This window comes from Dyadobacter sp. CY343, from assembly GCF_021390335.1.
In the GTDB taxonomy this organism is placed as follows: domain Bacteria; phylum Bacteroidota; class Bacteroidia; order Cytophagales; family Spirosomataceae; genus Dyadobacter.
This window is the reverse complement of sequence record NZ_JAJUXK010000003.1, coordinates 346,029-403,699: the sequence shown is the minus strand read 5'-3', so window position 1 is coordinate 403,699 and position 57,671 is coordinate 346,029. Positions and strand designations below refer to the sequence as shown.

Genomic DNA, 57,671 nt, shown 5'->3' with positions numbered 1-57,671 from the left:
CGTAACCCGGCGAAAGTCTCCTTTTTATTTTGCTCCCAGAAACATCAACGACTGAATAACAAACTGGTTCTGCGTCTTATTGGCGAAAGTGAACGACAGCTCTTTGTCCGTTTTATTATCGTAGTCAATATCGTTGTGCCCCATATTAATATACAGCATGCGGTATTTTTTGTTTGTCCACGCCACCGGATAATAGCCGCTGTGCCAGATTTCGTGTTGTTTCGGGCCCGTCCCCAGCGGGAAACTGGCATTATCTACGGAGAGCAATACCTCAATATCCGGATTCTTTTTCAGGTCTCTCTCCCAACAATACCATTCATTGGGCGCTGTTCGGAAGGTATCAGGCAGGTTTCGGGTAAATGCACTTGCCTTGTTCTCAACTTTTAATATGGCAGAAGTAGGTCGCCACGTATTGCTTTTGTATTGGCCGGAGCCCAGAAAATGATCATGGTACCAGTCCCAATTTTGCGGATACGCAGACGGTGTCAATGCGAATGCGGCGAAATGAAACCCGATCCAGCCGCCGCCTCTTTCCATATACCTTTGAAATGCTGCACGCTGCTCAGGCGTATCAGGTCGGGTATCGAGAAATATAACCGCTTGATATTGAGCCATAAACTGATCATTCATATTGTCCCAATTGCTCGTTGAGTCGTAGGTAAAGCCCATTTGCTTCCCCGTTTCAGGAAAAAACCGATGCGCCTCTTTTACGAAGCTGATATGCGCTTTGTCGTTTTTACCGGTGAAGAATGCGATCACTTTGAAAGCTTGTTTTTGTTGGGCAAAGGCTTCGAAATTATAAGACCAGAAAATGAGCAGCAGAACGAAATGGATAGCAAACCTGAATTTCATTGAAATAGGCGGGGTTAACTGGATTTTTGTTTTTAAAGCTACAAAAACCAGTTTTATTTGTCGTTACCAATGAATTTTTACCAGATGAATTATACACTGATTGCCCAGCAGACCAGTATTGCTGATAAACAAGTAAGAAGTACCATTCAATTATTCGAGGAAGGCGCGACGCTGCCTTTTATTGCCCGCTACCGTAAAGAAGCGACGGGAGGGTTGGACGAAGTGCAGATCGGCGCGATCCGGGATGCCTGGCAGAAACAGCAGGAAGTGGAAAAGCGGCGGGAGGCGATATTAAAAAGCATTGGTGAACAAGGTAAGCTGACTGCTGATTTGAAGAAACAAATCGAGCGTGTTTTTTCGCTTACTGAGCTGGAAGACATTTACTTACCTTATAAACAAAAGCGTAAAACTCGGGCAATAGCGGCAATTGAAAAAGGACTCGAACCTTTGGCACAGCTTATTTTTACGGGAAAAGAGAGTGATCCTGAAAGCAAAGCACTTGATTTTCTGAATGACGACGTATTAAAAGTCGAGGATGCATTGCAGGGAGCGAGAGATATTATGGCGGAGTGGATCAATGAAAATCAGGATGCGCGGGCGAAAGTTCGGCAGACTTTCCAGCGCGGAGCTGTAATCACTTCCAAGGTGAAGAAGAAAAAGGAAGAGGAAGGAGCCAAATACCGCGATTATTTCGATTTCAGTGAACCACTTTCCCGCATTCCGTCGCACCGGCTGCTCGCGATCCGGCGGGGAGAAGAGGAGGGAATACTGAATGTAGATATCTCCCCGGAAGAAAAACTGGCACTGGAATCGCTGGACAGGCTTTTTTTAAGGGGATCAAATGCTTGCAAAGATCAGATTGAGGCGGCTATTACAGACAGCTACAAAAGATTGCTTAAACCGTCAATTGAAACCGAATTCACAAACCTGTCAAAGGAAAAGGCGGACATCGCGGCTATTCAGGTATTTACGGAAAACCTGCGGCAATTATTGCTTGCTTCGCCGCTTGGGCAGAAGAACGTTCTTGCCATTGATCCGGGCTACCGTACCGGTTGCAAAGTCGTAGTACTCGATCAGCAGGGAAATCTGGTTTCCGACCAGGTGATATATCCATTCGATCGCCCGGGGGATGCACAGACCAAGCTGCTCGATCTGATCAAAAAATATAAGATCCAGGCTATCGCTGTCGGTAACGGAACCGCAGGCCGGGAGACGGAGGATTTCGTTAAAAAGCTACTCGATACTTCCGGCAGCAGCGAAATTGGTTTGTTCTCAGTGAGTGAACAGGGCGCGTCGATTTACTCGGCTTCCGAAGTAGCGCGCGAGGAATTTCCGGATAAAGATGTGACTGTGAGAGGCTCGGTTTCTATTGGACGCAGACTCATGGATCCGCTGGCAGAGCTTGTCAAAATCGATCCAAAATCAATAGGAGTTGGTCAGTACCAGCATGATGTAGACCAGAATTCATTGCGAAATGCCTTGGATACAGTCGTAGAAAGTTGCGTGAATTCCGTAGGCGTAAATCTCAACACGGCCAGCAAGCATTTATTGCGGTACATTTCCGGCCTCGGACCCGCTCTGGCGCAGAATATCGTCGATTTTCGCGCAAAAAACGGAAATTTTAAATCGAGGCAACAATTATTAAAAGTTCCCCGCCTCGGCTCGAAAGCATTTGAGCAGGCTGCCGGATTTTTGCGCATTGAAAATGCCGCTAATCCCTTGGATAGTAGTGCAGTACATCCAGAAAGATATGCATTGGTCGAACAAATGGCCAAAGATGCGGGTGCCACGATTCAGGACCTAATGGCGAAAACAGAAATTCGGAAACAGATCAAGCCGGAAAAGTATATTTCGGATTCGGTCGGGCTGCCTACATTGAAGGATATACTGGCAGAACTCGAAAAGCCTGCCCGCGATCCACGCGCGGAAATCAAGAAATTTGAATTTGACAGCTCAGTCAGAAAGCCGGAAGATCTGAAAGTTGGAATGATATTACCGGGTATTGTTACGAACATTACTGCATTTGGCGCGTTCGTGGATGTCGGTGTAAAACAGGATGGTCTGGTCCACGTTTCGCAAATGGCGGATCGTTTTATCAAAGATCCTAATGAAGTGGTGAAATTACAGCAGGTAGTTCAGGTGAAAGTCACCGAAGTAGATCTCGGTCGCAAGCGCATTGCATTAAGTATGAAAATGTGACCTTTCCAGGCTTTACCTGGAAAGGTCAGGATCTATTACAACACATGCTTGCGGTCTTCTTCGAGCAGGTGCTTGATTTGCTTGGAAACATTCATCCAGTTTTCCTCGGCTTTGACAACCGCTTCGTCGGAGTCGAGGTTATCCTGCGTAATAGTCAGCGTCGTTTCGTCATCATATTCAGACACGTGATACGTCACGTGCATGTAATTATCTTCAAAATCCTCTACGCCGGACAGCGGGCTCCAATAGGAATAGCTCAGCACGCGCTCCGGAATTATTTCTAAAATAGTGCCCTTGTCTACATACTGCTGGCCTTCCCATTCGCCGGTAAAAGTGATCGGACTGCCAACCTGCCAATCCGAATACACTTCTGCGCCGTACATATATTTCCTGACGATCTCAGGGTCGATCAGCGCCTTCCAGACTTTGGATGGACTGGCGTAAATGGACGTTGAAGTTGTTGCAATGAGTTTTCTGTTCATTTTGCTCAGATTTTGGTCATAGTTCGAAAGGGCTAAAATCATGCCACTGCCGGCCATTTTCGCATTGGTCTGACTATTGATGTAAGTCTTTAAACTAAAATCTTTTATGCAGGAGTTATATTTTACGCAAAAATTGCCCGTGTCACTGGACGAAGCCTGGAATTTCTTCTCAAACCCTGCAAACCTGAGAGATATTACCCCGGCTCACATGGGCTTTATCGTTACCTCAAAACACCACGGCGAGCAGATGTACGCGGGGCAGATCATTCGATATATTGTCAAGCCGGTGTTGGGTATCCCGCTAAAATGGTGCACCGAAATCACACATGTAGTTGATAAGCAATACTTTGTGGACGAGCAGCGGTTTGGTCCGTATGCATTCTGGCATCACCAACACCGGTTTACCGAAACGGCCGATGGTGTATTGATGGAAGATATTCTGAATTATAAAGTGCCGCTGGGATTTATCGGCGACATCGTGAATGCATTGTTCGTTCGGAATGAAGTCAGGAAAATCTTCACTTACCGGAACAGAATATTGACTGAAAGGTTTGGCAGCTAGAAATTGTATTGCACGCGGCAGGTGAATACATCGTCAGAAACATCGGTCTCAAAACCGGCTAGTGCCGATTTTTCATTTCGGACAATATCATAATAGAAAGTGAATTTGAGCGATTCATTGGCGATGTAAACGTACCCCATTCCAAACGTATCGTAGCGCAGATCCGCACTGCTGAATCCTTCCGAATTCCGTAGCTGCTGACCGGCTACGCGTGTATTGGGATCGTACCAATCGTATTTGAACAGGATCTGGTGCTCAATGCTGCCCAGGTTTTGAAGAAAATAAAAGTAGGCACCATCGAAGTTGCGGGTATAAAGCGGACTTTTTGCACCGTTAGTGACGGGATAAACGCCCGGCGTTTCACTGCTGGCGAAGGTTCCTGTCTGTCTTCCCCGCACGTACTCAGCGCGAAACTCAGTTTCTCCTTTTCTGTTCGGGAAACTGATCTGGAAATCAGCGCCGGAGTAATTTCTGGGTGATTTCTTACCCAAATTATTCGTTGAGGAATCGCGCAGCATGACAAACTCGTTGCCTTTATTTTGTGTACTGTAAAAAACGGGTGACTGGTGCGTGATACCGCCCAGATATTGAGAGACCGCGACAGATACCGTGGCTCCTCCGAGTGCCCGTATTTTGCTCGGCTTCATACTCAGCCGGCTTACCACATCTTTGTGGCTGTCGTAATCCACCGGTCCCGCCATTCCCTGGCCGTTGAAAACCCCGACGTCAAACTTCACCTTTTGCCACCAGAGATCGGACTGCCGGCTGGTAACTGTAAGCATTGCGCCAATGTCGCGCTCGGTTTTCATAAGCAATTGCGACATACGTCCGCGCTCCGGACTTTCGCGGTTGGCGGAAGAAAGATTCACTTCGTAACCAAATGGCCGGGCGAACATTCCGGTGGTCAATGCGAAAAGCCGGAATTTGTTTTCATAAAAGCGCCCCCAGAAATCGCGGATCGCGACACCTCTTTCCGTCCCGTCGAATTGAAACACAAAGTAGGAAGTCGGGTCATTGTGTTTATTCAAATGCGCGTAGTCCACACGCAAACGTCCGCGGCGCAGCATGAACCTGTTATTTGATGCCGGGCTGAAATTTCCGCCTGCAAAGGTCTCCGCACCTTTCTTAGAAATGACCTGAAATTGTGGCTGGATATACCCGCTGATCCGCACGCGATTGTACCGCTCATAAATGGAAAGCATTCCCTTTCCCATTTGGTTGGTAGTATCAACCAGATCCATTAGAAACCGTTGAGAGAAGCCTTGACTGGCTGTCAGACATAGTAATATAACGGTTAGACCGGTTATGCGGAGTTTCATTAAGCTTTTATAATTGGTGTTTGAGGCTGCAAAGAACCTTAATTTCCCTTATATATCTTGCCTAAATCAGCTAACTTTTCTAGCTCATCGTTTTTGACCTTTTCTGTAAAATGGCTTGTTATAGAAACAACCCTCATATAAGACTAAGTAACTAACTGACAACCAGTAGATAGATTTTTCACTATTTTTAAGTATAAAAAGTTAAATTAGTATTTAAAGTATCTAACTATTAAAAACATATTAAATGTATAATTTTAATAGAAAGTATGTGTCTATTAATACTTTGTAAATTATTTATTTGATTAAATTATAAATTACTTTTTGTACTAACTATAACCATAAAAAGTATTGAATGAATAGATCAATCAATACTTTTTATTGAAAATTTTAAGTATCACAAATACAGTTAGTATCCAACCGTAAAACGCTCCTTAATGTGGTTTGAATGTTCGATTTCGTCGACTATTGCAACCGCAAGATCTTCTACTGAAATCGTACTCCGGCCCGATTCGTTGAATACCGGTTTGTTCAAATCGGTGCGATAGTTTCCTGTTCGTCCACCCGGGGCGCCGGGGCCCATTTCGATTGCCGGGCTGAGGTAGGTCCAGTCGAGCTCCGTTTCCTGTCTGATAATATTAAGATATTCACGGGCAGCGCCGGCACCGGGCTTGAACTCCTCCGGGAATTTTGGCGTGTCGATCAGTTGCAGGCCCGGCTTGATTTCGAGACTTCCCGCACCGCCGATTACAAGAATCCTGCCCAAGCCGGAATCCTTGACGCCTTGCTGAATCGACCGGGCGCCGGCGAGGAATTCTTCGTAGATATTTGGATTGGACCAGCCCGGGTTGTACGCGCTGATCACTGCATCCACGCCGGCAACTGCCGCCGTCACTTCTGCCGGATTAAGAACGTTCGCCGCGACCGCAGTGACCAGGCTATCAGCCGGGATCTTGTCGACACTCCGCGCTATTGCGACCACCTCATGTCCTCTGTCAATTAATTCTTTCAATACGTGTGAGCCAACAAATCCCGTTGCTCCGATTAATGCTATTTTCATTTTGGTTAATTTTAGTGATGGGAATAGCGGAATGGAGGAAGGGAGAATGGAGGAAAGGAGGAGGGATTTTGCGTTATCCGATTTTTATCTTTCATTCATAGACCCTGCTTTTCAGCTTGTTATGATTTTTACTTTTAAAATGGCTAATATATAAATGTCTTTTTATTAGTATTGTACTTGCTATACATTAAATACTTTATTATCATATTTTGAATATCTAACATATCGTAAGCTCCATTAGTTATAAACATATTGAAAGACTCATTACGTTCCGGCCAGACTGTATTTTTGATATTTATCTACTGAACAGTTTTCGCTCGTATTGCCGTTTTCGGATCTACTTCAGGATTGTTAAGCCGCCTTTGTAGGAGCGTTTTGTGTATTGGATCAGGTAGTAATAATAGCCCCCGGAAATGTCGGTCGGGCACCAGTCGTTGGGGCGGACGTTGGAATAGAAAACTTGCTTTCCCCAGCGGTTGTAAATAGTCACATCTTTGAACTGGTCGTCGCATTTATCATCCGGCAGTTCCTGAAATACAAAGCAATCATTTTTCGAATCTGCGTTTGGTGTGATCACATTAGGGAACTCGGGAAAGGGTTGCTCTTCGTTATCTTTCAAAATAATCTTTACCGTCGTAGTGTCGCTTGCCGCCGCGCAACTTTTGTCCAGCGTGATGAAGTCAACCAGGAAAGTCTGCTCCGCTTCGCCCGCCAATAATGTACATTCCGGGCTCCACGAATAGGGCGAGGTGACTGACTTGACGCCCGTTTTTCCTTCGAAAATCATCCCCAATGCACTCAGGTCAAAGCCGCGGCCGGCTGCTACAAGACTGATCCTGTTCGTGTCCGGGTCGGTTCCGATCACATCGAACAAGATCGCTTCCGGCCCGCCGATCATATAAGTGATCTCCGGAATATCTAGCGAAGTTTTTACAGCAGGTGGATTGTTAGGCGATTCGTCGATGATAAAATAAACTGGCCTGGAAACAGGCATCGGGTTTCCCTCGCAACGCATATCTTCCAGCTTGAAATCGACAGTCAGTGTATCGCCTTTCTTTGCCTGGCAGGGTGGGGTCCAGGTAAAATTCTGCTGCACATTCTCAGTACCGGAAGTCGCAGCGAATGCCATTCCCAGATCTGTCATATTGAAATCCCGCCCGCGGCCGGAAAGTGCCAGCTTATCCTTGTCAGGATCTTTACCAAAAACCGTGAAGGTAACCGGCACGCCAGCGGTCACATGCACATAATCTGCGGCTAGCGACGTGGTTACCTTGGGCGCATTGTTACCGGCGCTTTCCCGTTTAATATAGATGCTGAGCGTATCGGTGAGGGGAAAGGGGCAGCTTTCGTCTTCCGCGATGAGATCGATCCGGATCGGGCGGTTGTCGTAGGTAACGAAGCAATCTTCCAGGCAGACTTCGAATTTCAGCGTATCGTTCGCGATTGTAGTCCGGAATTCGGCGGGGAGAATAGTGAAGTAATTCTTGCTATTGTTCACAACCAGCCCATTTACCCTGATCATTTGATTGATAGTAGGGTCTGTGACGATCACTTCGAAGCAGTTTGGATCATCTTTTTTAACCGTGATAATCTCATTTTCATTGTACCAGGCCGTTTTTCCTTTGGGTTTGTACAACAATTTCGGCGGATCCATTTTAGGGCAATCGACCACCTTCAACTGAAAATCGCGGGTAACGGTCCCGATCTTAGTTCCTTTCCGATATTCATCAACCTGCACTGCAAATACATACAAACCCACACTTCCGGGCGTGACGGTGAGCATTCCGGTCGCTCGGTTTACTTTGAGCGGGTCCGGGCCGGGAATGACATTGTCGACGGTAATACCATCAATCCAGTCCAGCCGCGGGTAGGCGGAAGATCCGCGCGCAGGAATACTGGGGTTAGTCTTATCGGAATATCCCTGCATCGGCGTGATCAGGCTGTAAACCAGGCTGTCCCCGTCGGCATCTTTTCCACCAAAATCAAAGAAAAAAGGCGAGTTCACGCAAGCATAATCACCATTGATCGTGGGAAAGAGGGGCGAGGAATTTTTGAAGTTCGCATTGTTCTTGAACAGAGGCGGAAATTCGAGGTAAAAAAGGCTTCCTGCGTCTCCGGGATTCTTGATGTTGGTGATCGTCCCGTTTCGGCAGCATCTGTCCCAAACCATGTAATAGCCCTGCGGATCAGCAAAATCGGTCGGATTGAGCCGCAAAGTGGAACTGTATGTGATCTGATAAGTTTGCAACGTAGATATTCCGCACAATGGATTTGCGTACGTGACCGATTTTCGTTCTATTTTTGGAGCTTCAAGCCAACCGACGGCCGCATTATCGCGCTTTCGAAAAACATAAATGACAACTGCGGGGTCTTCCGCGCCGGGGTTACCATTCAGCGCATCGAAATACATAGTAAGCCCGATGTTATAGTTGTAGTAACTGTCCTTGTTTTCAGTTATAAAAAGCTGTCCGCCTACAATGTGTGTCGCTTCGGCCTGGAAGAAGAAGAATAGTAAAATTATTGACCAGATAAACCGTTTTTTCATGGTTTGTTGAACTGTAAAATTGATCCTATAAGGCTTTGGATTTAGTAATTAAAAAAAGGAGTATGCTCAAAAACAACACTTATGAATACGTTGAAATTACCGATTTTGCGGCAGAAGGCAAATGTATATTTAAATCGGAGGACGGTGTAATTTTTGTAGAAGGAAATGTGGCTCCGGGTGACATCGTTGATTTGCAGATAGTCAAAACAAAGAAGAAATTAAAGGAAGCGATCGTTACAAAAACACACAAATTATCCCCGTTAAGAACTGACCCATATTGTATTCACCACGGCGTTTGCGGCGGTTGCAGGTGGCAGCATATCGACTATCAGCATCAGCTGAAATTCAAGAGACAGCAGGTTATCGACCATTTTGAAAGGATTGGAAAGATCAGAAATGTTGAGATTAACCAGATTGTGGCTGCTCCGAGGACTGAATATTACCGTAATAAGTTGGAATTCACTTTCTCAAACTGGCGCTGGCTTACGAAAGAACAAATGGATTCGGGGCAAACATTCTCTAAGAATGCCCTCGGCTTTCATGTTCCGAAGCGTTTTGACAAGATTTTTACGGTCGATCACTGCCATTTACAGCCCGACCCGTCGAACACGATCCGTAACTCTCTGCACCATTTCGCCAACTTGAAAAGCATTCCTTATTACGACGTGCGTTTCAACGTTGGGATTATGCGGAATTTAGTTGTGCGAACTGCCAATACCGGCGACGTGATGGTGATCGTACAGTTTGGGGCGAATAATGAAGAAATGATCGCCGAGGTGATGGAATATATGCACAAAACGCACCCTGAGATCACTTCGCTGAACTATATTATCAATTTGAAGGGAAACGATTCCTACCAGGATCAGGAAGTAATCCATTATTCGGGCGAGACTTTTATCCGCGAAACGATGGAAGACCTCACGTTTCTGGTCGGGCCGAAATCATTCTATCAAACTAACTCCGACCAGGCTTACCAGCTTTTCAGCGTAGCAAGAGAATATGCAGGTCTGACGGGAAATGAGTCGGTTTACGACTTGTATACAGGAACCGGAACCATTGCAAATTTCGTAGCGAGAAGAGCGAAAAAAGTGGTCGGAGTGGAATACGTGGAAGCCGCCGTTCAGGACGCGCGTCGGAACTCCGAACTGAACGGGATTACGAATACGTCGTTTTTCGCGGGAGATATGCGGAATATCATGAATGAAAGCTTCCTGCAAACCCACGGCAGGCCCGACGTGATTATTACCGACCCGCCACGCGCCGGAATGGACCAGCCGGTTGTAGAAACCATCCTGAAAGCCGCCCCCGATCGCATTGTATATGTGAGCTGCAATACAGCCACCCAGGCGCGCGATCTGGCATTGATGTCGGAAGACTATGAGGTTACAAAAGTGCAGCCCGTAGATATGTTCCCAAACACGCACCACGTGGAGAATGTGGCGCTGCTGGTGAGGCGCTGACCATTTACTCTACCCCTAAATCCCCTAAAGGGGACTTTTTGCGATCTGCAAAGTCCCCTTTTGGGGATTTAGGGGTATTAATGCAAAACGTCCGACTGGGAGTTCGGCTGCGCTCACTCTGACAAGGCTAGTGCCGGGTTGAACCTACGGGGTGTCAGGCTGCGCTCACTCTGACAGGCTAGTGCCGGGTTGAACCTACGGGGTGTCAGGCTGCGCTCACACTGACAGGCTAGTGCTGGGTTGAACTCACGGGGTGTCAGGCTGCGCTCACTCTGACAGGCTAGTGTCAGGCTGAGCGAACGGGGCCGCCCGGCGGCCGAAGTCTAAAACGGTGGTTCGCTATCCGGCCCTTTGTAATCAAAATTACTCAGGTCATTTGCGCGGCTTCTTAATGTGCCGCCGGCTGATGATGGATTTGCCTGGCTTTCGAATGAGCCGATTGGGTTGCTGGTCTGAATGGGGCGATCCACTGTGAATGGGGCTGGCGTATAGCCTGAATCCAGATCGGTAAACTTGGTATATTTTCCGATAAACCGGAGTTGAACTGTATCCAGCGATCCTGCCCGGTTTTTAGCGACAATGACTTCACCAATTCCCGCAACCGAATTTCCTGCTTCATCCTCGGTAATGCCGTAATATTCAGGACGGTACAAGAACAATACCATATCTGCATCCTGCTCGATCGAACCGGATTCCCTTAAATCCGAAAGCTGCGGCCTTTTTTCTCCTCCACGCGTTTCAACTGCCCGGCTGAGCTGTGACAATGCGATTACCGGCACATCCAATTCTTTCGCGAGGTTTTTAAGCGATCGCGAAATCATCGCAATTTCCTGTTCCCTGTTACCCGCACCCTTGCCACCGGTATCGCCGGTCATCAGCTGCAGGTAGTCAATCACGATCATTTGAATATCGTGCTGCGCTTTCAAACGGCGACATTTTGCCCGCAATTCCAAAATGGACAGGGCAGGGGTGTCGTCGATAAAAATAGGGGCATTGGTAAGGCGGTGAATGCGGTGGTGGAGCTGCTCCCACTCGTGCGGGGCAAGGCTACCTTTTCTGATTTTGTCACTGTCAATCTCCGCTTCGGCCGAGATAAGCCTGTTTACAAGCTGTACTGAGGACATTTCGAGGGAGAATATCGCTACCGGCATATTGAATTCCACCGCTGCATTCCGGAGTGAGGAAACGACGAATGCCGTTTTTCCCATACCCGGACGAGCCGCGAGGATCATTAATTCGGTTTTCTGCCAGCCGGAAGTAAGTCTGTCCAGTGCGCTGAAACCTGACGGAACGCCCGTTAAACCGTCTTTATTATTTTTCTTCTGATCAAGTTCAGCCAATGCCTGCCGCATCAGCGCGCCCATGTCAGCGTAGTTTTTCTTGATATTGGATTCCGAGATCTGAAACAGGTTCTGTTCCATTTTATCCAGAAGCATAAATACGTCCGTCGTCTCCTCAAATGCGTCGCGCTGGATCTCGGAGGCGATTTTAATCAGCTCCCTTTTAATATAAGCCTGGGAGATGATCCTTGCGTGGAATTCGATGTTGGCCGCCGAGTTAACCTTGCTCGTCAGCTGCATAATATAAGTCGCGCCGCCGATCATTTCGAGTTCCCCGGTACTGCGTAGTTTGGCAGTAACGGTCAGCATATCAATCGGTTCTGAATCAGCGAAAAGCGTGATGATCGCACTGTAAATGCGGATGTGTGACTCTTTGTAAAAACTGTCGGGCCGGAGAATGTCAGCTACTGCTGTCAACGCATCCTTTTCGATCATCAAAGCACCCAGAACAGCCTCCTCCATATCCACAGCTTGTGGAGGTAACTTGCTGATATTCTGATCCATAGACGGGGTTCTGGCGCCGTACGGTTTCTTTGCGAATGCACCGGATTTGGAGCCTTGTCTCGACTGATTATTGGGGCCTTTTTCGTTTTCCATAGGAAAACAAAGTTACGCAATGCGGGGCGCGTTCGAAAGAAAGAGCCGGGAAGTTCGCTCAATATTTTTTTCTCAAAAAGGTTATTTTTTCAGCTACTCTGATAATGAAAGAGTTGCCCGGGAAATGGTGTTTTTTGCAAAGTTTTTTCGATCTTGAAATTGGAAATTCTGTTTATGCGTTTTATAAATGTTGGTATTATTACTAAATTTTAGAACAAATAGGTAAACACTAAACTTTGATTCATTTGCTGGAAAAAATCATCACGCTCGAAGACGTTTCAATGGTGGACTTTTTGGGTATTCATAATGTGAATATCAAGGAAGTTGCCGCAGCTTTCCCGGAAAGCAAGATCATTTCACGAGGCAACGAAATCCGTATCCAGGGCACAGCGCCGGAGATCATCAGAATAACGGATGTAATGGATTCACTACTTGCGCACTATCAGAAGTACGGAAAAATCACGAATGATAATGTAAAAGGATATCTGAACGGGATTTCTAAAACGCCGGTAGCCGGTGGAGAGGATGACGATGATGTAATCGTTTACGGGAACAAAGGGCTGGTTATCAAAGCCAAAACCACAAATCAGCGGCTCCTCGTCGAGCAGGCTGCTAAATATGACCTCGTATATGCGGTAGGTCCGGCGGGAACGGGGAAAACCTATACCGCGGTTGCAATCGCTGTGCGGGCACTGAAAAATAAGGAAGTCAAGAAAATTATCATTACTCGTCCGGCCGTAGAGGCTGGCGAGAACCTGGGATTTTTACCCGGAGACCTGAAAGAAAAGATCGATCCTTACCTTCGGCCGATCTACGACGCGCTCGACGATATGATCCCACCTGAAAAGCTGAAACTCTATCTCGAAAGCCGCACGATCGAAATCGCGCCACTTGCTTACATGCGCGGGCGGACTTTAAATAATGCTTTTATATTGCTGGATGAAGCCCAGAACACGACGCCAATGCAGATGAAAATGTTTCTGACGCGTATGGGGCCAAGTTCCAAGGCGATTATCACCGGTGACAAATCGCAGATCGACCTTCCCAAGAATCTTAAATCAGGTCTGATCGATTCGCTGACCGTTTTGAAAGGGATCAAGGGGATCAGTTTTGTGGAATTGGATGGGTCCGATGTGGTAAGGCACCGCCTGGTTAAGGATATTTTGGCTGCTTATGAAAAATCAGAGCAATAGTTGGCTCATCATTTTACTGCTGGTATTAGGTACTGCCTCACTTTCAGTGGCGCAGTTACCTGATGCTGCTTTGATCCGCTGCGCGACTACAGAGCAGGATTCTGTGAGAATGTCCCGAAATCCCAGTCTTTTGAAGTTGAGACAGCAATCGGAAACAGTAATTCAGCAGCATATCAACCGCAGCAGGCTTAACAGGCGGACCAATGCGGATGAGATCATTACGATTCCCGTCGTTGTTCACGTTGTACACGCACAAGAAAATAATAGCCTCGGTGGGGCAGGCAATGCGAATATCACCGACCAGCAGGTGGAGAGCCAGATAGAAGTTTTGAATGAGGATTACGGCAATACCTCTGGTTACAAAGGATTTTATACGGATTCACTGGCCGTTGATACACGGATCCGGTTCAAACTGGTGACCGTTGTCCGTACTTATAATGCAAAGGCCCAGTTCAGCCCGATCGCTGATGCGGAGCAATTAGCCGAAATTTCGCCTGCGTGGTCTACTAACCGTTATCTGAATATTTGGGTTTGTAAATTGAATGACAGGTACTTAGGCACTTCCCAGTTTCCGGTAGTTACGGAGTTGAATGACCTGACGCGCGGTTTGGCGACCACGGAAGACGAAGTAACAGACGCTCTCACGGACGGTGTGATCATTGATTACAGGTATTTCGGTAGAAATGCACCAGCGATCACGAGCCGCATTTATAATCTGGGAAGAACAACAACCCACGAAGTTGGTCACTGGCTCGGACTGATCCATATCTGGGGCGACCGGGATTGCGGAACGGATCATATTGCAGACACGCCAACTGCTTTTACTAAAAATGAAACTACCGACGTGGAATGTACCCCGGTATTTTCCCAATGTCGCGGCGTGACAACCCGCAATATGATCGAGAATTACATGGATTACTCTCCCGACGCGTGCATGAGCGTTTTCACGAATGACCAGATGGAGCGGATGCACGCAATACTTGAACTAAGTCCGAGAAGGGCTCAGCTGGTTGCATTTTCCAAGATCACCACCGAAGACCTATTAGTGAATATTTATCCAAATCCGGTTCAGGAAACACTTTTTTCAAGCATTTTCACCCCTGGCTATGAGGTATTCACAGTCAGCGTCTTTAACCAGAGAGGCCAAAAGGTCATTCAGGACACAGTTAACAGAACATCACTCAACGTAAAAAATCTCCCCAGCGGGCTTTATTTCTATAAAGTCGAGACACCCTCAAAGACGCTGACCAAGAAATTTTACGTGAGGTAATATGTTTTCAAAAGCGCCGTTTGTCGGCTTTGTGCTGCTCTTTATCGCCGGTATTCTGCTGGGCGGTTTTTTCTTTTCGTTTAAAATTCTCTCGGAGATATCGTCGCTCGTACTGCTCACTATTGCTGTTATTTCGTCCATTCTCTGCTATCAGTTTCAGCTCAAAGCAGGAACGAGCGTTTCAATATGGTTGTCGCTGATCTGCCTGGGAGCCTTCTGCCGCGTTGCTGCTGAGGAAAGTCGCGATGCTATTATTGTCTCTTTGGAAAACTCACATTACACTGCTTATGAAGCGGTTATTGCGAGTCTGCCTGAGAAGCGCCAGAAAACGGTGCGTTTTGAAGTGGAGATCACAAGGATTCTTGAAAACGGATTATGGATTTCAATGCCGGCGAGAGGGCTTATCAATATCCCGGCCGACGCTGACCAAATTCCACGACCCGGCGACAAAATCGTTGTGAAGGGGAGACTCGAACGACCTTTTCTTGCTATGAATCCTGAACAGTTTGATTACCGAAAGTATCTGCGGAACAAGGGTATTTTGTGGACTGATCAGTTAAGGCAAGGATCGTTTGCCGTAATTCACGCATCTTCCAGTGCAGCATCGCTCCGGCTTTGGCTCACTGGTATATCGGACTGGGCAGATACGCGTTTCCGGGAAAATCTGCCCGACGATCGTTCTTACGGTTTGGTCAAAGCAATGCTATTAGGCCGGCGCGATGATTTGCAGGCTGAGCAGACTGATGATTACATTGCCTCGGGTTCGGTCCATATTTTGTCGGTATCCGGCATGCACGTCGCTATTATCTTTTTGATGATCACGACGGTGCTCGGCTGGCTGAAAAAGTGGCGCTACGGGAAGCTGTTGTACGTTAGCATTATTACGCTGCTATTGGTTTTCTACGCGCTTGCTACCGGTTTTTCTCCTTCCGTTCAGCGGGCGACGATCATGTGTATTGTGTTTGTGCTGGCCGAGGTTTCGGGCAGAAAGCATTATTCGATGAATACGCTGGGCATTTCTGCGCTGCTGATCCTGCTGTTTGATCCGTCTGCACTATTTGATGTGGGCTTTCAGCTGTCTTACCTGGCGATGACGGGGATATTTCTGTTCTACGAGCCAATCTATTCGATTTTTAACCCTGCGAACCGATGTACTAAGTTCATCTGGCAAATTTCTGCACTCGCATTTGCGGCTCAGTTGGCCACTTTTCCGCTCAGTATCTTCTATTTCCACCAGTTTCCAACCTATTTCTGGCTGGTCAATCCTTTCGTGATCGCATTTACCAATATCCTGCTGCCAGCCGCATTGGTTTTGCTTTTGGTCAGCTTTACAAATCTGGATTGGTTGCAATGGGTTGTAAATCAGGTGGTCGACTGGTCTGCGTACCTCACTAATATTTCGGCCAGCGTTCCTAAAAATCTACCTGGTTACTTAATTGAGAACGTTAATCTCGGGCTCTTGGAAACAGTATTGCTTTATGCAGTTTTCCTGATGATCTGGGTAGCTTATGAGAAAAGGGAATATCAGTATTTGAAATATGGTTTTGCATTAACTTTTGTATTCATTACGCTATCTGTTTCGACGCGCATGCAGTCTTATTTAACAACCGAAACCATTTCATTTAGCATCCCAAAACATACCGTAGGAGGGTATAAGTACGGAAATAAATTGTATTTGGTAGGCGACGACAGTTTCAAATCTGACACGCACGCATTTGATTTTTATATAAAAAACTATGCGGTCACGCGGGAGATCGGCGAGACGATATTTATTTCCTCAAAACCTCACTGAACTTCGTAGACTGCCGCTATCTGCGCCGCTACTTTTTTGTCCCACGCAGCTTGTGCGCCCGCATTCAGTCCGTGGCCGGTTTCGCCGTCATATTGTTCCTGATCGCGGTTCATTTCCCGGAATGCTTCCAAAAACTGGTATTGGATTTCGCTGTCGTAATCCTGAATGGTAAGATCCGCTTTTCGAAGCCGCTCCTTGAATTTTTCGACAACCAGCCGCGTAATATCAAAATGGATCTGTTCGTGGCGTAAGGTTCCCGCATTCCGCGATTCCGGTCGGCCCCAGGACATACTTTTGACCATAAAAGTTTTCAACCCAATCTCTACAACCAGATCGTTATCCTTCGGGTAGGAGCGACCCTCGTAGCCAAAACTTGTAAAAACGGCAGCTGCGTATCGGCTGCCCGGTTTTCCGGTCCGTACTTTGAAATCGTCCCAGATCAATGGTCTTTTGGGTGAATAAAAAACAGTATCCTCGCTCGCCGCATTCACTATCTCTTTGAAAACCAATACCAAATTTCTCGCAAGAGCCGGATTCTTGCCCGTATTGCTCACCATCCATTTCTGAAAATGTGCCAGCGACTGGTCGAGCAGCTGCTTGACGAGCTTTTGATAATCATAATCCTGTTCAGGCCGGGTATAAGTCGCACTGGTAAGGTAACCAGTAAGCTCAACAGGTTCCATATCGCGGTACCAGCGGAATTTAACATTGAGTTTCACCTCGCCCGTCACTTTGTTCGGACCAACCCTTTTTTCATTAAGCGACAGCTCTTTTACCGTGACATAAAGCGGCAGGTGAGACGGATCTTTTTTGGGGGCCAGGAAAGTCCAGTAACTGAACAGTTCCTTTTCAGCAGTTGCCGGCAGTGAAACAGGTACCTCTTTCCCTAAGGCGACCACTTTTCCCAGCCCTGCACCCGGTAATACCCTTTTATCTTCCACTTCCTGGATGTAAAATTTATAGGATTTGAACAAACCTGCGGGATCCCGGTTCAGGTTCAGGATAATGCGGTTCTGCTGCGCCTGAGTTGCAAAGGCAATACAGAAAAGGAATATAGAAAGCAAAAACCGGCGCATCATAGTATTAGTCTGTGTTGAAACAAGCGGTCATTTATCTAAGTTTGCATAAAATATTTACAGTAAACCGAATGACATTACCTACAACGAATTTGCGGCCGGAATTTGATGACATTTTCATGGAATTGGCAAAAAATTTGGCCAAACGTTCTCATTGCATCAAAGCTCAGGTCGGCGCCGTGCTTACAAAAGATACGAGAATCATTTCAATAGGATACAACGGTCCGCCGGCGGGAACGCACAATTGCGATGAGGAATTTCCCGGAGTAGGTTGTCCGAGAGACGCAAAAGGAAGCTGCTCTCTGGCTTTGCACGCAGAGCAGAATGCAATTTTGTTTGCAGTTAAAAACGGCTCCAATATCGAGGGATCGACCTTATTTGTAACACTCGCCCCCTGCATTGCCTGCGCCAGGGTGATCTATACAATGAAGATCAAAAAAGTAATTTTCCTACATTCCTACGCCGCATACAAGGGGATCGCAATAGAGGAAGGGGTGGAGTTTTTGAAGAGATTTGGGGTGGAGGTGGAGCAATATTTAATGAGTGAATGAGTGAGTTAGTGAATGACCGAATGAATGAATGATAGAATGTTATTAATTAAAATTATTCACTCATTCACTCATTCGCAATTCACTCATTTGACCTTTTCAATCATTCACTCATTCAAAATTAATGATGATGCACACCACCAGCTCCATGCACGTGTCCGTGGCTGATTTCTTCTGGTGTTGCTTCGCGGACTGAGAGGATCTGGCCGGAAAAATGCATATCCTTGCCTGCAAGCGGGTGGTTGAAGTTCATTACAACCAGGTCGCCTTTAATTTCTACAACCTGTCCGTGCATTCTTTCACCGTCTTCGTTGGTCATAGGAATGATATTTCCGATCTGAAGTAGCTCATCCTGGTTCACATCTTCCATCTGGAAAACCGCTTTTGGAAGCTCTACAATCGCTTCTTCGTCGTACTCACCGTAGCCTTCTTCTGCTTCCACAGTGAAATCGAAGGTATCTCCGGCGGACAAACCTTCAATCTGATTTTCAAATCCCTCCGGCAATCCGCTGATACCGTGGATAAAGTACATGGGGTCGGTTTCGTTAACGACTTCAACAACATCCATTTCTCCGTCGGAATCAGGAATTTGTAAGTTATATGTTAACGCGACGACGTTATTTTTTTCGACTTTCATTTGTTCGTTTGATTAAAATGAATGTTGTTGTAAAATAATTGTTCCATAAAAGGAGTAGTAGCAAACCTACGGCAATTTTCTTCAAAAATTAATTGATATGAATTTTTTAGCCCACATTTTGCTGTCTGGGGAGCGTGAGGGGGTTATGATGGGAAATTATGTGGGCGATTTTGTGAAGGGTCGTTTGACTGAGAACAAGACGGCAAACTGGAACCCGGAATATGTGATCGGTCTCAAATTGCATCGATTTATAGATTCTTTCACAGACACGCACGAAGAGGTACGCGCGGCAAAAGCGGTGGCGGCGAAGGCAATGGGCAGGCTGGCCGGGATCGTGGTGGATATTTATTTTGATTACTTTCTTGCGAAGCATTTTGCAGAATATCATCAGGATCCGCTCTTCGTTTATGCGCATGCGACCTATTCTACCATTGAAAAAAATGAATACCTAGTCCCAGAAGAAATGATCCCGATGGTGAGAGCGATGATCCGTCAGGATTGGCTGACCGGCTATGCGACTTTTGAAGGGATTGATACCACATTTCAGCGACTGTCCCGCCGCGCTGCTTACCTCGAACCGATCAGGGTGGCTGGCCTGGATTTGCGGGAGAACGAAGCATTTTATTACGAAAAGTTTTTGCTGTTCTTTCCACAATTACAGAAAAGTGCAGCAAGATTCATCGAGGAGCAGGCTGCCTGACAATCGCATTAGAGCTACTTTTATTCAGATTTTATTACACAAATGGCACATACTCCCGATAGTATTCTCAAAGATATCAAACAGAAAAAATACCTTCCTATCTATTTTCTCCACGGTGACGAGCCCTATTATATCGACTCGATTGCCGAGGAACTCGAAAAACGCATTGTGCCGGAGTCGGAAAAGGGTTTTAATCAGTTTGTATTGTATGGAAAAGATACCGACGTGACCGGCGTTTTGAGCTACGCACGGAGATTCCCGTTCATGTCGGAGAAGCAGCTGGTTTTGGTAAAAGATGCGAACAAACTGGGCGGTATTGAGCAGAAGGACCAGTTGGCGCGACTGGAAGATTACGCTAAAAATCCGGCTCCCAGCACGGTGCTGGTATTTTGCTTCCACGCAAATGCCGACGAGCGCCGCGCTTATATCAAGGCGATCCATGCAGTTGGAGCGGTGGTACCTTCCAAGAAAATGTATGATAACAAGCTGCCGGACTGGGTTACCTCATTTTGTCAGCACGAAGGCGTGAAAATCAGTCCAAAGGCGGTTTTAATGCTGGTCGACAACATTGGCAACGATCTGAAACGACTTTCGAACGAGATCAGGAAGGTAATGGTGAATCTGAAAGCCGGCGAGGGGATCGATGCGGCGGCGGTGGAGCGGTTTATAGGGATTAGCAAGGAATACAATGTTTTTGAATTCCAGAAAGCATTAATGGTCCGTGATGTGTTGAAAGCCAATCAAATAGCCAGTTATTTTTCTGCAAATTCAAAGGATAACCCGCTGGCGCCTATTCTCATTATTCTATATAATTTTTACTCCAAATTACTACTGGCACACAAAAGTGCGGATAAGTCGGAAAAAGGACTTGCGGCCGAGCTGGGTGTAAATCCGTATTTCGTGAAAGATTACGTCACTGCTTGCCGAAATTACCCCTTGCCCAAAGTGGCCAATATCATTCATTATCTGCGCGAATGCGATGGCCGGATGAAAGGTTTGGACGGTGTGACGATCCCGGAAGGCGAGCTTTTAAGAGAGCTGGTATTCAAGATCGTGCATTGATAAATTAAGCAAGAAACGGCTTTTACGAGTGCTGGCACTACTTTATCTTCGACAATGCTAAAAACTGATACGATTTTAATTCCTATTCCTGCGCTTTTTAGTTTTCAGGAATGTCTCTGGTTCCTCAACAGAAATTACGACGACTGTCTGCACGAGATCCGGCAGGATAGCATTTACAAAGCACTGGAAGTGAAAGGTGAAATGGTTTTGATCAAAGTCACTGAAAACGGCGCTTTTCTTGAACTGGACGTGCTGGAAGGGGATATTGATGCAAATGGAAAAGAATATCTGGTCGCTTACGTGAAAGATTGGTTTGATATGGACAATGCTATTCAACCCTTTTACGACCTGCTGAAAACCGACGGCCGGCTCGCCTATATGACTGACCGATACAAAGGGCTGCGCCTGATCGGCATTTCCAACCTTTTTGAAGCGATTTGCTGGTCGATCATCGGTCAGCAGATCAATCTTTCCTTTGCTTATAAGGTCAAACGCGCGCTGGTCGAGCGATTTGGACAAAGCATTACACGGGACGGTGTGAGCTATTATGTATTTCCGGAGGCTGCAATATTAGCTAAGGTGAGTAAAGAAGAGCTGAAAGCGATCCAGTTTTCGAGCCAGAAAGCGGACTATATGATCGGGATTGCGAAGGCATTTGCTTCCGGCGCACTCAGCAAAGAGATGATTATTGATCTGCCAAACTTCGAGGCAAGGAAAAAGGCTTTGACGGCGCACAAAGGAATTGGGATCTGGACTGCAAACTACGCATTGATGAAATGCCTGCGCGAGCCGCAGGGTATTCCGTTCGGCGACATCGGGCTTTTGAATGCATTGGCCAACCACAATATCATTCAGGACAGAAAAGAGATTGAGAAGATCAATGCACTTTTTGCGCAATATGCGGGCTGGGAAAGTTACCTGGTCTTTTATTTATGGCGAAGTCTGACTGTCCGTGAACCTGCCTGAGTTCTTCCAGTCGAGGTATTTGTCCCGCATACAATGCCCGCAAGGCCGGTAGCCATTTCGAATTGCATCCTGTTCGGACTGGAAGAAAACCCTGTTTCGTTGCTTCATTCTCTTTCCCGATTTGCAGTTTAGCAGCCCGTATATTTTTAATTTTTTGTTTCCACCAAAGGCAATAGCACCGTCTGCAATGAGGCGGTACAGCTTTCTGCTCGTAGCAAAGGATTCGGTGCCAATTTGGGAATGGGTTATCATATCAGCTTAAAGCGTCGTGAAAAATGATACCTAATGTAAATCGCTCGCCCGAAAGCACTTCACTTACTCCGTGTTTCATATTAACACGATAATATCCGCGACTGCCGCCTATTGGTCTGAAATTGGTCGTAAATAAAAGAATATCACCTTTATTTGGTCTCAACACGATCGCTTTTGACTGTGCGCGAGGCGTTTGCTGTGTCAGTACAAATTCGCCGCCTGTGTAATCTTCGCCAGCCTGATTCAGAAAAATGACCATCTGAATAGGGAAAAATACATCTCCGTAAAGATCCTGATGCAATGTATTATGTCCGCCTGCGCCATATTTGAGGATGAGCGCGGTCGGTTTATCCTGCCCCCGTGCGTGACACGTTTCCTGAAAAGTCTGAAAATCGGCAGGGTACTTGTGGGGTAGGTTCAACTGCTGCATCCATAGATTTGCAACTGGTGCGAGCCTGTGGTAAAAGCTTTGCCGGAGCTGCTGAATGAGGCCGGGTAGGGGATAATTGAAGTATTTATATTCGCCAAACCCAAAACGATACCGTTCCATGGAAATGGTTTTGCGGTACAATGCCGCATGCTCATAGTCGCCGGAAAGCAGATCGCATTCATCACTGGTCAGCACGCGCTCTATACGAGCGTAACCTTTTGTGTCCAGCTCATTTTCAATAGTTTTCCAGTCAATAGTTTCAGGATTTTCCACGGGCAGAATGTTTTGTCGCCAATATTATTTTAACAAAATTACCCTGACCGCTATTTTACTAAAACCTGAAACTTGCGGAATGCGCAGTGAAATGCGACTATGCGTGTACCACCTGCTCGTCTTTACGCTCACCGATCTGCTGCCGCCACATAGCATAATACAAACCTTTCTCGTCCAGAAGCGATGAATGCGTGCCGGTTTCAATGATCTTTCCTTTTTCTAATACATAGATGCGATCGGCGTGAAGGATGGTGGAGAGCCGGTGCGCGATCATAACGGTAATATGCTGCCGCTGATCGGTAATGCTGCGGATCGTATTGGAAATTTCTTCTTCGGTCAGTGAATCCAGGGCGGAAGTTGCCTCGTCGAATATGATCAGGTTAGGGTTTCGTAGCAATGCGCGCGCAATAGAAAGTCGCTGACGCTCACCGCCCGAAAGTTTCAAACCACCTTCACCGATCACGGTTTCAATGCCATTCTCAGCTCTTGACAAAAGATTATAGCAAGCCGATTTCAATAATACATCCTGGATCATTTCGTCGGTCGCAGTCGGATTAACGAAAAGGAGATTTTCTCTGATAGTACCGGAGAAAAGCTGCGTATCCTGCGTCACAAAGCCTATTTTGTTTCTGATCTCGTCAAAATCAATGGCATTACCGTTGTGATTATTGTAGAAAACACTTCCTTCAATTGGCGGATAAAGTCCAACCAGGAGCTTTACGAGCGTCGTTTTACCAGAGCCCGACGGTCCTACAAATGCGATCGTTTCACCACGTTTAACCCTGAAAGAGATATTTTCTAATGCAGGTCTGTTTGCCGACTGGTGCTGAAATCTGACATTATTAAATTCCAGAACCTCAATTTCGCCGATTGTCTCGGGATGCAAAGGTTTCTGCTCGATGGGCCGGGCCAGTAACGTTTGCAGGTTATTCAAAGACGCTTCGGCCTCGCGGTAGGACATTATTACATTCCCCAACTCCTGCAACGGACCGAAAATGAAGAAGGAATAGAACTGCATCATCATCATTTGTCCGACGGTAATCTGGTCGCGGAAGACGAAAAACAGCAGCGCAAACATGATGCATTGCTGCAGGAAATTCACGAACGTACCCTGTATAAAACTGATCGAGCGAATGCTTTTGACCTTTTTCAGTTCCAGTTTGAGGATTTTGAAGGTAGTAGTATTGAGTCTGCCGATCTCCTGCTGGGTAAGTCCAAGGCTTTTTACCAACTCAATATTCCTCAGCGATTCGGTCGTTGAACCGGCAAGCGCGGTGGTTTCGGTGACGATATTCTTTTGAATGGATTTGATCTTGCGGCTTAAAACGCTCGTCAATATAGCCAGCACAATGGATCCTACGAGGTAGATCAGCGGCAGCATCGGGCTCAGCTTAAATGCAACGATCACTACAAATACGATTCCTATCAGCGTAGTAAAGAGCACATTAACGAAATTCATGATGAACTTCTCACAGTCGGCCCGTACTTTTTGAAGAACGGATAATGTTTCGCCGCTGCGCTGATCTTCGAAATCCTGGAAAGGAAGTCGCAGCGCATGCCGGAGCCCGTCGGTATAGAGGTTAGCCCCAAACTTTTGAATCACAACATTGACCAGATAATCCTGAAATGCTTTCGCGATCCGGGAGACCATCGCGGTTCCGATGATCAGCAGCAAACCTGTGAGAACACCTTTGAAAAACGCGTCGTCGAGGCCGTTTTTACGAAAATAGTCCGCCTTATTCGCGTACGGATCTATGAGCAGGTTACCTAAGATATATGGGTTCAAAAGGGAAAAAACCTGATTGATTGACGCCATCAGCAAAGCGAGCAATATCAGCCATTTATAGCGGCTGAGATATTGTAACAATAATTTCATACAGTTCGGGTGAATAGGTGGTTTACCTAGATGGTTAAACTGAAACGTTGGAATTTTAATTCTCGGAGCAGGCAGAAAATAAAAAAGACACCCTGGAAGGATGTCTGAAAATCGAAGTAGCGGGGAGCAGAATCGAACTGCCGACCTTAGGGTTATGAATCCTACGCTCTAACCATCTGAGCTACCCCGCCGTTTAACGTGGTGCAAAAGTATGTTAAATAATTTAATGACACAATACGTTTTCTTTAAAAATGACGAAGAAATTCTGAATTCTGCGTTGCTCAAAATTTATCTTTACAGGCTTTTATTCTTGATTTATGCTATATTACAACTTTTAAGTCAGCGATGCGGCAGGAACTGACTGGGACACCCTTTTAATAGTAGTTCATATGGAAAAATATAAATTTATTACTGAGTTTGAATTGCGTTCCTCTCCCAAAGTGCTCTTTCCATATATCTCGACCCCTTCCGGATTGGAACAGTGGTTTGCCGAAAAAGTCACTGTTTTACCCGATCATCGCTTTGATTTCCAGTGGGACGGTGATAGCCATATTGCCAGACAAACCAGTCTTAGAATTAATAAATCGGTTCGTTTTGATTTTGAAAATACAAGTGACGACAATCTTGATAACAACTACCTGGAACTGAAATTGGAGGTAAGTGAGTTAACTCAGGCAACGTTCCTGCGCGTAAGCGACTATTCGCCCAACCGGGATCGGGATGAGCTTGCTTCGTTGTGGGATGGATTTATGCATAATCTTAGAGATATAGTAGGTAGTTGATGAAAAAGCTTGATAAGCTTGTTTTAATGTCGTTTTGGGGGCCATTTGTAATTACAATGTCGGTCGTGGTATTCGTTTTTCTAATGCGGATCATGATTTTTTACATTGATGATTTCGTCTCCAAAGACCTGGGAATCACGGATTACGCCCAGTTATTCTTCTTTTTTAGTCTGATCACCGTACCCACTGCATTGCCACTGGCTACGTTGCTATCTTCATTAATGGCATTCGGTAACCTGGGTGAATTCTTTGAGCTTACAGCCATTAAGAGTGCAGGGATTTCGGTTGTACGCACGATGTTGCCACTTTTTATCGTGACTTTCGGGATCAGTGTGTTTTCCTTCTTTTTCAACGATAGGGTATCTCCCTGGGCGAATTTGAAGGGATATAGTCTTTTGTATGATATTAAAACCACAAAGGCGACGCTCAAAATAAAGGACGGGATATTTTATAATGATCTGCCCGGATATAGCATTAAAGTAGATAAGAAGGAAGAGAACGGCCGGTTGAAAGGAATGGTCATTTATAAGCACAGTAACCGTTCTTATGAATTCGGTAATACCGAAATTATCCTTGCCGACTCCGGAAGAATGTATTCCATTAATGATAACCGTTACCTGGTTATCGAACTTTATAACGGAACCAGGTATACGGATGAAGCCGCTTCGGGAAATGCCAGGCCGGTATATATTTCTGCCCCAACTGGTTCAACCAAAGCTTTTTCCAATTTCAGCAGGAATTCGTTCAAGCATTACCGGCTTACGGAAAGTCTGGCTTCATTCGGCATGAAGCGTACCGACGAAGGGCAATTCAAGTACCACGAATTCATGAAGAATATCACAGATCTTACCAGTACTGCGGATTCACTTCGGAATTCTTATGTAGAAACAAAGAAGAATCTGGTTTCAGGCAGCCAGCAGTATTACTCCTATAATTACCGGGAGGGAACCGATAAAACAATTAAGAAAGGCGCGTGGATTGATTCCTTGTTGGTGAAACCGGTATCTGATAGTCTGAAAAAAGATATCCTTCAAAATGCGAAAAGTGCTTCTGGCAGCATGCTCAGCTATACGAAGACACAATACGATTACCTTCAAACGAAACTGAAAGACGCGAACCGGTACGAACTGGAAAAGCACCATAAGTATACCAATGCAATATCCTGTCTGATCATGTTCCTGATCGGCGCGCCGCTGGGAGCAATCATCAAAAAAGGTGGGTTTGGTGTACCTGTATTGGTTTCAATCTTGTTTTTTATCCTATTGTACGTTTTAACGAATCAGGGAGATAAGTGGGTGAAGGAAGGTTTGCTGGCAGTCCCACTGGGAGCGTGGATGGCCAATACTATTCTTTTACTGGCCGGATTATATTTCATTGACCGCGCTCGAAGCGACTCCAGTTTGTTTGATAAAGATGTGTATCTGATGTTCGTGAAAAGAATTAAAGAACAGTGGGCAAGTAGATTCGGGAAAAAGGAACTTATCCAATCATAGTAAAATTATATTTTTAATATCACTGCAAAATCGTACTTTTGCAACCTTATTTGCGGCAAGGCGCTGTCAATTACTTCATATTTATTTAATCTGTTGTTACAATCATGTATTTAACCGCGGAAAAGAAGAGCGAGATCTTCGAATCAAAAGGTTTTAAAAAAGAGAGCGGAGACACCGGCTCAGCTGAATCACAAATTGCTTTATTTACGTACCGCATCAACTATTTGAACGAGCACTTAAAGACGCACAAGAAAGACAATGATACGCGTCTTGGTCTTCTTAAAATGGTAGGAAAGCGCAGAAGATTGCTAGACTATCTTTACAAAAATGACATCAATCGCTACCGTGCGATTATCGTCGAATTGAACATACGTAAGTAATTCAAAATCAGGGAACTTCAATAACATGTAAGTTCCCTGATTTTTTGCGGACTTTAGAAAATCATCGGAACGTCAGGACGGCGTTTCACAGCTACAAAAATCACAATTCTATGCTTTTTAATATAGTTACAAAGACTATACCCTTACCTGATGGCAGGGAAATCACTATCGAAACAGGAAAATTAGCGAAGCAAGCCGACGGTTCGGTAGTTGTCAGACTGGGGAATACCATGTTGCTGGCCACAGTTGTAGCTAACAAAGATATCAGAGAAGGACTGGACTTTTTGCCATTATCGGTTGACTATCAGGAGAAATTTGCTTCTGCCGGCCGTATTCCGGGAAGCTTCCAGAGACGCGAAGGTAAACTGTCGGACCACGAAGTATTGACAAGCCGCTTGGTTGACCGTGTACTTCGTCCCTTATTTCCGGATGATTATCACGCAGAAGTTCAGGTTAATATCCTTTTAATATCTGCGGATCACACTGCATTACCTGACGCATTAGCTGCTTTGGCAGCATCTGCCGCACTGGCTGCATCTGATATTCCATTTAATGGTCCGGTATCGGAAGTACGTGTTGCTAAAATCGACGGAGCGTACGCAATCAACCCGGGATCGGCCGAGCTTGAAAGAGCGACGCTGGAGCTAATGGTGGGTGCGACTTACAACGATATTGCGATGGTTGAAGGTGAAATGAGCGAGGTTTCGGAAGAAGAAGTAATCGAAGCGCTCAAAATCGCACACGAAGTTATCAAAACCCAGTGCCTTGCTCTGAAAGAATTCGAAGCGGCAGTTGGCAAAACTGAAAAAAGAGAATATGTAGGTGACGATGCAGATGCAACAGTTGAAGCACGTTTGCGGTCATTTGCTTATGACAAAATATACGCTGTTACCAAACTTGGTTCTGCTAACAAAAATGCCCGTAAAGACGGATTTAAGGCAGTTTGGGAAGAATTTAAAACTACAATAACAGAAGAAGAAGCACCTGAATTTAAAGAAGGTCTTGCGAAACGTTATTTTAACGATCTGGTTTGGGAAGCGTCACGCCGCCTGGTTCTGGACGAAAGAGTTCGCCTGGACGGTCGTCGTTTGGATGAAGTTCGTCCGATCGCATCGGAAGTGGATTTCCTTCCAAACGCGCACGGTTCAGCTCTTTTCACGAGAGGGGAAACTCAGTCTCTGACTACGGTAACATTAGGTACCAAAAACGATGAGCAGATTGTTGATACCACATTAAAATACGGTTATAGCAAATTCATGCTTCATTATAACTTCCCTGGATTTTCTACCGGCGAAGTAAAACCTAACCGCGGACCTGGCCGTCGTGAAGTTGGTCACGGAAACCTGGCACTGCGTGCATTGAAAAAAGTATTGCCAGTGGCGGAAGACAATCCTTACACGATCCGTATCGTTTCTGACATTCTGGAATCAAATGGTTCTTCGTCTATGGCTACCGTTTGCGCAGGTTCACTTGCATTGATGGATTCAGGCTTGAAGATCAAAGCGCCGGTTTCAGGTATTGCGATGGGACTTATCTCAGATGAAGCGACTGGCAAATATGCAGTTCTTTCCGATATTCTTGGAGATGAAGATCACCTTGGAGATATGGATTTCAAAGTAACCGGAACCGAGGCTGGTATTACTGCCTGCCAGATGGATATGAAAGTGAATGGACTTTCGTTTGAAGTATTGACAGAAGCATTAATGCAGGCGAAAGCAGGCAGACTTCATATTCTTGGCGAAATGAACAAGACGATGACAGAAAGCCGCGCGGATCTGAAACCACATACACCACGTGCCATTGTGATCAAAATTGACCGTGATATGATCGGTGCAGTGATCGGGCCCGGTGGAAAAGTTGTTCAGGATATTCAGAAAGAGTCGGGAGCTACCGTTTCTATTGAGGAAAAAGATGGCGCTGGCTTTGTAAGTATATTCTCGGCAGACAAGACTTCAATGGATAAGGCTGTTTCCCGTATCAAAGGTATCATTCTGGTACCTGAAATCGGCGAATTATATACTGGTAAAGTGAAGTCTATAATGCCGTTTGGTGCATTTGTTGAATTCCTGCCTGGCAAAGACGGTTTATTGCATATTTCCGAGGTCAAGTGGGAGCGTCTGGAGACTATGGACGGTGTACTTGAAGTAGGCGAAGAGATTCAGGTTAAGCTGGTTGAAATCGATAAGAAAACGGGTAAATATCGCCTTTCACGCAAGGTATTGTTGCCGAAGCCAGAGAACAAAAATGCATAAAATAGTGTTGGTTCTTTAAGACACTATTGACGTCGTTATATAACATACTTAATAAGAGATATAGATGAGACAGCTAAAGATCAGTAAGCAAATTACCAACCGTGAAAGTCAGTCGCTAGACAAATATCTGCAGGAGATCGGTAAGGTGGATTTGTTGACGCCGGATGAGGAGGTGACATTAGCGCAAAAAATCAGGGATGGAGATCAGCTGGCCTTAGAGAGATTGACCAAAGCAAATCTTAGGTTTGTGGTATCTGTTGCAAAGCAATATCAGAATCAAGGTTTGTCGTTGGGTGATTTGATCAATGAAGGAAATTTAGGATTGATCAAGGCAGCTCAGCGTTTTGATGAGACAAGAGGTTTTAAATTCATTTCATACGCAGTTTGGTGGATCCGCCAGTCTATTTTACAGGCACTGGCAGAACAATCACGTATTGTACGTTTGCCTTTGAACCGGGTAGGTTCTTTGAATAAAATATCCAAGACGTTTTCAGAACTGGAGCAGCGTTTCGAGCGCGAACCTTCACCTGAAGAGCTGGCGGAAGTACTTGAAATTTCGTCTTCTGAGGTAGTTGATACCATGAAGATCTCAGGTCGCCACGTTTCAATGGACGCGCCTTTCGTTCAGGGTGAGGAAAACTCGTTGCTGGATGTATTAGAAAATGATCTGGAAGATAAGCCGGATTCAGGTTTGGTTAACGAATCTTTACGCAAAGAGGTACAAAGGGCACTTTGTACACTTACCCAACGCGAAGCTGACGTGATTGCATTGTATTTCGGCTTGAATGGTGAGCATGCGATGACTTTGGAGGAGATTGGCGAGAAGTTCAACCTTACACGTGAACGCGTTCGTCAAATCAAGGAAAAAGCGATCAGAAGATTGCGTCACGTTTCCAGAAGCAAAGCTTTGAAAACTTACCTTGGTTAATCGTAAGTTAAATATTGAATATTTATAATTATAAAATAGCCTCATAAGAGGCTATTTTTGTTTCTGATATGGCCATTCTACAACCTCTGATTGATTTAGCTTCGGTATGCTTCGCGCACGGTGTGCGCCATGTAATCGTATCTCCTGGCTCTCGCAGTGCCGCACTGACACTGGCATTTGTTCGCCACAGGGGCTTTCAAATGCATACTTGCATGGATGAACGCTCAGCGGCGTTTATCGGCCTAGGAATCGCGCAGCAACTGAATATGCCAGTGGTATTAATATGTACCTCAGGCAGTGCCGCATATAACTTCGCGCCCGCAGTGGCAGAAGCATTTTTCCAACATATCCCATTGGTTGTTCTCACGGCAGACAGGCCCAAGGAGTGGCAGCATCAACTCGACGGCCAAACTATTTACCAATCTGATGTTTACGGGCGGCACGTCAAGCAATCGCATGAAATCGCGCCTGACTACCAGCACAAGGATGTGCAGTGGGCGATTAATCGTATTGTAAATGAGGCTCTCATATCTGCTTCTTCTAAGCCCTGTGGACCTGTTCATATCAACATTCCTATTCGCGAGCCATTTTATCCGCTTGAAACGGATCTTTTTGAGCCATCGGAGCAAATCCGCATTATTGAGAAGGTAAAAACGACTGCAACACTATCTACCGAAATGTGGCACCAGATCATCGACGAGCTCGAAGATGGGGGCAGCGTACTGATAGCAGGCGGGCAGGCGAGATTTGATCAGGAATTGAGCGAAAGCTTGGAAAAAATAGCGGAGGAGTGGGGGATTCCTGTTTTGGGTGATTGTATATCAAATCTTAAATTAAAAGCACATTTTATTGGCAGCCACGATTTGTTTTTAGGTTCGGAAAATGCTGCCCAGCTACGCCCGGATTTACTTATTACATTTGGTTTATCGTTTCTTTCTAAAGAATTCAAGCAGTTCATCAGACGAAACCCGCCAAAACAACACTGGCATATTGGTGAAACTGCTGTTTTACCGGATCCTATGCAGGCTTTGACCCGGAATATTCCTGTGGATCCCGCCTATTTCTTCAAGGAGTTATTTGAGAGGGTTGATTATCAGCAATTTGTGCAGCATACTGACTTTGACAGTTTGTCCTTTAACTCAGCAAAATGGGATGCTCTCGAAGCCAACAGTACGACTAGTGTGGTTAAGTATATAACAAATCTAAATACGTTAAATGATTTAACATCGATAGATTGTATTTTTAAGTTTTTAAATACGGGATGTCAGTTACATGTGGCAAATAGTATGGCGGTTCGCTATGTCAATACATTGCGTTTTGATAACCAGATAGGAGAGGTGTTTGCTAACAGAGGAACGAGCGGGATTGACGGATGTGTGAGTACGGCAATCGGCGCAGCAAGGGTCAATAATTTGCCTACACTGCTGATTGTCGGAGACGTCGCGTTCCTGTATGATAGAAATGGTTTGCTCGCCCCTCCACTCCCTGATAATCTCAAAATTGTTGTATTGAACAATGGCGGCGGAAACATATTCCGGATGATCGACGGACCAGGCGCCTTGCCAGAAATGGAAGAATTTTTCGAGACCCGACATTCGTACACTGCCCGCCGCACCTGCGAGGACTCGGGAATTAGCTATTTCAGCGTTAAGGATTTGCCGTCGCTTGAAGAAATTCTCAAACTGTTCCTGCAAGCTCCGAAAATAAGCCTGATTGAAATTTTTACCGATCCTTACGAAAATGAAAGGGTGTGGAAAGGGTTGAAGGCGACGGTAAGAAGCGACCTTAGCGGCAATGCTTAGCAGCCAGTTGAACCGCCACTGAGTCCTTCAAAATAATACCCTGTTTCCAGATTTTGCAAGCATCGTCGATTTGCTTGTTGTCAAGGTACGCTTGTCCTGCAAGTCCGTAGAGCTGGTCCACAGGTTCGGCAATGTCGATTGCTTTCAGATAATTTTTGAGCGCCTCCGCTGGCATTTTTTTCTGGGCATAGTATATACCCACGTTTCTCAATGCATATCCGTTGCGAGGCTGTTTATCAAGTGCCCGCTCCACCAGCTTTTTTCCTTCTTCCAATGCTCCCGTCATGAGCAGAACATAGCCTTTGTTATTTAGGGAATAGGCATCGTCTGGCTGAGTGCTCAGCACTTTGTCGAAGCAGGCCAGCGCCCGCTGCCAATCCTTTTCTTTGGATAATATTAACCCAAGATTGTTCAGTGCCTGCGGATGGCTGGAGTCTAAGGCTAACGCTTTCTCGAAATCGGATTTGGCGGCAGGGTAGGATTTCATTCGGTAATATAATGCTCCCCGATTTACGTAGGCTTCAACATTTGATTTGTCCAGGCTGATTGCTTTGTCGTACTCTGAAATGGCAAGCTGATCCGTTCCTCTTGTACTCAAGAGGTCACCTTTGATCAAATAAAACCGGGAAGAGTCTTTATATTCCTTTTCAATTTGTGCCAGATCTTCCAGGGATTCATTGATCTTCCCGATATTTAACCCAGCTTCCGCCCTAACGAGATTTGCTTGTACAAGTGTAGGGTCAATTGCGATCGCCTCTGTTAAAATCTCATAGGCTTCTTCTGCCCGATTCATTTTTAATAAAGTTATCCCTTTGTTAAGATAGGCGTCCGAAAAATCTGCATTTTTGGCAATTGCTTCGTCGTATAACCGAAGCGCTTCGGCATAATTGTTTTGCGTAAGAGAAACATTGGCTTTCAGGAAAAAATCAGCAGCGTCTTTCTTATCCTGGCCTCCACAGCTGAACATTATATTAGCTAAAAAAATTAGTATTATAGTTAGTATTGGATTGACTTTCATGATGTTAGATTATTTATTTTAATATGAGATACATAAAGGATATACCCCATCAGGATCTCAAAATTGGTGTTTATCGATGGAACAACAAATACATTATTAAAATCGAGCTGGGTCTGCTTGAACAGACTTACAAAATTGAAGAGTACGAAATACAAGATATTGCAGACTTGGAGGGTTGTTTAGATGAGGCCTTTCTCAATTCCGTGCTAATCAAATTCAGTGAAATGCAGCGTGATTTCCAAGAGACCTTACATCGGAATAACGTATTGTTCTAAATGTAAAAATCGGCTTTTGAGTCAACGTATACGGTTTTAATGCACATTTCGTTAGTTATCAAACCATTTCAGGCGGTAATTGTGCGCAGAGGTAATCTTATATAAAAGGATATGGTCCATCGCAGTATAATAATTCAAAAATCCACCAACTCAGCTTCTATGGTATTAAAATGTAGCGCTTCGGCGCTCGGATTGCTTTTAAGTGCGGGTACAACTTATGTATCAGCTCAAAACACGCTCAGTATCACCGAGCCCGAAGCTCATTTCAGGAACGGGCTTGAATATTATGAGAAGTCTAACTACGTCGCGGCCAGGCAGGAATTCGGCGAGTTCTTAAATACACAGGATAAGTTGCTGAGTACAAGCGACTATAATAAGGTGACAGCTGAATATTATGTGGCCGTCACGGGTTTATACCTGAATTACCCTGAGGCAGAGGTTCAGGTAGATCGCTTTGTAAAGAATCACGCAGAGCATCCCAAAGCGCAACAGGTTTATGGTGATCTCGGCCGTTATTATTACAATGCCGGTAACCACGAAAAAGCGATTACCTACCTGGAAAAGGCGGTGCAGACACCTGCTTCGGGAAGTTCCCGGTCGGAGAGCGCGTACCAGCTAGCAATGTCCTATTACAACACGCAGCAGCCGGACCTGGCATTGCCGTTATTTAATCAGGTTAAGAATGATGTGTCCTTTACTAATTCAGGGGATGCATCTTTTTATGCTGGTGTTATCAATTACCAAAAAAATAATTTCAGTGCAGCACTGGAAGATTTCCGGCGGGTGGAGGAGCATCCTTACTATAAAAATGAAGCGCCTAACTGGATCATTTCATCCATGTATCAGCTGAAAGAGTTTGACCAGTTGACACAGTATGGAGAGAAGATCCTGGGACAGCAGCGCGGCAATACTAAGTTGGATGACGTTGCACTCTACGTGGCAGAGGTATATTATGAAAAAGGGGATTACGCAGCGGCAGTTAAAGCATACGATAGATATAAGCGTATGCGCCCAGGCACGATGCGGCCCGCAGTTGCATTGCATTACGGACATTCGCAGTTCAGAAGCAATAATTATGAAGCTACAATAACGACATTAAAGCCAGTTGCAACAGGCAAGGATTCTGTTTCGCAGTACGCATCTTATCTCCTGGGAATCAGTTACTTAAAGACTAATGCTTTAAGTAATGCTTTAACATCATTTGACAATGCATCACGGTTAGACTTCAACGATGTAGTGCAGGAGGAAGCCTCGTACAACCACGCAAAAGTGCAGTTGGAAACAGGCAACAACCAGGAGGCAGTAAAGGAGTTTACCGGATTCATTGCTAAATTCCCTCAGAGCAAGCACAAGGAAGAGGCGACCGAACTTATTGCCGAGGGTTATGCAAATTCAAGCAATAGCTCCGGAGCGATTAAATATATTGAGGGGCTCCAAACAAGGAATGCTAAAATAAATGGTACTTACCAGCGCTTGACATTCAACCAAGGAGTAGCGGATTTCAATCAGGAGAAGTTTGCAGAGGCAGTTGTGATGTTTGACAAATCGCTTAAAGTCCCGATCGATCCGGAAATCCATACGTCGGCAACTTACTACAAGGCGGAGTCAGTGTATGGTTTGAAAAAGATTGACGAGGCGGCGGCGCTTTACCAGCAAATTTCCAAAAACCCGAAAGCAGGGATTTATGCTAAGAAGAGCTTGTACGCATTGGGCTACATTTATTACAACCAAAAGAAATATGCTCAAGCGTTGCCATACTTTAAGGAATTCACAAACAATATAGAAGGGATGGATGCGCAGATGATCGAAGATGCACATTCACGTTTGGCGGACTGTTACCTGGCAGCGAAAAATTACAATGAAGCGATCCGGACCTACGAGCAGGTTGCGTCGAAGGGAAAAGTGGATAAGGATTACGCGATCTTTCAAAAAGGCCGGGCTTACGTTTATATGAACCGCGAGGCAGAAGCTCGTAAGCAGTTTGAGATGGTAGTAACTCAATACAAGAATTCTCGCTATATCGACGATGCGTATTTTCAGATGGCCGATATTGATTTTCAAAACCAGAGCTACTCGGCAGCTGTAAAAGGATTTACCAGGATGATCAATGAGGCACCGAAAAGCTTCATGATTCCGGCAGCGTTGCTACGTCGCGCGCAGTCGTATTACAACTTACAAGTATACGAACAGGCGATTGTCGATTTTAGAAAGATCCTGACAGAATATTCAGATTCTCCGTCTGCAAGCAGCGCGCTGGAAGGTATCCAGGAAAGCTATACTGCGGTTGGGCGGCCGGAAGAATTTACGCAAGTGCTTGGTGTGGTCCGCAAGAACAATCCAGGGAACGAGAAACTGGAAGAGGTGGAATTTGACAATGTCAGGAACCTCTATTATGCTGAGAAATATGAAAATGCGATTCAGGCACTGCAGGCATTTCAATCCAGTTATCCTGCGAGCAAGCATAAGTATGACGCAAGTTACTTCATCGCATCGTCTTACGATAAGTTGGGTCGGGTAAATGAAGCATTGCAGGCTTATAGTCTGGTTGTGCAGGAAAACCGGTCCACGTTTGTAGCCGCTTCCGCGCAGCGCTCTGCGGAGCTCGAAATTGGACGAGGCAACTTTAACAATGCAGTTACCAATTTCCGCGTACTGCTCCGTAATTCCGAAAACAAAAAGGAACAGACGCAGGCCTGGATCGGCTTGATGGATACTTATTATACATTGAAAAGCTACGATTCCACTTTGTATTACGCCAAAGAGGTTATCAATGTAGGTAATGTGGTTCCTGGCGGGGTCGGTAAAGCGCAGTTGTATTTAGGTAAAGTTCCTTATGAAAAAGGTGATCTTGGCAAAGCGGCGGAGGAATTTAAGAAGGTAGCCAACTCTTCCAAAGATGAATTTGGAGCTGAGGCCAGCTACTGGAATGCGATGGTGCTTTTTAAACAAAAGAAATACAAGGAGGCGGAAACAGCGATTATTGAGCTGGGAAAAGCATTTGAAGGTTTTGATTTCTGGCGCGCCAGATCTTTCATCTTGCTGGCTGATGTGTATGCAGGTTTAAATGAGATCGGACAGGCAAAGGCTACGCTCAATTCGATCATCGAAAATTCAGATGATAAGGAAGCAGTTGAGCTGGCGAAGGAAAAGCTGACGCAGATCGAGAAGTTAAAGTAATTCACCCCGTCGATTAACAGAAAATATTCATACTGATGATTAGAATCCAAGCATCAAAAATTGCCCTGCTTTCTCTTGCCTCTGTATTTGTTGCAAACTATGCATTTGCGCAAAGAGGAGAAATTGAAAGCCAAACTTACGAGATCGTCAAAGAAAAGAGCATTGAGTTTGCTCCGGCTAACCGCGTTTTTGATAAAGTGCAGCCTATTAAGGGCGAGACCGGGAAAACCAAGGTTAACTATGAGATTATTGATCCAAAGATTAATATATCCTCGCCGAAGCTAACACCGTCAGTAGCGGCTTCGACCGATGAGAAAAGGAATGAGGAGAAAGATGTCCTTAATAACTATGTAAAGCTCGGAGGCGGTAATTACGGCCGGTTTCTGGGAGAAGCGTTTGTAGGTGGGCGTCCTTCAGAAGACCTCGCGTTTACTACTCAGTTAAAGCACTTATCTGCTGCAAACGGGCCGGTTGACGGAAAGAACTCGGCGAATGCTGCTACCAATATCAAATTGGGTGGCAAATACATTCGCAGTACCTACAAGGTTGAGGCGAATCTGGAATATGACCGGAAGAATTACTATTTCTACGGATATCAGCCGCAACCTGAGGGCATTATGGTTGACCGGGACACGATCAGACAGACGGTTAATCAGTTTGGTGTAAATCTTGGCTTTGAAAATACGGATGCATCGGTACTCGTCGATTATTCTGTTAAAACCAGCCTTAATTCGCTGCGTGACCGTTATAGCGCCTCGGAATTGGATTGGGGTACAAAATTAATGGCCTCCGTGCCCATTTCTGAAAGTTTCTATGCTTTGCTTGAAGCCGATGCGTTTCTTTCGCAGCGCATTGATATGTTTACTTACCAACGGAATCTTTTTCGGGTGAAGCCTACATTCAAATATGTAACAGAGGCATTCACGGTTTCGGCCGGACTTAACGTTGTTAATGACACGGATAGCGAGTTAAAAATCAATAAAACAAAAGCTTTTCCAGCATTGAATGTGGATGTAACTCCCTTGCCGGGCCTGCATATTTTTGCTGGCTGGAATGGTGATATCGTAAGAAATACGTTGAGAAGTATGTTAAGTGAAAATCAGTGGTTGGGACCGAATGCTTTGATCGTAAACTCGGAAAAAACCTCAGAGATTAGCGGAGGTGTGAAGGGAGAAGTTGCCGGCGGATTTAATTACGAGGGTAAAGTAGCTTATACGAGCTACCGCAACTTTTACAATTTCAACAACTCATTGGTGGATACGTCCAGATTTTCGATCATTTACGATACTGGGAAAACAAAGGTATTAACGATTTCGGCACAGGCTGGCTATAACTTCAACGATGCATTTAAAACTTCTCTGAAAGCGAATTTCTTTGATTACGCAATGGGAAGTGTCGAGGAAGCCTGGCACCGGCCGGACCTTACGATTAACTGGTTCAATGCGCTTACGATCAGCAAAAAGCTATTTGTAACTGCCGATTTTTATATGCTGAGGGGATTAAAAGCGAAAAATTTCCAGAGCGGAGTAGTGACGAAATTACCGGTGATCGCTGACCTGAATTTCAAGATAGACTACCTGTTAACCAAGAACTTCTCTGCATTTGTGTCACTGAACAATGTGTTTGGCAAGCAATATCAACGCTATCTGTACTACCCGCAGCAGGGCCTGAACTTTATTGGAGGATTGTCATTTTCTTTTTAACTTCGTCGAGTTAACTTCAAAAAGTGCTTCATGATCGCCGTTGAAAACGTTTTAAGAAAACTCATTACTGAATACGAGTTTGTAATTATTCCGGGATTCGGGGCCCTTATTTCCCATCACATTCCGGCTACTTACGACAAAAGCTCGGGTCTCTTCTCGCCTCCTGCGAAGAAGCTGGCCTTTAATGAATATCTTAAATTGGATGACGGCCTGTTGGCAAATTACATTTCAAGGCAGGAAAAATGGTCACATACAGAAGCGGTCGATTTTGTAAAGCGATTTACGGATCAGTTGCGTTCGACATTGGAAGCAAATGGACAAGCTACAATTCCGGGAGTTGGTGAATTTGAGAAGAATGTAGAGGGAAAGCTTGTTTTTGAACCGAAGACCGAGAAGTACTTTAAAGACGAATGGTACGGTTTCGAGAAAATCAAGGTAAAGCACTTTAACAAAGTCGTTGCGGCCAAAGCTATTGCAGATCAATATGCAGTAGAGGAGGAAGTGGAGGTACTTGCAGGTGACGAAGACAATGTGCGTTCAGTGAATTGGGTTCGCTGGGTAGCCGCTGCGGTAATTACAGGCTTGCTTTGCGGACTGAGCTTTTTCATGGTCAATTCAGATAACCGGGATATTCAAAGTACATTGAATCCGTTCACCGAGCTTTTTGCCAAAACTGAAAAAGTAGAGAAAGCGCCGGTAAAAGAAGTTGAGACCATCGTAGTTGAACCGACTACTGTTGTTCCCGAAGCTGCTGTTAAAGTAGTAACTCCGACAATCGACTCAGCTGGGACCGCTGCAACTACCGCAGCACCTGACCCAATAGCAGCTGCTCCGGTAGTTGCCACGACGTCGAAATTCTATGTTGTTGCAGGCGCATTTAAAGGGCCGAGACAGGCAAAGGTTCTGCTGGAAGATTTAAAAGCGAAAGGATTTGAAGAAGCACTGATCATCCCCGGCGATAAGTACAGCACGAAAGTTAAAGTTGCCACGAGCGTCTATAATACTGAAAAAGAAGCCTATCGAGCTTCGGCCAAACTGAAATCAGTCATCGGCCAGCCTGGCTGGGTTTATAAGTTAAAGAAAAAGAATCTGTAATACCGAGAGGAAGCGAAAGCTTCCTTTTTTGTTGCATACGAATTTTGTTAAATTTACGTTTTCGAGGAAATTATAAATAGCGTAAAATGGTCACATTACAAGCAGAAGATCGCCAAAGAATTGCTGTTTCCTGGGCCTGGTCCTTCGGGATCACGGCGGCTATGCTCGCGATATTCTTTTTTATCCGCCTGAGCAGCTCAATGCCCAAGGTAGAGCCGATGGAGCTTTTTGTGGAGGTCAACTACGGGACCGACAAGGTTGGAAAAGGAGATATTCAAACTTTCAATAAGCCAAATGACAGTAAGGTCGCGCAGAATATGCGTGCCGATGCAGATGACGTTAAAAAGGTAAAATCGGTATCAACTCCAAAACCAACACCTCCGACGCCACCTAAGATAGAGTCGCCTAAGCCTACAAAAACGGTTGCAGAGAAGCCTGTTATTGCTTCAAAGCAGGAGAGCCCGGTAGAAGCGCCGGAAAAGGCTGACGTTAAAAAATCGACCGGAGCGGAAAGCGCTTCTGCACCTGTTGCGAAGCCAACTCCTGAAAAGCCCGTCAATAGAGACGCGTTGTTTACCAAATCTTCAGGCAGTAAGTCAGGCAGCAATGGGACAAACGGAACGCAAAGCGGAGTAGGCGGGAACAATAACGGGGACGATGCGGAAGGTGTAGGTGACAAAGGTTCTAAAACCGGAAGCCTGTTCGCCAAAACTTATAAGGGAGAAGGAGGCGGTGGCGGCACTGCGGTAGGGTTAAGCCTATCTGGGTGGAGTTGGTCAAGAAGACCAGTTGTAGACGATAATTCGGACGCTACCGGTGATATTACTTTCAAGATTACAGTGGATAAAAACGGTCGCGTCAAGAACATAGTCACGGCGAGCACTACTGTCACAGATTATGCAGTGGTGAACAAATATAAAAGTGCAGTAAGAGAATTGACCTTTATTCCAAAATCGGCAAATGTTCCAGACGAATCAGTTGGAACGCTTACCTTTAAAATCCGGTCTAAATAAGCAAATGAGTTACCAGGAGACGCTGGAATATCTGTACAGCAGATTGCCCGTATTTCAGAACATTGGAGCCCGTGCCTTTAAGCCGGGCCTTTTTACTACCCAGGAGCTGTGCAAATCACTTGGAAATCCTGAGAAAGCTTACCCCATTATTCATGTTGGCGGAACAAACGGGAAGGGGAGCACCTCGCATATGCTTGCGGCTATTTTACAACAATCCGGCTACAAAGTTGGGCTTTATACTTCCCCTCATTTAAAAGATTTTAGGGAAAGAATCCGGGTGAACGGAGCGCACATCACCGAAGAATTCGTAGTTGAATTTACCAGTGGTATTAAATCTAACATTGATAGATTAGATCCTTCTTTCTTCGAGGTAACAGTCGCATTGGCATTTAGCTATTTTAGAGACCGTCAGGTTGATATTGCTGTGATAGAGGTTGGGATGGGCGGACGTCTTGATTCCACTAATGTTATCACGCCAATTTTATCCTTAATCACCAATGTAAGTTTGGATCACACCCAATTTCTGGGTAATACCCTTCCGGAGATAGCGGCAGAGAAAGCGGGTATTATTAAGGAAAAGGTCCCGGTGGTGATCAGCGAATACCAGGAGGAGAATATTGCCAATGTATTCATCAATAAAGCATCTTCTCTCGAAGCCCCGATTACATTCGGCTCTCAGCAATATCTTACTGAAAGCAGTGGTGTGGATGACGGTAAACTGATTGCCAACGCCGAGAGATTGGGTTCCGAAATCACTGAGCGTGAGGACTTACGTTTAGACCTGACCGGTTCGTATCAGTTACGAAATCTGGCAGGGGTTTTGACAGCGCGGGATGTTTTAAAATCACAGGGTTGGAATATCCCACCGGGGGCAGTTCGTGCTGCACTTAGCCAGGTTGTTCCTCTTACCGGGTTAAAAGGTCGCTGGCAAAAAATAGCCGATCAGCCTTTCGTAGTGTGTGATACTGCCCATAATGTAGGTGGTTTAACCGAGACGATCGCGCAGTTTACAAGCCTCCCGCATAAGAATCTTCGGTTCGTTATCGGATTTGTAAAAGATAAGGATATTGGCGCGATACTGAAGCTTCTTCCGCTCGATGCGGTTTATTACTTTTGTCACCCTGGTAATTTGAGAGCTCTGGATGCGTCGGAACTGGCCTCTGCCGCATTGGAGCAGGGTTTACGAGGAGAGGTATTCGAAGATGTAAATGCGGCATTGAAGCAAGCAGTGGCTGATTCAGACTCGACAGATATTATTTACGTAGGAGGCAGTACATTCATTGTGGCTGACCTCGATCAATTATAGTGTTTATTTGAATGACAAGGAGAAAATTACATCATTACAATTTTAGTGCGCAGGCAGCGAATGTAATCGAAGCGGGAAAGCCGCTCTACGAGCAAATTAAAGGAAAGTGGAACGAGATCTATTTTGAAAATAGTAACCCGATCGTGGTTGAGCTGGCTTGTGGAAAAGGAGAATATACGGTTGGCCTTGGTCAGAAGTTTCCGGAAAAGAATTTCATCGGAATGGACATCAAAGGCGACCGGATTGCAAGAGGAAGCGCGGTTGCTACTGAGTATGGTTTGAATAATGTTGCTTTTCTGAGAGCCGGAATCCAATATTCTCACGAATTCTTTGGGGAAAACGAGCTGGATGAGATCTGGCTTATTCACCCGGATCCGCAAGTTCGTGAAAGGGACGAGAATAAAAGACTGACAAATCCCAATTTTCTGTGTAAGTACGCTGAATTCATCCGGCCAGGCGGGCTGTTTTGTTTAAAAACAGATAGTACTTTCTTGTATGAATACACCCTTGAAACAATCAGCAATACCAGCCGGTACAAGATACTTGAACATACCGACGATCTGTATCAGTCGCCGTTGCTAGACGAGCATTATGGTGTCAAGACGCACTACGAGTCAATATTCACGAAAAAGGGTTACAGTATTAAATACATAAAAACCCAGCTAATATAAAAGCCGCCAGTCTTTCGACCAGCGGCTTTCAATTAACTTCAAGTACTTCAATATATTATTTTCCGATCAGGCTCGCAAAGTAGTACACTGTTCTTACAAGCTGTGAAACGTAAGACATTTCGTTGTCGTACCAGCTTACAGTCCTAACCAGTTGAGTATCACCTACTTTCTGAACTCTTGTCTGCGTTGCGTCGAACAAAGAGCCGTAGCTGATACCGATAATATCGCTGCTCACGATCTCATCTTCTGTATATCCGTAACTTTCGTTGGAAGCTGCTTTCATGGCTGCGTTGATCTCTTCAACAGAAGTTTCTTTGCCAAGAATTACAGTCAATTCAGTTAATGAACCTGTCAGGGTAGGTACGCGTTGTGCAGAACCGTCCAGTTTACCTTTCAAAGAAGGCAATACAAGACCTATCGCTTTTGCGGCACCAGTACTGTTTGGAACGATGTTCTGTGCAGCTGCACGAGCTCTTCTCAAATCGCCTTTTGCGTGAGGAGAATCCTGTGTATTCTGATCGTTGGTGTATGCGTGAATCGTCGTCATCAAACCGTTCACAATACCGAATTTTTCTTCCAGAACCTGCGCCATTGGAGCAAGACAGTTGGTAGTACAAGACGCGCCGCTGATGATTGTTTCAGAACCATCAAGAATATTATGGTTAACGTTGAAAACGATAGTTTTCAAATCGCCTGTTGCAGGAGCAGAGATAACTACTTTCTTCGCGCCAGCTTTGATGTGAGCACTTGCTGATTCCTGGCTTGTAAAAAATCCTGTACATTCAAGAACAACATCAACATCATGTGAGCCCCAGGGAATTTGTGAAGGGTCACGCTGTGCGTAGATCACAATATTTTCGCCGTTGACGGTTACCGAGTTTTCAGTTGATTTAACTTCCGCGTCAAAACGACCTTGTGCGGTATCATATTTAAGAAGGTGAGCAAGCACCTTTGGGCTCGTTAGATCATTTATGGCAACTATCTCAATACCTTCCATATTGTATATCTGGCGATATACAAGGCGACCGATGCGGCCGAAACCATTGATTGCGACTTTAACTGTAGACATATCTTATTTGATTGGTTAATTCAATGCAAAAATAACAAAAATGAGGGTATTTGCACGAAATAGACGGTAATAATGCGGTTTTAAAGGCATCCGAAGATATTTACTACTGATTTTAGCAAATTCTATCCGTACCAATACTATTAGTATTTTCGTAAGTTTACTAACCATGATAGTATATATTATTGGCGAATATCTTACTTAATCTATTGTTTGTTTTGTTATCCATGTCTTATATTGCGTCATCGTCTGGTAATTTGAGCTTTTTCTAAGGGCTCTCCGCCTAATTCTCACACCTGGTTTTGTGAAACGAATTTTATTTTGTTAAGATACCTAACAGACTGAATATAATTACTTTAAATAATATACATTAATCTATTGCTTTAACATGAGTATTGAGGAAACAATTGAAAACTACTGGAACAACAGAGAGCTTTTAAAAGAGGAGAAGGCTAAAAGCTATATCTCAGATCTTATTGAAGAAGTTGACAAAGGCAGACTTCGGGTAGCAGAGCCGCAGCCCGACGGGACATGGTTAGTTAACCAAGCGCTAAAAAAAGCGATCATTCTCTATTTCCCAATTCAGCAAATGAAAACTACTGAATTGGGTATTTTCGAGTATCACGACAAAATGAAACTAAAAACGGGCTACGAGCAATTGGGCGTTCGTGTAGTCCCTCCGGCTGTGGCGAGATACGGTGCCTACATTTCCAAGGGTGTAATATTAATGCCGTCGTATGTCAACATCGGCGCGTACATAGATGAAGGAACAATGGTCGACACTTGGGCGACTGTGGGAAGCTGTGCGCAGATCGGGAAAAACGTACATTTAAGTGGCGGAGTAGGAATAGGAGGGGTGCTGGAACCAGTGCAAGCTGCGCCTGTTATAATTGAAGACGGTGCATTTATAGGTTCAAGATGTATTGTAGTGGAAGGCGCTCACGTGGGTAAAAGAGCTGTACTCGGAGCTGGCGTGACAATAACCGGTAGTTCAAAAATCATCGATGTTACTGGCCCTGAACCAGTTGAATACAAAGGTTTTGTTCCAGAAGACTCCGTTGTGATTCCAGGAATGCTTCCAAAGGAATTCGCTGCTGGTACTTATCACGTTCCTTGCGCATTAATCATTGGTAAGCGTAAACCAAGTACCGATTTGAAAACATCGCTAAATGACGCCCTGAGAGACAATCAGGTCGCTATCTAAATAGCTTATTTAATCTAAGTCAACTAAATGCGGTGCCCAGGTGCCGCATTTTTTTTTCGTTCTTTCGGGTAATTTACATTTGTACTTGTTGGACAGAATTGATAGTATTACATTTGTATATTAAATGTCAATTTAGTTTTGTGTATTTAGTTTACAATTATGAATTTAAGCGATAAAATAAAACGAATACTCACGGATAAAGCGATTTCGCCCTCGATATTCGCTGATGAGATTGGTGTACAGCGATCGAGTATGTCACATATATTGGCTGGGCGAAATAAGCCTAGTCTGGAAATGGTGCAAAAAATCGTGAAACGCTTTCCGGAATTAGGATTGGAATGGATACTGGACGAAAATGACCTGCCAGAATCGGCCACTACACCAACGCCCACAGCAGCGAGAAAAATAGTCGCACCAAATGCAAATAAGAATGTGGTACAGTCCCGGCCGGCAACAGTCATCACACCTGAAAAGAAGGTTGCAAAGATCGTAGTCTTTTATACCGACGGCACTTTTAAGGAATTTAACGAAGCTTAGGCAGGCATAACAAGTGCTACTTGAGAAGCATCACTGTTCCGGTCAGATCCCGATCGACTGTTTTTATCACATAGGGATAAGTGCCTGCGGGCAACGGCTCTTCTTTGTAAGTCCCGTTCCACGGCGTGGTATAACCTGACGACAGATAGATCAAGGTGCCCCAGCGGTTATATATCCGTACTTCGACGATCTGATCCTTCGCATTGAATATTTCGAACGTGTCGTTTCGCCCATCGTTATCGGGCGAGAAGGCAGTAGGAATATGCATTTTATCAATCACGTAAACGTGGGTAGAATCCTGAAAAACGCACCCATTCGCAGTCGTGACCGTCAGGACATAAGTAGTATCTAAAAACGGCCCGACGGTCGCATTCTTACCAGCCGGGTCAGACATCAATCCGTAAGACGGCGACCACTCAAAACTATGGTTTCCATCAGGTGGCAATAATATCGGTGCAAGCGTGGTCCGCGATCCTTCCAGGAGCCCCTTTCTTTCCGGCAGTGAAACCAGCAGGTTTTCCTCACTGATCGCAAGTGTATCTATTCCCTGGCACCCCGCACTTTCATTCGTAATGACGATTTTATAAGTGCCCGGTTCCGATATCTCCAAAGCAGGGTCTGTATGGGGCAGGCCCGCATTATCTTTCGCCCAGGTGAGCTTCTCTCCGTTCAATATAGATCCGCCATTCGCCAGCAGGATCATCGTTTTTCCAGCACACAATACATCCTGATCCGAAGAAATGAGTGCTTCAATTGGTTTCGAAAAGCCGGCTTTCACCATTTGAGAAGTTGTATCCCGGGAGCATTTCTTAGTATAACTCTTGATAACAGAATACGTGCCTGAATCTTTAACCATAATACTTGCACCGGTAGCGCCCGGAATATTCAAACCGTTCAACTGCCACTGATAAGACCAGTCCTGCGAAGCCTCAGTCTTCAGTTGTATCGGACTCTCAGGGCAGAATGTAATTTCACCTGCGGGCTGATCGTTGTGCATGATGATAGGCTGGGCAGGCTGGTCGCCATTGCAATCGATCACGAGTAGCTGAAAGTCCCGCCGGACCAGACCAATCAGTTTACCATTCCGAAATTCTTCCACCTGGATCGCAAAAACATACAGACCAATGCTGCCCGCAGTGACGGTTAAGATACCGGCATTGGAAATACGCAAGGGACTCGGTCCGGGAATCACATTCGTGAGAGATATTGAATTCGTCCAGGTCACGAGCGGGTAGGGCCTTACTGGCGCGATCGTTCCAAAAGGTTCTTCCGGTGTCGTTGAGCCGCGCATCGGGTTTACCAGCGAATAGCGTAATTCGTCTCCATCTGCATCGGTCGCGCTCATATTCATCGAAAACGGGCGGTTCGCACAAATGTATTGACCATTAGGAACAACGAAAGAAGGGGAAGAATTGGGTACCGAAAGGGGAGGAAATTCAAGATAAAAAACGGTACCGTTTTCTCCGGGGCCTATTATATTATCAATATCCGCATTGCGGCAGCACCTTTCCCATACCATATAATAGCCTCCCGCGTCTGAATATTCCGTGGGATCTAGTCTGAGTGTACCTGTGTAAACACCGACTGATACACTAAGCGCCCGGCTGGTAGCACAGGCCCTGTTTTGAAATGCGACGAGTTCGGAGGAACGAAAACCGACCCGCAGATTGCCCATCAACCGGTTATTGCTTTTCTGATAAATATAAATATCCGCGTTATCGTCCCTGTTACCGCCATTATTGGGGCTGGGAATGACCAGCCCATTCGTATCCCAAAACTGAATAAGCCGGATTTCGAAGGTATTAGCCACACTCGTCTTATTCATCTGCAACTCGCCTCCGACTATGTGATTGCCGTTAGCGTCAAAAGACAGATAAATTAACAGTGTTAGAACTAAGAGGTTTCGGAGTATAGAGCAATTCATAGGCGTCTGATACAGGGCTTTAGACCCGTTAAAGTTAGTCAATCAAAACGGCATCTATGAGTGCCTGTAAACATATTTCGTGGGCAAATTATATTAATTGTTCCTTTCATACACTTTTTGGTTTTTACCGGACAGAACAGGACAGTACCCTTTGCATTTCACTATACTTTTCGAGAATAAGTACAATTCAAATCAAAAATTGTACTTATTTTAGTAAGCGCTAATATGTATCCCTTCTGTATCATGCATTTGTCAAAACTCCTCTGCACCACAGCCGATGCATACAGCGCGTCATTTTTTTTCCATCAAACCCACCAATCTATGCCAGAAAGGACAAAACCACCAATCCCTGTTAGTCATGACCTGTGTTTAACTAAAATCAAATCCTAGACTTATGAATTTACCTCGACTAATGAATTACAAACCCTGCCTCAAAGTACTCCCGAAAGTGGTACTCGCACAGGTGTTTGTAGGTATCTTATTTACCGGCCCGACATTCGCCGGACCTGACCAGCCTGGTCGCATTGCAGCAACCCATGCTACCGTTGACCGTACCGTGAAAGGCCAGGTTAATGACGATAAGGGGCTTGCACTTCCGGGTGTTAGTGTGATTCTTAAAGGTTCCAGCTCGGGTACGGTAACGACGACCGATGGAACGTATTCTCTGGACATTCCGGAATCTGGAAGCAACGTGCTTGTGTTCTCATTTGTGGGTTACCTGAGCAAAGAAGTGACCGTCGGAAATCAATCGACGATCGACATTCAGCTCGCGGTTGATACCAAGGCGCTTGAAGAAGTAGTAGTAGTTGGTTATGGTACACAGCGCAAGCGGGATATTACCTCGGCGCTTTCTGTAATCAATATTGACGACATCGGCGAAGTACCGAAGTCCAACGTAACGCGGATGATCCAGGGACAGGCTGCCGGTGTGATTATCAAGCAAAAAAGCGGTGCCCCTGGTCAGCAGTTTGAAGTGAAGGTGCGCGGTATCAGTTCTTTGGGAGCTGGCAGCGATCCTTTGTATGTTATCGACGGTTTTCCAGTGGGTATTTCAGTAGGTCAAAACCTCAACCCAAATGACATCGAAACGATTTCTGTATTAAAAGATGCAGCATCAACGGCGATCTATGGTGCGCGCGGCTCGAACGGTGTTGTTCTCATCACGACCAAATCCGCAAAAGAAGGTAAGACTTCCCTCAACGTTTCTGTTGATTATGGTGTGCAAAATGTGCCTGAATCTAGAAAAACCAAGGTTTTGAACGGACAGGATTTCGCCCAGTTTAAAAAGGAAGTTTTTGAAGGTCGCTTCTTGCTGGCCAACAAAAGGAACCCGACATTGGAAGAGATACCCATTGACTTCCGTAACCCGGAACAAACAAAGTATTCTACCAACTGGTTTGACCTGATCCTCCATAACAATGCGCCCTACACGGACGTGAACGTAACACTTTCGTCCGGTACAGGCCCGATCAAATCGGTGATCTCGGCGGGTTATTACAAAGAAGCGGGTGCATTGCAGCACACGGATTATGACCGTGCTTCTCTTCGTACTAACCTGATGGGTGATGTAAACAAGTTCATTAAAATGGGTGTGAATATCGCTGGTAGCTATTCAAGATCCAGCCTTGCAAGTACGGACGGACGTAATGCACAGGTTGGGTTAACACTGATCGCCGACCCGCGTTACCCTGCGTACGATGAAAAAGGTGAACTCATTCCTTATTATAATGGTGTAGGTGACGTATTCGGATTCCCTAATCCATTGTATATGCTGAAAAACATCAACCGCGACCGGAATATCGCTGATGTACTGGCTAATGGTTATGTCGAACTAAGCATCCTACCCGGTTTAAAATTCAGATCTTCTTTGAATACCAAGATCAATTATAACAGGTACAAGGAATACATTCCGTCGACAATCGGACTTCCGGTTGCGACAGGTGCGAACGGAGCGCCTCCGCGTATTGCCACAGCACGTGACGATTCTGAGGAATTGCGCAACTACGCAACTGACCAGTTGCTGACCTACGATCTGAACATTGGAGAAAACCACCATTTCGACGCATTGCTGGGTTATACTGCTCAACAGGAAACTGTGAAAGGTTTGTACGGAAGTGGTAACACATTCCCCGACGATTTGACCCCTTACCTGGGTAATGCAACGATCCGTTCTTCCAACTCTATCGAAAGAACATGGACGATGATCGGTTACATGGCGCGTGCCAACTACTCTTTCAAGGACAAATATTTGCTTTCTGCATCTATCCGTCGGGAAGGTAGCTCACGTTTCAGCGAAGGTCACCAGTTCGGTAACTTCCCTGCGGCTTCTGTGGGTTGGAGGATCTCGGAAGAGAGTTTCATTCCAAAAGCTGCGTGGTTGTCAGATTTGAAACTGCGTGCAAGCTGGGGTATGACGGGTAACAACAGTTATGCGGTTAGTGCCAATAATAACTTTGGTGTGGGTCAAAATGCGGGTGACGATGGAAACTACGCGAGCCTTGCATTCCTTGGAATTAACAACTACGTACTGGGTAACTCACTCGCTTCCGGTAAAACGGTTACGCGTTTCGCTAACTCAGAGCTGTCGTGGGAAAAGTCAAACCAGCTGAACATCGGTCTTGACCTTGCTACTTTCAATAACAGCCTTGTGTTTACTTTGGAATACTACAAAAAGATCACCGACGATATGTTGCTCGGTTACAGCATTCCAGCGATCTCAGGATTTACTTCAACCCTGAAAAACCTGGGTAAAGTGCAGAACCAGGGAGTTGAATTTGCAGCTAACTACCGCATTAAACTCGGAAAAGTTAACCTGCGTACCAATGCGAACGTAACTGTGAACAGAAACAAGGTACTTGCGATCAGAGGACAAAACGACTTTATCCTCCAAGGTAGCCAGTACGGCGGTTACAACATCCAACAGGTTGGACAGCCAATCGGGATGATCTTCGGATACCGCAAACTCGGTATCTTCAATACAGAGGAAGAGATCAAAAAAGCGCCATTGCAGGAAGGTGCAGTACCGGGAGCAATGATATTCGCCGATTTGCATGGAGCTGCCGATGGCGGTCCTGACGGAATCGTTTCTTACGATACAAAGGATATGACCATTATCGGTAACCCGAACCCTAAATTCAACTGGGCGTGGACCGTAGCTGCTGACTACAAGCGTTTCGATGTGAGTGTATTGTTCATGGGCGCTTATGATTTCGATATCTACCGGAACATAGAAGCATCTACCATGAATATGGACGGTGTGTTCAACGTACTGGAAAAAGCGAAAGATCGTTGGAGATCTCCACAAAATCCTGGTTCAAATCCTGGCGCGAAGAATTCACAAGGTGGTACCGACTATTTCAAATGGTCACGTGAAAGCAGCGAGCGCTATGTGTACGATGGAACACATACCTGGATCAAAAACGTAACAATCGGCTACACGATCCCGAAAGTAAAAGGAATTTTGTCTGACGCGCGCATATTCATCAATGCTGCCAACCTATTCCTGATCACGAAATATCCTGGAAATAACCCTGATGCCGGCGTACGCGGCGGGACTGAGCTCAACAATGACGATGAGTCTTATCCTGTCCCAAGAACATTCTCAGCCGGATTAAAAGTGAACTTCTAAAAACTTTGGAAATGAAAAGCAAAATAATAATAGGAATAATCGCACTTGGGCTCATGCAGTCTTCCTGCAGTGAGGACTTCCTCAACCAGACGGACCCGACCAAAGTAGGCGTAGGTGTGTTCTACAAAAACGAAGCGCAGGTGAAGCAGGCATTGAACGGGGTTTACGGACAGGTTCAGAGCATTACCAACACCGGCTATCTCTTCGGCGAGTTCCAGACTGACAATACCACGATCGACCTTAACCCGTCGGACCGCGGTGGTGCGGGTGGCTGGGAAGCATTTGAATATGGTACTGTGAACTCGGGTAACGGTGAAATAGCGACGCTGTGGAACAACTACTATGCGACGCTTTATAACCTCAACCTCACACTGGAAAAAATGGTCGACGCGACCATGGAAGACGGACCGAGAAAGGAAATAGAAGGTCAGCTTAAATTTTTAAGAGGTTACCTGTATTTCAATCTGGTTCAGTATTTCGGTGATGTGGTGATCGTTACTTCCACACTTGCTACACCTGACCCGGCATTTGATCTGATCAGAGCGCCTCAGGCGGAAGTTTGGGCGCAGGTTGAAAAAGATCTGAAAGAGGCTGCGGCTTTATTGCCTGCCAAATACACGAATGCTGCCGACAAAGGCCGCGTGACGAAAGGTGCAGCGCTGGGTCTTTTGGGTAAATCATATCTGACATTGAAAAGATATGCAGATGCGGTGACCACTTTGAAAGAAGTAACGACGCTGGGCTATTCGCTGAATGCCAACTATGCGGATAACTTCGATCCGTCGCCGGCTAAAAAGAATGGTCCCGAATCGCTTTTCGAAATTCAGTACCAGGGTGATAATGACCTTGGCGAATGGAGCAATTTCCAGTATGTTTTCGCTCCGAGGGTTTCAAGAGGCGCGGTTACAGGTTATGCGGCCGGTGGTAATGGTGGAAGAAATTCTCCCAGCAATGATATCATTATGGCTTACGAAAAAGGCGATCTGCGTAAAGATATCTCTCTTAAAACGAGCTTTACGCTGGATGGAAAAGAGTATCCGGTACCTTATGTGGCTAAATACAACTACCCGCATACCATTTTGGGACGTACCAATACCAACTGGCCGATCCTGCGCTATGCCGACGTGTTGCTGATGCTTGCAGAAGCGATCAACGAGCAAACCGGCCCGACTGGCGAAGCTGCCGATTATGTGAACCAGGTTCGTAAACGTGTTGGACTTGCTGCATTACCTACGTTGGACAAAGCTGCATTCAGAACAGCTGTGTTGAACGAACGCAGGCTTGAACTAGCATTCGAAAACCACCGCTGGTTTGACCTGAAAAGAACAATGACACCTGCACAATGGGCTGCATTCATGAATGCGCACGGTGCGCGCGAAAGAGCGAAACCGACCATTGACAGAGGAAATGTTCCTTTTAACTCTACGGATTATGTATTCACTGAAAACGAATACGTACTCCCGATCCCGGCGCCTCAGATTCTGATTAATCCGAAATTGACGCAGAATCCAGGTTATTAATGCATTTACCGGACTAATCAGGCTGGGTCACCAGTCCGGTTAGTCCGGCATTTTTTCTCTTTTACCTTAATGTCTCTTTTATACACATTCTGATAAACCCTGTAACTATTACAGGCAGCGGTTCGTTACTACACTAATATTATCTTTGCCAATTTTCACTATCTCCGAATTATTATTTCAAAAATCTACAAAGACCCGGTGTGTGATGCTTGATCAGTGCAAGACAGAACAGGACAGCATGCGGCTCCTTTCCTTTTTAATTTGTAAAATATTTCAGCATCCCCGATACTGAATATTCCTAAACCCCTAATTTTTTTCATTGTGTTACTTCAAGCAAACGAAACATTCTGGCTTTGGCAATTTTTAGGTCGATTGCACCCATTAATGGTGCATTTCCCGATCGGCCTTTTGCTGGTCGCCCTTTTACTGGAAATACTGGATTGGAAACGCAAGTCTGCCGGACTACGCGAAGCAACCCGGATCGTAACATGGATTGGAGCAGGAAGCGCGCTCACAGCAGTGATATTCGGTCTGTTACTCGCAGAAGCCGAAGATGCTTCCGGTACCAGTTTTGAAATCCATAAATGGTCGGGTATAGCCACCATGGCGCTCGCCGTTGCGGCATCATTTGCATTGCGCGCTCGAAACCGCTCTGTTTTTCGCTCTCTGCTTTTCGTAACCGTATTTGGCGTTTCATTCGCGGGACATTACGGCGCCATGCTTACCCACGGCGACGATTATCTTTCCAGCACATTACCTTCCTCCGGTGAACCACAAGAGCCGGCCGGAACAGACGAAGCTGACTTTGTACTTACTAATACTGGCGCATTGAACCCACAGCAGGTACAGGACCTGAACGTCGAAGTGCGGTCAATACTGGCGCATAACTGTTACAGCTGCCACAGCGAAACCAAAACGAAAGGTGATCTTCGGCTCGACAGCAAAGATGCAATCATGAAAGGCGGCGAAGGCGGCCCGGTGGTTGTCCCGAATCACCCCGACAAAAGCGAAATGATCAGACGGATCAGTTTGCCGAAAGGCGATAAGGAAGCAATGCCTACCAAAGGCAAAAGATTGACCGAACGGGAAGTAAACGTATTGAAATTTTGGATTGAAAAAGGTGCATTGTGGCCGGAAGGTGAGCAGAAAAGCATTTACCGCGTAGCCGCGCTGGAACCAAGAATGCCGACTGTTCCTTCACCCACCGCAGAGTTGAACAAACCGGTCGACCTGTTTGTGAATGCCTATTTTAAGAAAAATAACATCTCCTGGAAACCGGTGGTTGACGACCGCATTTACATCCGCCGCGTTTACCTTGATATTATCGGCTTGCTTCCCCCACCTGAAAAAGTAGATGCATTCGTAGCAGATACCCGTCCTGACAAACGCGAAGTGCTGGCGAGAGAACTTCTGAGCCGCAATGACGACTACGCGCAGCATTGGATGTCGTTCTGGAACGATGCGCTCCGTAACGATTACTCGGGAACGGGCTACATTACCGGTGGCCGGTTCGATATTACGAAATGGCTGTATAGTTCTTTACAGGTCAACAAGCCTTATAACTGGTTTGTGAAAGAGCTGATCAGTCCTAATAAAGAGTCGGAAGGATTTATAAAAGGAATTAAATGGCGGGGCACGATCAATTCGAGTCAGCGCACCGAGATGCAGGCAGCGCAGAATGTATCGCAGGTATTCCTGGGCCTGAACCTGAAATGCGCTTCCTGCCACGACAGTTTTGTAAGTGACTGGAAACTTGCGGACGCTTATGCATTCGCAAATATCTTCGCTGATACACTGCTTGAAATAAACCGTTGTGATAAACCGACCGGAAAAATCGCGGGTACGAAGATGCTGTTCCCTGAACTGGGCGAGATCAGTGTAGATGCAAATACCGAAACGCGCCTCCGCCAATTGGCCGATTTCCTAGTGCAGCCGAAAGACGGAAGACTTTACCGTACTGTAACGAATAGGATCTGGGCGCAGCTGCTTGGCCGCGGGATTATCGAGCCGGTGGATGTGATGGACAATATGCCATGGAGCGAAGATCTGCTCGACTGGCTGTCTTCGGATTTCGTTGCAAATGGTTATGATATGAAAAAGCTGATCTACACGATCGTGACTTCCAAAACCTATCAGCTGCCTTCCACTTCGGTGAAAGAGGCAAATGATATCATGGCCAATGATTTCAAATTTACCGGTATGGTGAGAAAGAGACTTTCTGCTGAGCAGTTCTCGGATGCGATCAGTGTTGCCTTCAAACCGATGTATGCTGACTCGGCGATTATGTACAAGCGACTGCCGGAAGATATCAAATCTCGGATGCCATTTGCCCGCGCAGCCTTCGTGAAAAACGATCCGTTCCTGACTTCGCTGGGAAGACCGAACCGGGAAACCGTTAGCACCAGCCGAACGTCGCAGGCGAATCTTTTGCAGGCGCTTGAACTGACGAACGGAAACAAATTCACGCATACCCTGAAACTGGGATCAAAGGAATGGAAGGCGAAATATCCCACGACCGACTCACTGATTACCGCACTTTACCGAAAATCACTCGGGCGCGAACCTTTACCAAAAGAGCTGGCCGCTGCCAAAAAAATCCTTGGTCCAACTCCTAATGAAGAAGGTATTCAGGATCTGGTTTGGGCGATCGCACTTGTGCCGGAATTTCAGTTGATCTATTAAAGTAAAGTCAGGTACAGCCAGATTGATATTATCAAAAGTCTTAACCTTAGAATACATATCAGATAGTTACGAACATTTAGTATGTATTAAACAAACGATTATTATTTTTAATATTAAAAGTATATATCTTTTGTTAAGATAAATTTCAGTTAATCTATTGCAAATCAATATTTTAAACCCATTATCAAAATGAGAAGTAAATGGAATAGGAGGGAGTTTTTGCAGCATGCCAGCGCAGCTACTATGGCAGCTCTGGCCGCGGGCGCTCCCGTTTCAAGCCTGCTTTCTTCTTGTAAGGGCAAGTCGGGATCCAATTCTTCCGCCGATACTGTTATCCTTTTGTGGATGGCAGGAGGAATGGCGCACACCGAAACATTCGATCCCAAGCTATATACGCCTTTCGAAAAAAACATGGAAGGCAATCGCGTATTGAGCACTTTCAAGTCGTTACCGACCAAGCTCGATGGCATTCATTTTTCCGACGGACTGCAATCAATCGGTAATGTATTGGACAAAGGAACTTTGATCCGTTCCTATGTGGCGGCTGATATGGGACACATCCTGCATTCGCGGCACCAGTACCATTGGCATACCTGCTACGAGCCGCCGCAAACCGTCGCCGCGCCGCATATGGGCTCCTGGATCGCGAAGGAACTGGGACCTAAAAATCCGGTTATCCCTGCATTCGTCGACATTGGTCAGCGCTTTACCGTGGGAGAAGCGGAAGAGCTGAAAGCATTTCACACAGCCGGTTTTCTTGGCAATGAGTTTGGTCCGTTCTTCATTCCGGATCCGAGCCAGGGTTTAGAAAGTGTTCGTCCGCCCGTTGGAATGGACGCAAAAAGGTTTGAGCGCCGTAACCAGCTTTACAACGAATTGATCAACAACAGCCCGGTAGGAGAGTTTGGCTCTGACTACCAGCGCGAGTCGCTGAAACGTTCGATGGAGCAAGCTTATGCATTGTTGAACTCACCGGAATCGAAAGCATTTGACCTGAGTACCGAGCCAAAAGCCAGCTATGATGTGTACAATACCGGCAAGTTTGGCCTCGGCTGTCTGCTTGCACGGAGATTAACGGAACAAGGTGCGCGGTTTATCAGCGTTACTACTGAATATGAACCGTTTAAAGGTTGGGATACCCACGAAAACGGACATACCAGATTGCAGGAAATGAAAAAACAGATCGACGGACCTATTGCCCAGCTGATCAAAGACCTGGATGAAAAAGGCTTGCTGGACCGTACAATGGTCGTTTTGGCAAGTGAATTTAGCCGGGATATGATGGTGGAAGGCAAGCCCGACGCGAAGGTATTGGAACAGGTTGCCCAGCCGGATATTCTTTCAGACCTCAAATTCTACGGTATGCACCGACATTTCACTGACGGAGGCTCGATGCTGATGTTTGGAGGTGGGATCAAGAAAGGGTTTGTTTATGGAAAAACAGCAGATGAAAGACCCTGCAAAACCATTGAGAATCCGATCAAGATCGACGGGGTTCACCAGACGATCTACCACGCGCTCGGAATTGCAGAAGATACCCAATATGAAGTAGAGAAAAGACCGTTTTACACAACACCCGATGGCAAGGGAAAAGCGGTTCTCGACCTGCTGGCATAACAATCACAATTTTTTGATGAAAGCACCTGACTCACCTGTCAGGTGCTTTTTTTATGCTTAATATCCTAAAAAGTCTTTGTAATTAAATATTCCTTAAAACCAGACAGAACAGGACAGTCGAAACTTCTATTCATTCTAGTATTGTGATAAATAACACTTTGCAAATTAAAATTTGTCTTTTTTAAGTATTCATCATTTGCGCTGACTATTCCTAACCTAACCCTGCCACATTATTCACCTAACCCGAGCGACTATGCAGAAAACCGACCATTGAATTCTCCTACCTAAAAAGACGTACTGAAAGCCCTCCCGCAATAAAACCTCGACAAAACAACATTTAAAGCTAGATTTTATGAATCAAATTCGACAATTCCCATATTGTTCCGGATTCAATTCATTCATCAAGCTCTCTTTGAGCCAGGTGCTTATAGGGGCAGCTTGTGGATTGAATGCATACGCCGGCAGTAACTACGTAGTTCCGAACGCATACACCGAGAATGGTAAGTATGCAATAGACAAGAATATCAAGGGTAAGGTGACTGATGAAACTGGTGCGAATGTGCCTGGCGTAAGTGTTCTCGTGAAGGGAACTACGACCGGGACGGTGTCAGATGCCGATGGTGCTTTTTCCATCAATGTGCCTGATCAAGGCGCTGTATTGATCTTTTCTTCGGTTGGGTTTGTATCTCAGGAAGTGCCGGTAGGCAGTAGCAACAACATTGATATTAAGCTGCTTGCGGATTCAAAGGCCCTTTCCGAAGTGGTGGTAGTGGGCTATGGTAGCCAATTGAAGAAAGAGATTACAGGCGCCGTTCAGACTGTTAAAGCCGAAGAATTGAAAGATATCCCGGTTTCGCAGGTAACACAGAAGTTGCAGGGGCGACTGGCTGGCGTACAGATCAACCAAACTACTGGTAAGCCTGGGCAGGGAATGTCCGTTCGTATACGGGGGCAGGTTTCGGTAACCGCGGGCAGCGATCCTTTATATGTAGTGGATGGATTTCCGATTACGGGGACTATTGCACAAATGAACCCGGACGAGATCGAAGATATTACAGTATTGAAAGATGCTGCCTCGACGTCACTTTACGGTTCCCGGGCGGCGAACGG

The 57,671-nt window shown here is 45.6% G+C and carries 43 protein-coding genes and 1 tRNA gene (1 of these 44 only partly in view); 29 read left to right on the top strand and 15 right to left on the bottom strand.

All coding sequences use genetic code 11. The features are described 5' to 3' along the window. Positions 1–24: 24 nt before the first annotated feature. Entirely contained in the window at positions 25–852 is an 828-nt protein-coding gene (locus LZG94_RS09975) for a ThuA domain-containing protein (protein WP_233791752.1), read from the bottom strand. An 84-nt stretch (positions 853–936) separates the two neighbouring features. Between LZG94_RS09975 and LZG94_RS09970 the strand changes: the two genes are divergently transcribed. Next, positions 937–3,051, top strand: a complete 2,115-nt coding sequence (locus tag LZG94_RS09970; protein ID WP_233791751.1) for a Tex family protein — start codon at positions 937–939, stop codon at positions 3,049–3,051. Positions 3,052–3,086: 35 nt separating this feature from the next. Here LZG94_RS09970 and LZG94_RS09965 read toward each other — a convergent pair whose 3' ends face one another. Beyond that, complete coding sequence (locus LZG94_RS09965) at positions 3,087–3,533, bottom strand: SRPBCC domain-containing protein (protein WP_215233237.1); 447 nt, start codon at positions 3,531–3,533, stop codon at positions 3,087–3,089. A gap of 106 nt (positions 3,534–3,639) precedes the next feature. Between LZG94_RS09965 and LZG94_RS09960 the strand changes: the two genes are divergently transcribed. Then, positions 3,640–4,095, top strand: coding sequence for an SRPBCC family protein (locus tag LZG94_RS09960; RefSeq protein WP_233791750.1), 456 nt, complete (start codon positions 3,640–3,642; stop codon positions 4,093–4,095). On the opposite strand, the gene LZG94_RS09955 is transcribed toward LZG94_RS09960, so the two are convergent. The 3 genes from LZG94_RS09955 to LZG94_RS09945 form a co-directional block, all read right to left on the bottom strand. Then, positions 4,092–5,336, bottom strand: a complete 1,245-nt coding sequence (locus tag LZG94_RS09955; protein WP_233791749.1) for a porin — start codon at positions 5,334–5,336, stop codon at positions 4,092–4,094. The genes LZG94_RS09960 and LZG94_RS09955 overlap by 4 nt on opposite strands. A gap of 484 nt (positions 5,337–5,820) precedes the next feature. Continuing rightward, positions 5,821–6,471, bottom strand: coding sequence for an NAD(P)-dependent oxidoreductase (locus LZG94_RS09950; protein WP_233791748.1), 651 nt, complete (start codon positions 6,469–6,471; stop codon positions 5,821–5,823). 337 nt (positions 6,472–6,808) lie between these two features. Beyond that, complete coding sequence (locus LZG94_RS09945; protein ID WP_233791747.1) at positions 6,809–9,016, bottom strand: gliding motility-associated C-terminal domain-containing protein; 2,208 nt, start codon at positions 9,014–9,016, stop codon at positions 6,809–6,811. A 62-nt stretch (positions 9,017–9,078) separates the two neighbouring features. On the opposite strand from LZG94_RS09945, the gene rlmD reads away from it, so the two are divergent. Next, positions 9,079–10,476 (top strand): 23S rRNA (uracil(1939)-C(5))-methyltransferase RlmD, encoded by a 1,398-nt coding sequence (rlmD, locus tag LZG94_RS09940; protein ID WP_233791746.1) that lies wholly within the window; start codon positions 9,079–9,081, stop codon positions 10,474–10,476. 323 nt (positions 10,477–10,799) lie between these two features. On the opposite strand, the gene dnaB is transcribed toward rlmD, so the two are convergent. Beyond that, complete coding sequence (gene dnaB / locus LZG94_RS09935) at positions 10,800–12,413, bottom strand: replicative DNA helicase (RefSeq protein WP_233791745.1); 1,614 nt, start codon at positions 12,411–12,413, stop codon at positions 10,800–10,802. Between the two features lie 245 nt (positions 12,414–12,658). Here dnaB and LZG94_RS09930 point away from each other — a divergent pair, with 245 nt between their 5' ends. From LZG94_RS09930 to LZG94_RS09920, 3 genes are read left to right on the top strand one after another with little or no spacing between them, the layout of a single operon-like run. After that, positions 12,659–13,606 (top strand): PhoH family protein, encoded by a 948-nt coding sequence (locus LZG94_RS09930; RefSeq protein ID WP_215233231.1) that lies wholly within the window; start codon positions 12,659–12,661, stop codon positions 13,604–13,606. Continuing rightward, positions 13,587–14,876, top strand: a complete 1,290-nt coding sequence (locus tag LZG94_RS09925) for a M43 family zinc metalloprotease (protein ID WP_233791744.1) — start codon at positions 13,587–13,589, stop codon at positions 14,874–14,876. Before LZG94_RS09930 ends, LZG94_RS09925 begins: the two co-directional genes overlap by 20 nt. Position 14,877: 1 nt before the next feature. Beyond that, entirely contained in the window at positions 14,878–16,668 is a 1,791-nt protein-coding gene (locus tag LZG94_RS09920; RefSeq protein ID WP_233791743.1) for a ComEC/Rec2 family competence protein, read from the top strand. Here the strand turns inward: LZG94_RS09920 and LZG94_RS09915 are convergent. Continuing rightward, positions 16,662–17,747 carry a hypothetical protein gene (locus LZG94_RS09915; RefSeq protein WP_233791742.1) on the bottom strand — a complete coding sequence of 362 codons (1,086 nt, stop codon included), beginning with the start codon at positions 17,745–17,747 and terminating at the stop codon, positions 16,662–16,664. The genes LZG94_RS09920 and LZG94_RS09915 overlap by 7 nt on opposite strands. Positions 17,748–17,815: 68 nt before the next feature. Here LZG94_RS09915 and LZG94_RS09910 point away from each other — a divergent pair, with 68 nt between their 5' ends. Further along, positions 17,816–18,295, top strand: coding sequence for a dCMP deaminase family protein (locus LZG94_RS09910; RefSeq protein ID WP_233791741.1), 480 nt, complete (start codon positions 17,816–17,818; stop codon positions 18,293–18,295). 118 nt (positions 18,296–18,413) lie between these two features. On the opposite strand, the gene LZG94_RS09905 is transcribed toward LZG94_RS09910, so the two are convergent. Then, the gene (locus tag LZG94_RS09905; protein ID WP_215233226.1) at positions 18,414–18,929 is read right to left on the bottom strand and encodes a peptidylprolyl isomerase; all 516 of its coding nucleotides are present in this window, start codon (positions 18,927–18,929) and stop codon (positions 18,414–18,416) included. Positions 18,930–19,026: 97 nt separating this feature from the next. Here LZG94_RS09905 and LZG94_RS09900 point away from each other — a divergent pair, with 97 nt between their 5' ends. Genes LZG94_RS09900 through LZG94_RS09890 form a run of 3 tightly spaced genes read left to right on the top strand, consistent with a single transcriptional unit; the run spans position 19,027 to position 21,657 of the window. Continuing rightward, positions 19,027–19,629, top strand: a complete 603-nt coding sequence (locus LZG94_RS09900; RefSeq protein ID WP_233791740.1) for an ACP phosphodiesterase — start codon at positions 19,027–19,029, stop codon at positions 19,627–19,629. Positions 19,630–19,671: 42 nt separating this feature from the next. Then, complete coding sequence (gene holA / locus LZG94_RS09895; protein WP_233791739.1) at positions 19,672–20,691, top strand: DNA polymerase III subunit delta; 1,020 nt, start codon at positions 19,672–19,674, stop codon at positions 20,689–20,691. Positions 20,692–20,745: 54 nt separating this feature from the next. Next, a complete protein-coding gene (locus LZG94_RS09890; protein WP_233791738.1) occupies positions 20,746–21,657 on the top strand; it encodes a DNA-3-methyladenine glycosylase in 912 nt (303 codons plus the stop codon). Here the strand turns inward: LZG94_RS09890 and LZG94_RS09885 are convergent. The 4 genes from LZG94_RS09885 to LZG94_RS09870 all read right to left on the bottom strand — a co-directional run bounded on the left by LZG94_RS09885 (position 21,622) and on the right by LZG94_RS09870 (position 24,679). Continuing rightward, complete coding sequence (locus LZG94_RS09885; RefSeq protein ID WP_233791737.1) at positions 21,622–21,909, bottom strand: Ada metal-binding domain-containing protein; 288 nt, start codon at positions 21,907–21,909, stop codon at positions 21,622–21,624. The two genes, LZG94_RS09890 and LZG94_RS09885, sit on opposite strands and share 36 nt — an antisense overlap. 1 nt (position 21,910) lies before the next feature. Further along, positions 21,911–22,612, bottom strand: a complete 702-nt coding sequence (locus tag LZG94_RS09880) for a 2OG-Fe(II) oxygenase (RefSeq protein WP_233791736.1) — start codon at positions 22,610–22,612, stop codon at positions 21,911–21,913. Between the two features lie 97 nt (positions 22,613–22,709). After that, on the bottom strand, positions 22,710–24,488 hold the full coding sequence (locus LZG94_RS09875) for an ABC transporter ATP-binding protein (RefSeq protein WP_233791735.1): 1,779 nt from the start codon (positions 24,486–24,488) through the stop codon (positions 22,710–22,712). A 117-nt stretch (positions 24,489–24,605) separates the two neighbouring features. Beyond that, positions 24,606–24,679 (bottom strand) — tRNA-Met (locus LZG94_RS09870). A gap of 198 nt (positions 24,680–24,877) precedes the next feature. On the opposite strand from LZG94_RS09870, the gene LZG94_RS09865 reads away from it, so the two are divergent. The 6 genes from LZG94_RS09865 to menD all read left to right on the top strand — a co-directional run bounded on the left by LZG94_RS09865 (position 24,878) and on the right by menD (position 32,125). After that, positions 24,878–25,270, top strand: coding sequence for an START-like domain-containing protein (locus LZG94_RS09865; RefSeq protein ID WP_215233219.1), 393 nt, complete (start codon positions 24,878–24,880; stop codon positions 25,268–25,270). Continuing rightward, entirely contained in the window at positions 25,270–26,763 is a 1,494-nt protein-coding gene (locus LZG94_RS09860) for an LptF/LptG family permease (RefSeq protein WP_215233218.1), read from the top strand. The genes LZG94_RS09865 and LZG94_RS09860 overlap by 1 nt, the downstream gene beginning before the upstream one ends. A gap of 104 nt (positions 26,764–26,867) precedes the next feature. Then, positions 26,868–27,143, top strand: a complete 276-nt coding sequence (rpsO, locus tag LZG94_RS09855) for a 30S ribosomal protein S15 (RefSeq protein ID WP_215233217.1) — start codon at positions 26,868–26,870, stop codon at positions 27,141–27,143. Positions 27,144–27,253: 110 nt separating this feature from the next. Next, positions 27,254–29,395 (top strand): polyribonucleotide nucleotidyltransferase, encoded by a 2,142-nt coding sequence (gene pnp, locus LZG94_RS09850; RefSeq protein WP_233791734.1) that lies wholly within the window; start codon positions 27,254–27,256, stop codon positions 29,393–29,395. A gap of 64 nt (positions 29,396–29,459) precedes the next feature. Further along, complete coding sequence (locus tag LZG94_RS09845) at positions 29,460–30,323, top strand: RNA polymerase sigma factor RpoD/SigA (protein ID WP_015810559.1); 864 nt, start codon at positions 29,460–29,462, stop codon at positions 30,321–30,323. A 68-nt stretch (positions 30,324–30,391) separates the two neighbouring features. Beyond that, positions 30,392–32,125 (top strand): 2-succinyl-5-enolpyruvyl-6-hydroxy-3-cyclohexene-1-carboxylic-acid synthase, encoded by a 1,734-nt coding sequence (menD, locus tag LZG94_RS09840; RefSeq protein WP_233791733.1) that lies wholly within the window; start codon positions 30,392–30,394, stop codon positions 32,123–32,125. Here the strand turns inward: menD and LZG94_RS09835 are convergent. After that, on the bottom strand, positions 32,109–33,092 hold the full coding sequence (locus LZG94_RS09835) for a tetratricopeptide repeat protein (RefSeq protein WP_233791732.1): 984 nt from the start codon (positions 33,090–33,092) through the stop codon (positions 32,109–32,111). The genes menD and LZG94_RS09835 overlap by 17 nt on opposite strands. 485 nt (positions 33,093–33,577) lie before the next feature. On the opposite strand from LZG94_RS09835, the gene LZG94_RS09830 reads away from it, so the two are divergent. From LZG94_RS09830 to trmB, 6 genes are all read left to right on the top strand, one after another. Then, the gene (locus tag LZG94_RS09830) at positions 33,578–36,595 is read left to right on the top strand and encodes a tetratricopeptide repeat protein (protein ID WP_233791731.1); all 3,018 of its coding nucleotides are present in this window, start codon (positions 33,578–33,580) and stop codon (positions 36,593–36,595) included. Positions 36,596–36,630: 35 nt separating this feature from the next. Then, the gene (locus LZG94_RS09825; protein WP_233791730.1) at positions 36,631–38,298 is read left to right on the top strand and encodes a TonB-dependent receptor; all 1,668 of its coding nucleotides are present in this window, start codon (positions 36,631–36,633) and stop codon (positions 38,296–38,298) included. A gap of 30 nt (positions 38,299–38,328) precedes the next feature. Beyond that, positions 38,329–39,393: an SPOR domain-containing protein gene (locus LZG94_RS09820; RefSeq protein ID WP_233791729.1), complete on the top strand. Its 1,065-nt coding sequence runs from the start codon at positions 38,329–38,331 to the stop codon at positions 39,391–39,393. 86 nt (positions 39,394–39,479) lie between these two features. Beyond that, on the top strand, positions 39,480–40,406 hold the full coding sequence (locus tag LZG94_RS09815) for a hypothetical protein (protein WP_233791728.1): 927 nt from the start codon (positions 39,480–39,482) through the stop codon (positions 40,404–40,406). A gap of 4 nt (positions 40,407–40,410) precedes the next feature. Continuing rightward, positions 40,411–41,712, top strand: coding sequence for a folylpolyglutamate synthase/dihydrofolate synthase family protein (locus LZG94_RS09810; RefSeq protein WP_233791727.1), 1,302 nt, complete (start codon positions 40,411–40,413; stop codon positions 41,710–41,712). A gap of 11 nt (positions 41,713–41,723) precedes the next feature. Beyond that, positions 41,724–42,383, top strand: a complete 660-nt coding sequence (gene trmB, locus LZG94_RS09805; protein WP_233791726.1) for a tRNA (guanosine(46)-N7)-methyltransferase TrmB — start codon at positions 41,724–41,726, stop codon at positions 42,381–42,383. 55 nt (positions 42,384–42,438) lie between these two features. Here trmB and gap read toward each other — a convergent pair whose 3' ends face one another. After that, a complete protein-coding gene (gap, locus tag LZG94_RS09800) occupies positions 42,439–43,452 on the bottom strand; it encodes a type I glyceraldehyde-3-phosphate dehydrogenase (RefSeq protein ID WP_215233207.1) in 1,014 nt (337 codons plus the stop codon). A 385-nt stretch (positions 43,453–43,837) separates the two neighbouring features. Here gap and LZG94_RS09795 point away from each other — a divergent pair, with 385 nt between their 5' ends. Together LZG94_RS09795 and LZG94_RS09790 are read left to right on the top strand one after the other, a co-directional pair. Further along, positions 43,838–44,653 carry a 2,3,4,5-tetrahydropyridine-2,6-dicarboxylate N-succinyltransferase gene (locus tag LZG94_RS09795; protein ID WP_233791725.1) on the top strand — a complete coding sequence of 272 codons (816 nt, stop codon included), beginning with the start codon at positions 43,838–43,840 and terminating at the stop codon, positions 44,651–44,653. Positions 44,654–44,812: 159 nt separating this feature from the next. After that, on the top strand, positions 44,813–45,190 hold the full coding sequence (locus LZG94_RS09790) for a helix-turn-helix transcriptional regulator (protein ID WP_255700627.1): 378 nt from the start codon (positions 44,813–44,815) through the stop codon (positions 45,188–45,190). 16 nt (positions 45,191–45,206) lie between these two features. Here the strand turns inward: LZG94_RS09790 and LZG94_RS09785 are convergent, their stop codons facing one another. Further along, complete coding sequence (locus tag LZG94_RS09785; protein ID WP_233791723.1) at positions 45,207–47,000, bottom strand: gliding motility-associated C-terminal domain-containing protein; 1,794 nt, start codon at positions 46,998–47,000, stop codon at positions 45,207–45,209. A 508-nt stretch (positions 47,001–47,508) separates the two neighbouring features. On the opposite strand from LZG94_RS09785, the gene LZG94_RS09780 reads away from it, so the two are divergent. The 5 genes from LZG94_RS09780 to LZG94_RS09760 form a co-directional block, all read left to right on the top strand. After that, complete coding sequence (locus tag LZG94_RS09780; protein WP_233791722.1) at positions 47,509–50,742, top strand: TonB-dependent receptor; 3,234 nt, start codon at positions 47,509–47,511, stop codon at positions 50,740–50,742. An 11-nt stretch (positions 50,743–50,753) separates the two neighbouring features. Continuing rightward, positions 50,754–52,262 carry a RagB/SusD family nutrient uptake outer membrane protein gene (locus LZG94_RS09775; RefSeq protein ID WP_233791721.1) on the top strand — a complete coding sequence of 503 codons (1,509 nt, stop codon included), beginning with the start codon at positions 50,754–50,756 and terminating at the stop codon, positions 52,260–52,262. A gap of 384 nt (positions 52,263–52,646) precedes the next feature. Then, the gene (locus LZG94_RS09770) at positions 52,647–54,944 is read left to right on the top strand and encodes a PSD1 and planctomycete cytochrome C domain-containing protein (RefSeq protein ID WP_233792094.1); all 2,298 of its coding nucleotides are present in this window, start codon (positions 52,647–52,649) and stop codon (positions 54,942–54,944) included. 189 nt (positions 54,945–55,133) lie between these two features. Continuing rightward, complete coding sequence (locus LZG94_RS09765) at positions 55,134–56,561, top strand: DUF1501 domain-containing protein (RefSeq protein WP_233791720.1); 1,428 nt, start codon at positions 55,134–55,136, stop codon at positions 56,559–56,561. Between the two features lie 352 nt (positions 56,562–56,913). Then, positions 56,914–57,671 carry the 5' portion of a TonB-dependent receptor gene (locus LZG94_RS09760; protein WP_233791719.1) on the top strand. 2,488 nt of this gene lie beyond the right edge of the window, so the window shows 758 of its 3,246 coding nt (coding positions 1–758); its start codon is at positions 56,914–56,916; its stop codon lies off the right edge, out of view.

Excerpts from the sequence above, each read along its gene's own strand:
- LZG94_RS09975 (WP_233791752.1), bottom strand. The coding sequence starts at position 852 with ATGAAATTCAGGTTTGCTATCCATTTCGTTCTGCTGCTCATTTTCTGG.
- LZG94_RS09970 (WP_233791751.1), top strand. The coding sequence starts at position 937 with ATGAATTATACACTGATTGCCCAGCAGACCAGTATTGCTGATAAACAA.
- LZG94_RS09965 (WP_215233237.1), bottom strand. The coding sequence starts at position 3,533 with ATGAACAGAAAACTCATTGCAACAACTTCAACGTCCATTTACGCCAGT.
- LZG94_RS09960 (WP_233791750.1), top strand. The coding sequence starts at position 3,640 with ATGCAGGAGTTATATTTTACGCAAAAATTGCCCGTGTCACTGGACGAA.
- LZG94_RS09955 (WP_233791749.1), bottom strand. The coding sequence starts at position 5,336 with ATGGATCTGGTTGATACTACCAACCAAATGGGAAAGGGAATGCTTTCC.
- LZG94_RS09950 (WP_233791748.1), bottom strand. The coding sequence starts at position 6,471 with ATGAAAATAGCATTAATCGGAGCAACGGGATTTGTTGGCTCACACGTA.
- LZG94_RS09945 (WP_233791747.1), bottom strand. The coding sequence starts at position 9,016 with ATGAAAAAACGGTTTATCTGGTCAATAATTTTACTATTCTTCTTCTTC.
- rlmD (WP_233791746.1), top strand. The coding sequence starts at position 9,079 with ATGCTCAAAAACAACACTTATGAATACGTTGAAATTACCGATTTTGCG.
- dnaB (WP_233791745.1), bottom strand. The coding sequence starts at position 12,413 with ATGGAAAACGAAAAAGGCCCCAATAATCAGTCGAGACAAGGCTCCAAA.
- LZG94_RS09925 (WP_233791744.1), top strand. The coding sequence starts at position 13,587 with ATGAAAAATCAGAGCAATAGTTGGCTCATCATTTTACTGCTGGTATTA.
- LZG94_RS09920 (WP_233791743.1), top strand. The coding sequence starts at position 14,878 with ATGTTTTCAAAAGCGCCGTTTGTCGGCTTTGTGCTGCTCTTTATCGCC.
- LZG94_RS09915 (WP_233791742.1), bottom strand. The coding sequence starts at position 17,747 with ATGATGCGCCGGTTTTTGCTTTCTATATTCCTTTTCTGTATTGCCTTT.
- LZG94_RS09910 (WP_233791741.1), top strand. The coding sequence starts at position 17,816 with ATGACATTACCTACAACGAATTTGCGGCCGGAATTTGATGACATTTTC.
- LZG94_RS09905 (WP_215233226.1), bottom strand. The coding sequence starts at position 18,929 with ATGAAAGTCGAAAAAAATAACGTCGTCGCGTTAACATATAACTTACAA.
- LZG94_RS09900 (WP_233791740.1), top strand. The coding sequence starts at position 19,027 with ATGAATTTTTTAGCCCACATTTTGCTGTCTGGGGAGCGTGAGGGGGTT.
- holA (WP_233791739.1), top strand. The coding sequence starts at position 19,672 with ATGGCACATACTCCCGATAGTATTCTCAAAGATATCAAACAGAAAAAA.
- LZG94_RS09890 (WP_233791738.1), top strand. The coding sequence starts at position 20,746 with ATGCTAAAAACTGATACGATTTTAATTCCTATTCCTGCGCTTTTTAGT.
- LZG94_RS09885 (WP_233791737.1), bottom strand. The coding sequence starts at position 21,909 with ATGATAACCCATTCCCAAATTGGCACCGAATCCTTTGCTACGAGCAGA.
- LZG94_RS09875 (WP_233791735.1), bottom strand. The coding sequence starts at position 24,488 with ATGAAATTATTGTTACAATATCTCAGCCGCTATAAATGGCTGATATTG.
- LZG94_RS09865 (WP_215233219.1), top strand. The coding sequence starts at position 24,878 with ATGGAAAAATATAAATTTATTACTGAGTTTGAATTGCGTTCCTCTCCC.
- LZG94_RS09860 (WP_215233218.1), top strand. The coding sequence starts at position 25,270 with ATGAAAAAGCTTGATAAGCTTGTTTTAATGTCGTTTTGGGGGCCATTT.
- rpsO (WP_215233217.1), top strand. The coding sequence starts at position 26,868 with ATGTATTTAACCGCGGAAAAGAAGAGCGAGATCTTCGAATCAAAAGGT.
- pnp (WP_233791734.1), top strand. The coding sequence starts at position 27,254 with ATGCTTTTTAATATAGTTACAAAGACTATACCCTTACCTGATGGCAGG.
- LZG94_RS09845 (WP_015810559.1), top strand. The coding sequence starts at position 29,460 with ATGAGACAGCTAAAGATCAGTAAGCAAATTACCAACCGTGAAAGTCAG.
- menD (WP_233791733.1), top strand. The coding sequence starts at position 30,392 with ATGGCCATTCTACAACCTCTGATTGATTTAGCTTCGGTATGCTTCGCG.
- LZG94_RS09835 (WP_233791732.1), bottom strand. The coding sequence starts at position 33,092 with ATGTTCAGCTGTGGAGGCCAGGATAAGAAAGACGCTGCTGATTTTTTC.
- LZG94_RS09830 (WP_233791731.1), top strand. The coding sequence starts at position 33,578 with ATGGTATTAAAATGTAGCGCTTCGGCGCTCGGATTGCTTTTAAGTGCG.
- LZG94_RS09825 (WP_233791730.1), top strand. The coding sequence starts at position 36,631 with ATGATTAGAATCCAAGCATCAAAAATTGCCCTGCTTTCTCTTGCCTCT.
- LZG94_RS09820 (WP_233791729.1), top strand. The coding sequence starts at position 38,329 with ATGATCGCCGTTGAAAACGTTTTAAGAAAACTCATTACTGAATACGAG.
- LZG94_RS09815 (WP_233791728.1), top strand. The coding sequence starts at position 39,480 with ATGGTCACATTACAAGCAGAAGATCGCCAAAGAATTGCTGTTTCCTGG.
- LZG94_RS09810 (WP_233791727.1), top strand. The coding sequence starts at position 40,411 with ATGAGTTACCAGGAGACGCTGGAATATCTGTACAGCAGATTGCCCGTA.
- trmB (WP_233791726.1), top strand. The coding sequence starts at position 41,724 with ATGACAAGGAGAAAATTACATCATTACAATTTTAGTGCGCAGGCAGCG.
- gap (WP_215233207.1), bottom strand. The coding sequence starts at position 43,452 with ATGTCTACAGTTAAAGTCGCAATCAATGGTTTCGGCCGCATCGGTCGC.
- LZG94_RS09795 (WP_233791725.1), top strand. The coding sequence starts at position 43,838 with ATGAGTATTGAGGAAACAATTGAAAACTACTGGAACAACAGAGAGCTT.
- LZG94_RS09790 (WP_255700627.1), top strand. The coding sequence starts at position 44,813 with ATGAATTTAAGCGATAAAATAAAACGAATACTCACGGATAAAGCGATT.
- LZG94_RS09780 (WP_233791722.1), top strand. The coding sequence starts at position 47,509 with ATGAATTTACCTCGACTAATGAATTACAAACCCTGCCTCAAAGTACTC.
- LZG94_RS09775 (WP_233791721.1), top strand. The coding sequence starts at position 50,754 with ATGAAAAGCAAAATAATAATAGGAATAATCGCACTTGGGCTCATGCAG.
- LZG94_RS09770 (WP_233792094.1), top strand. The coding sequence starts at position 52,647 with ATGGTGCATTTCCCGATCGGCCTTTTGCTGGTCGCCCTTTTACTGGAA.
- LZG94_RS09765 (WP_233791720.1), top strand. The coding sequence starts at position 55,134 with ATGAGAAGTAAATGGAATAGGAGGGAGTTTTTGCAGCATGCCAGCGCA.